Origin of the sequence: Frankia sp. CgMI4 (assembly GCF_001756285.1) — a bacterium.
GTDB lineage: Bacteria > Actinomycetota > Actinomycetes > Frankiales > Frankiaceae > Frankia > Frankia casuarinae.
The window spans coordinates 115,344-173,014 of the sequence record NZ_MAQZ01000002.1; the positions used below are offsets into that span (position 1 = coordinate 115,344).

Genomic DNA, 57,671 nt, shown 5'->3' on the forward strand with positions numbered 1-57,671 from the left:
ATTCTCACGACGGGCGTCCTCTCGGGTCCCAGTGAGTACGGCAAGCGAGACCTGAACTTCGTCCAGCAGCAGATCGACGAAGGYCAGGTGGCGAAGGCCAAGATCCAGGATTCGAAGCAGCTCATCCAGATCCAGACGAAGGACGGCCAGAAGTTCGAGTCGTCCTATGTCACCGAACAGGGTGTCGTCCTGGCGAACGAGCTCCGCAACAAGCGGGTCGCCTACGACGTCTCGGTCGACCGTGGAAACATCCTGGTCTCGCTCCTGCTGAACCTGCTGCCCGTACTGCTGGTCGTCCTTCTGCTGTTCTTTTTCATGAACCAGATGCAGGGCGGCGGTAACCGGGTCATGAACTTCGGCAAGTCCAAGGCGAAGCTGGTGAGCAAGGACACGCCGAAGACGACGTTCGCCGACGTGGCCGGTGCGGACGAGGCCATCGAGGAGCTCGAGGAGATCAAGGAGTTCCTCGAAAACCCGGGCAAGTTCCAGGCGATCGGAGCCAAGATTCCCAAGGGGGTCCTGCTCTACGGCCCGCCGGGAACCGGCAAGACGCTGCTGGCCCGGGCCGTCGCGGGTGAGGCCGGGGTGCCCTTCTACTCCATCTCGGGTTCCGACTTCGTCGAGATGTTCGTCGGTGTCGGCGCCAGCCGGGTTCGCGACCTGTTCGAACAGGCCAAGGCCAACGCGCCCGCCATCATCTTCGTTGACGAGATCGACGCCGTGGGCCGCCACCGCGGAGCGGGACTCGGCGGTGGCCACGACGAGCGGGAGCAGACGCTCAACCAGCTCCTGGTCGAGATGGACGGGTTCGACGTCAAGGGCGGGGTCATCCTCATCGCCGCGACGAACCGGCCCGACATCCTCGACCCGGCCCTGCTGCGGCCCGGCCGCTTCGACCGGCAGATCGTCGTGGATCGGCCGGACCTGCTCGGCCGCGAGGCCATCCTGCGGGTGCACGCCAAGGGCAAGCCGATCGGCCCGGACGCCGACATGATGGTCATCGCCCGGCGGACCCCCGGGTTCACCGGTGCCGATCTGGCCAACGTACTGAACGAGGCAGCCCTGCTGGCCGCCCGCTCCAACCTGAAATTCATCTCGTCGGCGCTGCTCGAGGAGTCCATCGACCGCGTGATGGCGGGACCGGAGCGCAAGACCCGCGCGATGAGCGACAAGGAGAAGAAGCGCATCGCTTACCACGAGGGCGGCCACGCCCTCGTGGCGCACGCGCTGCCCAACTCCGACCCGGTGCACAAGGTGACCATCCTGCCCCGGGGGCGCGCGCTCGGGTACACGATGCAGCTTCCCCTGGAGGACAAGTACCTCTCGACCCGCTCGGAGATGCTCGACCGCCTCGCCGTCCTGCTCGGCGGGCGCACCGCCGAGGAGCTGGTGTTCCACGACCCGACCACGGGGGCGAGCGACGACATCGAGAAGGCCACCCAGATCTCGCGAGCAATGATCACCCAGTACGGGATGAGCGACAAGCTCGGCGCGATCAAGTTCGGCACCGAGAACAGCGAGGTCTTCCTCGGCAAGGAGGTCGGCCACCAACGCGACTACTCCGAAGAGGTCGCCAGTGAGATCGACATCGAGGTGYGCYGRCTGATCGAGGCCRCACACGACGAGGCCTGGGAGATCCTGGTGACCTACCGGGACGTACTGGACAACCTCGTGTTGCGGCTGATGGACACCGAGACGCTGAGCAAGGACGAGGTCGCCGAGGTCTTCGCGACGGTCCAGAAACGCCCCGTGCGTGGCATCTACACCGGGGTGGGGCGTCGCGTCCCCTCCGACCGGCCACCGGTGCAGACCCCGGCCGAGCTCGGCCTGCTGACGGCGGATGTCGCCGACCTGGTGAACGACCCGGGCCACGGTAATGGTGCCGCCGGACGCGGACCGGGCGGCAACGGAACCGGGGGCAACAGGGCCGGCGGTCACGGTCAGCCCGCCGGCGTGCCGGGGGCACCAGCGGGCTCGGGCCCCGGGGTCGACCCGTCCGGTCCGGGCGGGGGCGTACCGCACGGCACGGATGTCGGTGGTCCGGGTGGGAATGGCAGCCCCGGGGGGCACGGTTATCCCCAGGGCCAGGGCACGCCGGCGCCCCCCGGAGGCGAGGGTCCGGCCCATGACGGGCCGAGGATCGCCAACCCGTGGGCCCCGCCAAGCTGGCCGAGCGACGACGAGAGGAGACGCCGTTGACGTCTTATTCCGACGAGGCGTCCACTGCCGCGGGCGAACGACGAAGTGAATCATCTCCCGCGGCGGAGGCCCCAGGAATGGACGGTTTCGGCATCCCGGACCCCGACGGCGACGGACCGGCTGCGTCAACCCTGGCGCCGGGCAATGGCAGGCCGCGGCAGGTCCGTCCCTTCGACCACGACCGAGTCGCACGCGCGGTTCGTGAGCTACTGATCGGGATCGGCGAGGACCCGGACCGCGAGGGTCTTCGCAAGACCCCGGACCGGGTCGCGCGGGCGTACCGGGAAGCCGTCGAGGGTCTTGGCCGGGATCCCTCCGAGGTCCTGACCACCGTCTTCGATGAGGGTCACGACGAGATGGTGCTGGTCCGCGACATCGATTTCTCATCGCTGTGCGAACATCATCTGGTCGTGTTCTCCGGCAAGGCGCACGTCGCCTACATCCCCAACAGCAAGGGCCAGATCACGGGCCTGTCGAAGCTTGCCCGGCTGGTCGACCTCTACTCCCGTCGTCCGCAGGTCCAGGAACGGCTGACCTCGCAGATCGCGGACGCCCTCGTCGAGGTGCTCGACCCGCGCGGAGTGATGGTCGTCATCGAGGCGGAGCACCTGTGCATGTCGATGCGCGGTGTGCGCAAGCCCGGGGCCACCACGGTGACATCCGCGGTGCGTGGCCAGTTCCTCAGCACCGCTACCCGCAACGAGGGCATGTCGCTCATCCTGCACAGGTAGCTCCGGGTGGCAGGGATTACAGGCGGCAGGCCTGAATCCCGGAGACGAGGATGCCCCGGGCACCCAGCTCCCAGAGGTCGTCCATCATGCGGTTGACCTCGGCGCGCAGCACCATCGCCCGCACCGCGACCCAGTCCTCGCGCTGCAACGGAGAGATCRTCGGGGACTCGTAGCCCGGCGTGATCTCGCATGYCTTGTCGAGCACGGCCGTCGGAACGTCGTAGTCCATCATCACGTACCGCCGGGCGACCAGAACCCCCTGGATCCGGCGCAGCAGACGCTCATGCGAAGGGGACAGGTCCGCGCCTCTCTTGGCGATCACGATGGCCTCCGAGCRCAGGACCGGCTCGCCGAGCAGCTCCAGACCCGCGGCCTTGAGCGTACGGCCGGTCTCGACCACGTCGGCGACCGCGTCCGCGACACCGAGCCGCACCGCCGTCTCGACCGCACCATCCAGAGTCACGATGTCACCCGGGGTGACCCCCCGGCCGGCAAGGTCGGCTCGGACCAGCGCGGGGAACGACGTCGCGATCCGCTTGCCGGCGAGCTCCGTGATGTCCGCGAGCGTCCCCTCCGGAGAGGCGTAACGAAACGTGGCGAACCCGTATCCAAGCGGAACGAGCTCCTCGGCGGCGGCACTGCTGTCGAGGAGGAGATCACGCCCGGTGATGCCAAGATCGAGACGACCCGACCCGACGTAGACAGCGATATCCCGAGGGCGCAGGAAGAAGAACTCGATGTCGTTCTCGACGTCGGCGATCACCAGCTCGCTCCCCTCGCGCCGCGCGAGGTAGCCGGCATCGGAGAGCAACTGACCGGAGGCGGCCGACAACGCCCCCTTGTTCGGAACCGCGATACGAAGCATCATCACTACTCAGCGTCTACGAGAAAGGGCAGGACATCGATCACAGATGGGAGTATACGTCGTCCAGCGAAAGGCCTAGAGAAATCATCAGCAGCTGACTCCAGTAGAGCAACTGGGAGATCTCCTCGGCGGCCCTTCCCCGGCCTTCGTGCTCGGCCGCCATCCACGCTTCAGCGGCCTCCTCGACCAGTTTCTTGCCCAGATGGTGGACGCCCTGATCGAGCGCGGCGACAGTTCCCGASCCGGGTGTCCGACGCCGCCATTTCTCGGCAAGCTCGACGAAGAGTTCGTCGAATGTTTTCAGGTTGGATACATTCGACGAATCGGATGCGCCGACGGATGGCACGGCGGACCGATCGGCAGGGAGCATGCTCGGCATGCTACCCGTCACCGGGCGGACAACCTCCGCGCCGCGGGCCCGCGGTGCGGAGCGGCACACGACGACCACAGACACGCGCTCCGCGGCCAGCCGGCAAGCCGAWGCGACGGAGTCCCTGCACCGGAGTCCCTGCACCGGCCGCCATGTTGCTGGTTGACTTGATGACTGTGCTTCCGCCCGCGATCGTCGCCACCGACCTGGACGGGACGCTGATCCGCAGCGACGGCACGGTGTCCGAACGCACCCGCGGGGCGTTGCGCCGGGTGGAACGCGCCGGGGCGACCGTGGTGTTCGTGACGGGACGACCCAGTCGGGTGATGGCCGGCGTCGTCGCCCAGACCRAGGTCTCCGGGCTCGCGATCTGCGCGAACGGCGCGCTGGTCTTCGATCTCGACTCCGGCGAGCCGGTCAGCCAGCGCTGTCTGGAATCGGCCACGGCCCTGCGGCTGGCGGCGGCGATCCGCGCCGCGGTTCCCGACGCGRTGTTCGCGGTCGAGAGCGGCGTGCGCTTCGGCCGGGAACCCGCCTTCGAGGCGATGTGGCCGGATCCCAAGGAGATTGTCGCGGAGTTCTCGGAGCTGCTGGGCGTCCTGCCGGCGACGAAACTGCTTGTCCGGCGGGGGGGCGCTCCGTTCACGGAAGTGTACGACGCCATCGTCGAACTCGCCGGGGTGGACGCCGTCGTCACAACCTCCAGCGCGGACCTTCTCGAGATCGCGGGGCCGGGGGTGTCGAAGGCGGTGGCACTGGCTGAACTCGCCGCCGGGCGGGGGGTGGTCGCCGCCGACGTCATCGCGTTCGGAGATATGCCGAACGATCTACCGATGTTCGCCTGGGCCGGATACGCGGTCGCCGTCGCGAATGCCCATCCCGAAGTACTGGCCGCCGCCGACGAGATCACCGTGTCGAATGATGAGGACGGGGTCGCGATCGTCCTGGAGCGGCTTTTCCCATAACCACGATGATCTTCCTGGGCATTCCGGTCCGTCCCGATCACGATCGGGCCGCATACCGGGCCGGATACTCTCCACGAATACCCTCCGGACGGTTCCCGGTCGACGACGGGGATTCCCGGTGGACCGCCGCGTTGATACCTGCCCGGCCGGATCCGGACACGCATCGCCTCCCGGTCTCGCGCTCCCAGCGCGTCCGCATGCACAGCGTCCGCATGCACAGCGTCCGCATGCACAGCGTCCGCATGCCGCCCCGACACCCGGGCATGCCGCCCCGACACCCGTCGCACAGACGGGCCAGGATAGGGACATGGCACCCCTCGTCCAGGACTCGGCCTCATCCGGGCTGCCGGCTCACGAGATCGACGGCGAGTTCCTCGCGCTGCCGCGCACCGCACTCGCCGACGCGGCTCTGCAGACCGCACGTGATCTCGGCGCGACGCACGCCGACATCCGCGTCGAACGGCTCAAGGACYCCTCGCTGTCGTTCCGCGACGCCTCGCTGGAAAGTCGCCATGAAGGCGCGACGCTGGGCTTGGCTGTCCGGGTGGTGCACGGCGGCACCTGGGGTTTCGCCGCCGGCGTCGACCTGACGACGGACGAGGCGGCGCGGCTGGCCCGCGAAGCCGTCGAGATGGCCCGAGTCGCCGCCCCGCTCAACTCCGAACCAGTCGAACTCGCCGCGGAACCGACCCACACCGACGCGGTCTGGGTCTCGGCCTACGCGACCGATCCGTTCGCGGTCGACGCCCGGGACCGGGTCGAACGGGTCGGCGGCCTGTGTCGGACGCTGTTCGCGGCGCACGATGTCGACCATGTCGACGGCCGGTTCAGCGCGGTGATGGAGAACAAGTACTACGCCGACCTGACCGGGACCACGACGACACAGCAACGGGTGCGGGTGATCTGCCAGATCGAGGCGACCCGGGTCGATCCCGCGGGCGGCTTCGAGTCGATGCGCACGATCGCCCCGCCCGTCGGTCGAGGCTGGGAGTGGCTGGTGGCGGGCCCCGCGGCCGGCTGCTGGGACTGGGAGAGCGAGATCGATCTGATCCCGGGTCTGCTCGCMGAGAAGTCCAGGGCCTCCTCAGTCGAACCAGGGCCGTACGACCTGGTCATCGACCCGTCGAACCTGTGGCTGACGATCCACGAGTCGATCGGGCACGCCACCGAGCTCGACCGGGCGCTCGGCTACGAGKCCGCCTACGCCGGTACCTCCTTCGTCACCCTCGACCAGCTGGGCACGCTGCGGTACGGCTCCCCGGCGATGACCGTCACCGGGGACCGCACCGCCCTGCACGGGCTCGCGACCATCGGCTACGACGACGAGGGCGTGCAGACCCGCCGGTTCGACATCGTCCGCGACGGCCAGTTCGTCGGCTATCAGCTCGACCGGGCGATGGCGGCCCGCAATGCCGCCGTGCTCGGGGGCGACCGCTCCAATGGCTGCGCGTTCGCCGACTCCCCCGCCCATGTGCCGATCCAGCGGATGGCGAACGTCTCCCTGCTCCCGGCGCCCGGCGGCCCGTCGACCGAGGAGCTGATCAGCCGGGTCGACCGCGGCATCTACGTCGTCGGGGACAAGAGCTGGTCGATCGACATGCAGCGGTACAACTTCCAGTTCACCGGCCAGCGGTTTTACGAGATCCGCGCTGGTCGCATCGTCGGCCAGCTCCGCGACGTCGCCTACCAGGCGACGACGACCGACTTCTGGGGATCCCTGGAGGCCGTGGGAGGCCCCGAGACCTACGTGCTGGGCGGTGCGTTCAACTGCGGCAAGGGCCAACCCGGCCAGGTCGCGGCCGTCAGCCACGGCTGCCCGTCGGCTCTGTTCCGCGCCACCAACATTCTCAATGCTCGCCGAGAGGCCGGTCGATGAGCCGGCCGGCCGGACCGCAACCAGCCTCAGCCGACGGAGGAAGCACGGTGCGCGAGACCGCCCATGAGATCGTCGAACGCGCCCTGGGCCTGTCGAAGGCGGACGGCTGCGTAGTGATCGCCACCGAGTCCAGCGCGGTGAACCTGCGCTGGGCCAACAACACGTTGACGACCAACGGCGCMAGCCGGGATCGGTCGATCACCGTCATCAGCGTCATCGGCCGCTCGTTCGGGGTGCGGACGGCCTCCACCATCGACTCCCCCGGTTCCGGCGGCCACCCCACCGCGCGTCCCACCAACCTGCCGCATCCCACCGATGCCGACGGCCTCGCGGAACTCGTCCGCGCCGCCGAGGACGCGGCCCGGGACGCCGAGGATGCCGAGGACTACACGGACCTGCTCGGGCTGGACACGACGGACGTCGGCGCGGGTGCGGGGTCGGCGGGTGCGGGGTCAGCGGGTGACGCGGCCGAGGCCTTCACCGATCCGGCCGCCCGGACCAGCACCACGGTGTTCGCCTCCTTCGCCCGGGACCTCGCGGAGGCGTTCGCCGCGGCGCGGGCGGGCGGGCGGCGGTTGTTCGGCTTCGCCGAGCACAATCTGACCACCACGTGGCTCGGGACGTCGACGGGGCTGCGGCTGCGGTACAGCCAGCCGACCGGCAGCGTGGAGTGGAACGCCAAGAGCGGCGTTCCCGGCGGCTCGGTCTGGCACGGCCAGTCGACCCGTGACTTCACCGACGTCGACGTCGCGGGTACCGACGCGGCGCTGCGCGACCGGCTGGCCTGGTGCGAACGGTCGCTGGAACTGCCGGCCGGCCGGTACGAGACGCTGCTGCCGCCCTCCGCGGTGGCGGATTTGATGATCTACATGTACTGGACGGCTGCCGGTCGGGACGCGGCCGAGGGCCGGACGGTCTTCAGCCGGGCCGGCGGCGGCACGCGTCTCGGCGAGGCGATCGGACCGGCGGGACTGCGGCTGGCCAGCGATCCGCACGACCCGGAACTCGCGACGACCCCCTTCGTGACCGCGCAGTCCTCCTCGTCGATGTCCAGCGTCTTCGACAACGGACTGGCGCTGAGGCCCACCGACTGGATCTCGGATGGCACCCTCGCCGCCCTCGTGGAGACCCGCGCGTCCGCCCGTGCCACCGGGGTCCCGACCACCCCGATGATCGACAATCTGATCCTGGACGGCGGAGGCTCCGCGTCGTTGCAGGAGATGATCGCCTCGACGAAACGCGGGCYCCTGCTCACCAGCCTGTGGTATATCCGCGAAGTCGATCCCGAGGTGCTCCTGCTCACCGGCCTCACCCGGGACGGGGTCTACCTGGTGGAGAACGGTGAGGTCACCGGGGCCGTCAACAACTTCCGCTTCAACGAGTCACCGGTCGACCTGCTCGGCCGCCTGGCCGAGATCGGCGCCACCACCCGCACCATGGCGCGGGAATGGGCGGACTGGTTCACGCTCACCCGCATGCCCGCGGTACGGATCCCCGACTTCAACATGTCCTCGGTCAGCCYGGCGAACTGACCGCCGGCCGGGCCGGGGGCATCGAACCATCGATGGTGAACCGCGAGCAGCCATGGCTCCCGGTTCACCATCGCGGGTCGATTCGGGGACGGGTCGATTCGGGGACGGGTCAATGAAAAACGGGTCAGTCAGAGGTAGGCCCCGCGGCCGAACGTCTCGCTGCCGGGCTGCTGCCCGCTCGGCAGGGCCCGTCGGCGCATCTCCTCGAGTTGAGCCTTGGCGGCCATCTGTTGGGCGAACAGCGCGGTCTGCAGGCCGTGGAACAGACCCTCGAGCCAGCCGACCAGTTGTGCCTGGGCGATTCGCAGCTCGGCGTCCGACGGCGTGCGCTCCTCGTCGAACGRCAGCGACAGCCGATCGAGTTCCGAGCGCAGGTCCGGGRCAAGCCCGTCGGAGAGCTCCTGGATGGAACTGCGGTGGATCTCGCGCAGCCGGACTCGGCTCGCGTCGTCCAGCGGGGCGGCCCGGACCTCCTCGAGCAGCTGTTTGATCATGGTACCGATGCGCATCACCTTGTCGGGCTGGGAGACCAGCGCGGCGATGGGGTTGCCGCCGTCCAGCTCCTCCGCGGCCTGCGGCGCCTGGCCACCGTCCGGGGCCAGCGGCCGCACCGGCCGGTCGGGTACCCCCGAGTCCGCGGTCTCGTGCAGCGCGCCGTCAGGCCCGACGACCACGACGCGGGGTTCCGGTTGATCCGTCATGCCCCCTATCCTGCCCCGTGATCCGCCTCCCACGGCACTGGCTTCGCCTCCACGGTCACGCCGGGTGTCACCCATCGAGGGTCATTCCGGGATCGTGAGTACCACCTTTCCGACATGTCCGAAATCAGCCACATGCTGGTGCGCCCGCGCGACCTCGGTGATCGACAGCACCCGATCGATGACCGGCCGGATCGCCCCCGCCTCGATCGCCGGCCAGAAGTCGCCGCGGACACCGGTCACGATGTCGGCCTTCTCCTCGACCGGCCGCCCGCGCAGCGACGCGGCGTGGACCGCCGCCCGCTTGGTGAGCAGGGCGCCGAGGTTGAGCTCCCCTTTCACCCCGCCCTGCAGGCCGATGACGACCAGACGGCCTCCCACGGCCAGCACGGCGACGTTGCGGGCGAGATACGCCGCACCCATGTTGTCGAGGATGACGTCCGCCCCATGGCCGTCGGTGGCCTCGCGGATCCTGGCGACGAAGTCGTCGTCACGGTAGGAGACCGCGATGTGGGCGCCGAGCTCCCGCACCCTGGCCAGTTTGGCCGCGGTGCCGGCGGTGGTCGCGACCAGCGCGTTCGGACGCAGCGCGCGGACCGCCTGGAGCGCGAAGGTCCCGATGCCGGACGCCCCGCCGTGCACGAGGAAGACCWCGCGGTCACGCAGACCGGCGATGCCGAACACCGTGGAGTACACCGTGCAGGCGACCTCGGGCAGAGCGGCCGCCGTGATGAGGTCGACCCCRGCCGGGACCGGCAGCACCTGGCCGACCGGCACGTTCACCCGACTCGCGTAGCCGCCCCCACTGAGCAGCGCGCACACCTCGGCCCCGACCTCAACCCGGTCCACGCCGGCGCCGAGAACCGCCACCCGCCCGGAGCACTCCATCCCGATGATCTCAGAGGCACCGGGCGGCGGCGGGTAGAAACCTTGCCGCTGGAGCAGGTCCGCGCGGTTCACCGCCGTCGCGACCACCTCCAGGGTAACCTCGCCCGGCCCCGGGGCAGGAGGGTCCGCCACCGTCGACCACGTCATGACCTCGGGCCYACCGGGCGCTTTCACCGTCACAGCATGCATCCGTCACACGCTACGGCTCCTCGGCACGCGATGCCGCGGCATCATCCGGCGTGCGGGCATGTTCATGCCGCGGCCGTACGGATGTTCCGGTGGGGTGGACGGACGCCGGCTCGGGCCTCAGACCGGCTCGGGCTCCGGTTGGGGTGCGCCGGGAACCGGCTCGGTGTACGGGGAGGGCTCGTGCGGAGCCGGCGGCAGGTCAGGAGCGTCGGGCAGGAGCGGGCCGGGATCATCCGGGATCGGGGTGTCCGGATCGAGCGGGGGCGGGGGACTCGGGCGATGGGGACGGACGGCCTCGGRCATCACGACAGACGGGGCAACCAGACCAGACCGGGTAAACAGACCAGACCGGGCGGACAGGGCAGCCGGACCAGACAGGGCAGACATAGATTTCGCCGTACCCGGCGGGCGTCGCGGCGGAAACATCGTCCTAGCATCCCATGTCGGCGGCTCGTCCCTCGCCGCGGCCTGGTCGCCGGTCACCCCGCTGGACCGRCGTCGCGCATCCGTGCRCCGCCCCGTCATCGCGGCTRTCCCGTCCGGATCTCGGTTCATCGGCTCGCATCTCCGATCCTATGCCGTCAAGTCCTATGCCCCTATGTCCTATAATGTGGCTGCCTCGGCCGGTCCGAGACGGGTTTGCCCCCGTGGCCGATGTCAACGCGCGCCAGGACCATCACCATGTGTGGCCAGCCCGACATCATCGGACCGAGGGTAAAGCCACTGCTTCGAGCGTATTAACAGTGACCGCCCCACTCGGCATCCAGGTACCACGACGCATACCCGATCGAGTCGCTACCGTCATATGCATATCGCCCTGAACTCATGGTTCTCTGCAACCAGTGACAGACGACCACAGCATCGGCTGTCCGGCCGGCGCCGCGGACGCGCCGGCCTCGACGGGCCCGGGGAGCGTGCCAGTGGAAGCGGTCGCGGCCGACGACGAGCCCGAACATCCCCATACCCAGGCGGAGTTTCATGCCTTCTTCGAGAGACATCACCGCGAGCTGAGCCGGTTTGCGTATCTCCTGACCGGCGATCACGACGTCGCGGACGACATCACCGCGGACGCCCTGACGGCCGCCTGGTCCGCCTGGGACCGGGTCCGCTCCGCGGACCTTCCACTGGCGTATGTCCGGCGGATCGTCGCCAACCTGGCGGCCGACCGGGTCCGGAAGGTCGTCCGCGAGCGACGCGGGCTGCTCTTCCTTGGTCAGCGAGCCGACCAGTCGGCGCGGATACCCGATCTCCCCGCGGTCATGGATCTGCGCTCCGCGCTGATGACACTGCCGCCAGGCAAACGTGCCTGTGTCGTGCTCCGCTACGCCTTCGACCTGTCGGAGATCGAGACGGCTCGCACGCTGGGTATCTCTGTCGGCACGGTGAAGAGCCAGACCGCCAAGGGAGTCGCCGAACTGGAGCGGATTCTCCAGAACACCGAGCTGCCGCCGGCCGGTGCCGCGGAGGTGGCGAGGCCACAGGTATCGTCCGGTCGGCCGGGCACATCACGCGGCGCCACATCCCGATCGGGCAGTTCCCGGATGAATGGCTCCCGGTCGGGCTCGGGTCGCCTGGGACGGCGGCGGGGCAGTGGTCAGTCCGGCAAACCGGCGGGTCCGAGCCCGTCGGCGTTCGCCCGCCTCGGCCGCGTCAAGCTATGGCCCTGGTGGCAGCAGCGAGTCGGCGAGGCATAGATGACRCAGAAGGCGCCCGGGGTTCCAGGAGCTCGATCATGATGCGCAGGGTGGCGCGGCAGCGCGGCGCGGCGAGCCTCCGGCCGATTGCCGTCCCTCCACTCCGGAGACGGGTGACCGCGTGATCAGCGACCACGGAACAGGCGACCACGGAACAGGCGACCGCGAAACCAGCAGCCCGAGCGCGGATGGTCGAGGGTCAGCCGATCGCGTCGGCGAGTTCCGCGGCGGCGAYGGTCATGGCGGCGGCTTGGGGSAGCTTCCGTTCCCCGACCGACTCCGCGGCATGCTGAGCGCCGAGATGGGCCGGCACCACCCCGACTCCGATCGCATCCGCGGACGTGTCGCGGCGGCGGTCGATGCTCCCCTGAGCAGCACGATCATCCGCCCCCTCGGCCCGATCGGACCTGTCGGCCCGAGCGGTCCACTCAGCGCTAACGGACCACTCAGACCGCTTGGTTCGATCGGCTCCGGCACCCGGACCGGGGATGGGCGGATCATCACCCGGCAGCACCGCCTGGGCCGTACCGTCGCGAAGACCCCATCGAGCCGACGGCGCCGATCCAGCCGGTCCACCAGCCCCGACCGGCTCCCCCGGTCCCACCACTGGCCCCGTTCCCGGCGGCGCTCGGTCGCCCGACGCGGCACGATCACGGGGGCACTACTCGCCATCATGAGCAYCACGGCCCTGACGGCCCTGGCCCTGCTGGGGCCGTCGGGATCGAACTCCCCGGCTCCGCCCACGACGACCGTCACGGCAAAGCCGCGGCCGTCCGCCACGCTGGTCACGACGTCTCCGGTCGTACGGACGCCGGTCACGTCGCCCCAGGCCACTGCGGCGGTTCCACCGGAACCGGCCAGGTCGAGCCCCGCCGGAACATCCGGGGTCAGCGCCGCCGTCCCGGACGCGACGAGCGATGCGAGCGCCGCACGGAGGTCCGCCGGCCCGGACCCGGCGGACCCGGGGTCCGCGAGCGGTGGCGGCGGCGCACCGTCACCGTCCGCGGGACCGTCCACAGGACCGTCCGCGAACCATGGTGACAGCAGATCCTCCCTGCCCGGCGGAACGTTCGCGGGCCTCGGCGGCGGGATCTACACCAGCACCGTCGCCCCCTTCCCCAGTGGATCACGGGTACGGCTTCCGGGCCCCGGCACTCTCGACTGGGTGCTGTTCGGGGGCTCGTGGGACGGTGTGCAGAACCGGGCCGCCATCGTGATGCCGCTGATCGACACCGGCACCCTGCTGGGCACGTCCGTGCCGTCATCCTCGGGATTCGACTGGACGGAGGGCACACCGGTCGCGACCGGTGTGGATGACACCGACCGGCTGTCCCTGCAGGGCTCGGCCCGGCTGACGGTCTTCGTCTCGCAGTCTCCGCTCACCCTGGACGTCCTCCTCGGATCCGGTTCCGGGCGGGTGCAGATCATCGTCACCTCCATCGGCGGCACGCAGACCTTCACCCAGACCCTGCCTTCACCGATCGCCGACGGCTCGGCCGATGGAGTGGTGAGCATCGGGCTGCCTGCCGGAATCGGCACGACGTCGGTCACCATCTCCAGCGGGGGCACATCGGGTTGGACGCTGGCGGCCGCAGTCCTGCGCTGACGGCGCGGGTCCGCGCCGGTTACGGGGGTCTGCACTTGACCATGCGGAACCACAGGCAACCATGCGGAAGAAAAATCTTCACAACGACGGCAACCAATCAACCTCCGTCGGACGACTGACAGATGAACGCCATACCGGCCCCCCGCGCCAGGAGGTCCGGCGGTGTTTCGGCCCGTTCGCTCCCCGGCTAACCCCCCCAGCCCGGCGGACGGGTCGCCAAGCGGCCGTCGACGGCGGCACGCGGGCTGGCCGGCCCGGCCAAGGTCGGCCAGCCCCTCGCGACCTCTCCCACGCCACCCGGCGCCCCGGTCCGAGTGTGAGTCCGGTCCGAGTGTGAGTCCGGTCGCGGGAAGGTGCCACGCGCCCTACGCCGACCGGCCGGGGAGAGGTAGCGTCAACCTCGTGCGTCGGCTGCTGTTGTCACCCTCGTGGATCGCGCGTCATCTCCTCGCGCTCCTCTTGATCGCATTCTTCATCCGCATGGGCATCTGGCAGCTGACGAAGGGCGAATCCCCGCAGGGATCGCTGCAAAACCTCTTCTACGRGGTCGAGTGGCCTGTCTTCGCCGCCTTCGTCGTGTACTGGTGGGTGAAGATGATGAAGGAGGATCTGGCACCCAAGGACACCACCGGGCCGCGGTGGGKTGCCCACGGCCGGATCGCCCCCGAGGCGCCCTGGCGACCGGATCTCGACAGGGGCCCCAAAATGCTGACGACCGGCGGCGCCGAGCAGTCCGCCGAGGACGACGAACTCGACGCCTACAACCGCTATCTCGCCTCACTGTACGAGCGTGACGCCCTTCGGGACGCCCTCAAGCACATCAACGGAGCCCGCTGATGACGGCATTRCCCGACCCCACCCGTACGGCCACCACAGGACGTGCCTCCGCGACAGCGATTCGCGCGTCCCTGCTGCGGTACCGGGCCATCGCCTACATCGTCGGCGTAGGGCTAATCGTGCTGGTGTGCATCGGTATGCCGGTGAAGTACATCGGCGGCAGCGACACGATCGTCGCGGCCGTCGGCCCGATCCACGGTGTGCTGTACATGGTGTACCTTGCCGCTTCCTTCGATCTGGCGAACCGTTGCCGGCTGTCCTCGACCCGGACAATCCTGATCATGCTTGCCGGCACCATCCCGTTCCTGTCGTTCTTCGCCGAGCGGCGGGTCACGTTCCTTGTGCGGGAGAGCCAGCTGTCCGCCGCCGCGGCTCCGGTCGGCCCGGCCACCGGGCCCACGAAGTCCGCGAAGCCCGCGTAGCACGCGTAGTCCACGCAGCACGCGCAGAGCGCCGGGAGACGTCGCCTCAGGACACGTCCGAGTCGACTCCGGCCAGGCGGAGCGCCGCCGGTGCGGGTCGGCGGAGACGGGCGGGCACGGCGATCGTCAGGACCTCACCGGCGGTGAGCCGCCGGAGCCGGGCCAACCGGGAGGGCGGAGCGAGTATCTCCGCGGACAGCACCTGGTCAGCCTCGGTACCGAAGGCAAACAGGCGCCCGTCCGACCAGGTGATCAGTTCGTCGGCCGTACTGGCGGGTCGCACGAGGACCAGCTGGGCGCGCCGCGGGTCCCAGACGATCGTCACCGTCCGCGTGGTGGACCGGAGCAACGCCCACTTGCCGCCGCTGCGGTAGGCGGCCGCCAGCATCCGGGCCGTCTCGTTTCCCTCGGGACGGCGAGGTGGACGATCCGCGATCACCACGAGCCCCGCGTCGTCGACCGCGATCGGCGGAGTCGGGTCCGCCCGCAGGTCCGCGGCGGTCACCGCCCCGAATGCTCTGTCGAGGTGGACACCGCGTGCGGCGGGCAGCCCAAACGACGATGAGGCCAGCATGGCGGTCAGGGACGCCCGCCGGACCTCCGCCCCGTCCAGCCGGACCAATCCGCAGACCGTCATCCGTTCCTCCGTCCTCAGCCCGCGATCCGCGATCCGCGATCCGCGATCCGCGATCCGATGACGCACGGCACGGACGGACTCCCGGCCGGATGATCGACACGGTGCGGCGGCGTTCACGGGTACTCCAGCGCTGGAACGTAGCAGTTTCTCGCCCGCCTCACCGGTCCGTTGCACGGAATCGCCGAGTGGTTCCGACCTTCGGTGCCGGGCCTCACCGTCATGATCCGGGCTCGGCCRGGACGGCGGCTCGAAAACACCTCGGCCGCCTACCGGCCGCCGATCGCCCGTGACCAAGACGTCCGGYGGAAACCGGCCGCATGCGGAGGAAGACCGCGGTCACGGGGGAGGACGGACTTAGGCCACGTTGGCGCCCGACGGCTCACGCTCCCGCTTGACCCGACGAGTCGCGATCACCGGATGAGCCGGGCAATCAACCAGATGCTCATCGAAGCCCTGCACCGTCGGCCAGGACTGGTGGCAGGACCCGCAATGGGTCGTGGCCGGATCGGTCCACCGCTCTTCGCAGCCGGCACAACTGGCCGTGACCGGGATATGCGCTGTCTTGTCGGGCTGCCGGCGACGAGAGACCTGGATCGGCAACGCCTGCTGGATGGCTTGTTCATCTGGGGAACGGAGTGTGACGGAAACCGCGCGTGGACGCCGAGGTGGGGTGATGGCGGCCGGGATCGCGCGAGGGGATGTCGACCGACGGGGAGGCACCCGGCCATCCTGTCGCAGACCTGCACAAGCGTCACGCAACCGGCTGTCGAGTGTTCAGGGTGATTGTCCTGCGGCAACGCTTCCGGAGCTCGCGAACCAGAGCGTTCCGCCCGGACGGGTCGTCATCGGCGAAGGCCGACCGCCGGCAGGAACCCGCGCCGGAAACAACCGTGCCGGGCCGAGCGACACCTGGAACATCGCCGGACAGGCAAAAAATAACTACTGACACACAGTAATATCACTAGACTGGCTATGGTCGAACGCAGGACGGACGCCATCGCCAGGGCCGGCGGTGAGGGGATCCCGGGCGTGAGTGCCGGCGCACTGCTGCGAGGGTGGCGGGAGCGACGCCGGATCAGTCAGCTCGGACTGGCGTTGCGAGCCGACAGTTCCGCCTGACGCATCAGTTTCATCGAGACCGGCCGCTCCATTCCGAGTCGCCCGATGGTGCTGCGCGGGCCACGTGCCCGTCGGTGCGGAACCGGATGAGCAGTTCCTGCCTGTCGCCGAGGCCGATGGTGCAGGATCCGTACATCGGATCGGAGTCGACCAGGCCCAGTCCCGCGAAGCAGGCCCAGTCCCGCTCAGAAGGGTTCGGCCTGCGGGCGACTGCGGCCCCCGCGCGACGAGCTTCTCCTGGAGAGAGATTCCCGCTCCTACACGCCCACCCACAAAGTGCGCTTCGTGAGGCGGCTGAAGCGTGGAGGGTCAGTCACGGTTCACGGTCTCCACACCGTCGCTCACCCTCCACATTTCCCGCCGGGCCCGCATCCGCCGGGCCCGCTCGACAGCCATTACAGGGACGCTATATGTCCACCTGCTGCGCTCAGCGAGGCAGAAGGCAGCGGGGACGGTGGCTGTGATCCCCGGTCACGTCCCAGCGTGCCCATTTCGTGCCCACAAGGATCTTCAGGTGTTCCAGGCTGATCGTCGCCAGCTGTCTCCGGCGRCAAAAAGCCTGGCAAAGCGGAGGGCGTGGGATTCGAACCCACGACGAGGATCACTCCCCGTAGCGGTTTTCAAGACCGCCGCCATCGGCCACTAGGCGAGCCCTCCCAGCCTGCGACTTTAACCTTATCGTAACATTTTTCCTCCGGCTCGATACAGGCACGGTACAGAAACGCCGAAGGACGCCCGGTAGGCGCCCTCACGCCTCCCATTCTAGCCGTCCGCCCGCCGTGCGGCAGCGAGCCGACTGCACCGCATCCTGCTCCCCTCCGTCGAGCAACCGCGCATACGTCCGCCAGATCACGGCAGGGCTGTTACCCGCCCGCTCCGCAGCCTGCTGCACGCTGACCCCGTCCATCAGCCAGCCCGAGATGCAGCTGTGACACAGGGAACTGTCTTACCTCATGCTGTCAGACAGGGTGGCCGGCTACTCAAGGTCACTGATAGCGGCGCGGTGCGATCTCGCCGAAGCCCTGGATATAACGTCAGACCTATCCGGAGAGACATCAGAACCGCGAACACTGAGCAAGGTAGCCGCGTGCCCAGTCAGAACATCGCCGTCGGGCCCTCGTCGGCGCGCGAGTCTCTCCGCGGGCCGCGCCCGTGACTGTTCTCCCCGTCCCCGTCGGTCACCGACACACGCCCACAATCAGACCAAGGTTCTGCGAATGAAGCGCAAGCGACCGTCACCTCGTGGCTCGGAAGGCGACTTCTCCGTCGTCTACAGTGCTCTGGTAGCGGCAGCCCTGACCGCACTCTGTACAGTGGCCGCCATCCTTCTCGTCGCCCCGCACGCCCGGCGCGCTGTTGCCGTGTGCGGCCTCGTCGCGGCGGTCACGGTCGGCCTGGCCTGCGCCGAGATCCGCCGCCGCGGGCACGAGATCGTCCATCTGCGCCGTYGGCAGGCCGCCACCGAGCAGGAACTCATGCACCGCCTGGAGATACAGGAGGCCGAGACCAGCCGCCTCGCCGTCGAGGTGCTGCCCGCCGCGATCAGTCGGCTGCACCGCGGCGACTCGGTCGAGGAGGCGCTGTCCGGCTCGAGCCAGTCGCCCGCCCTCGGCGCCGCGTTCATCAAGGCGCACGACGACGTGGTCCGCTCGGTCCTCGAAGCGGTCAAGGCGGAAGAGGACCTGCGCGACTCCTCGCAGCGCGCGTTCGTCAACGTCGCCCGTCGCGTCCAGGCCATCGTGCACCAGCAGTTCCAGGATCTGCGCGAGATGGAGGAGCGGCACGGCGGGAACCCCGATGTCTTCGACGACCTGCTCCGCCTCGACCACGGCACCGCGCTGATCGGCCGGCTCGCCGACTCGCTCGCCGTGCTCGGCGGATCCCGCCCCGGCCGGCAGTGGCAGCATCCGGTGCCGCTGTTCAACGTGCTGCGCGGCGCGATGTCCCGGATCATCGGCTACCAACGCGTCGAACTGCACTCGGTGGTCGAGGTCGCCATCTCAGGACCCACCGTCGAACCGCTCATCCACGCGCTCGCCGAGCTGCTGGACAACGCCACCCGGTACTCGCCGCCGCAGACCCGCGTGCACATGACCGCGGTCGAGGTGCAGTCCGGGATCGCGGTCGAGATCGAAGACGGCGGCGTCGGCCTCGGCGAGGAGGCCCGGCTGCGCGCCGAGCGGGTGCTCGCCGAGGTCAAGTCGGGCCTCGACCTCGCTGACCTCGGCGGGAACCCGCGCCTCGGCCTGTCCGTGGTCGGTCGGCTCGCGCAGACCCACCGCTTTCAGGTCTCGCTGCGGCCCTCGGCGTACGGCGGCGTGCGCGCCGTGCTGATCATCCCACGTGACCTGGCCACCGCCGTGCCGCTGTCCGCGGCCAGCCCGGGCGCCGCGGTCCGGCCGAACCCGAACACGCCGATGCCCGCCATCGCCCTGGAGTCGGAGGAGCCGCAGCGCATAAAGATCAACAACAACGGCCTGCCGCAGCGCAGGCGCGGCGTCACCGCCCCGCTCAACGGGAGCGGCAGCCAGCGGAGCCTGACCGCGCCGCGCGGGCCGCAGTCCGCCGCCCCGCCCCCGCCTGTGTCGAGTAACGCATCCGCTCCCGCCGCCCCGCCCCCGCCCGTGTCGAGTAACGCATCCGCTCCCGCCGCCCCGCCCCCGCCGCCCGGGCTGTGGCTTGCCGCGTTCCAGAACGCGGTCTCCGGCGAAAGCACGAGCACCCAGCACGCTTTGACTGACGATGCGTCGAGTAAGGAAAGCGAGTAGCCGATGGACCACCTGCGGCCCAGCATGGACTGGATGCTCAAGGACCTTGCGGAGAGCGTGCCAGGCACCCGGCATATCATCGTCCTGACCGCGGACGGCCTGCGCATGGCCCAGTACAACACGGATGTGGACACCGCCGACCGCCTCGCGGCCGCGTGCGCCGGACTRCAGAGCCTGTCCGCCGCCGTCGGCGCCGAGTTCCCGCAGGGGGACAAGCGGATGYGGCTCGTGGTGATCGAGGTGGGCGGGGGATTCTTCTACCTCATGGCGGCCGGCGCGCGCGCATACCTCGCGGTGCTGGCCGACGAAGGGGTGGAYGCGGGGTTGATGGGACAGCAGATGCGCAACCTGGTCGCACGTATCGGTGAGCATCTCACCAGTCCGCCGCGGATGGAGGAGAGGACGGCCGGGTGACCCCGTCCCCGATCAACGACGCGTCCTGCGCCTGGGAGCAGGGCGGTCCCGAGCGCCTGTACGTCCTCACCGGCGGGCGCGGCGCCTCGGGCCGCCGGGCCGACATCGACCTGGTCACCCTCGTGGTGGCGCGGGCCGCGGGCCGGCCCGAGATGCAGCCGGAACACGCGTCCATCCTGCGCATGTGTTACTGGCCCCTGTCCATGGCGGAGATCTCGGCCTACCTCAAGCTGCCGTTCAGCGTGGTCGCCATCCTGGTCTCCGACCTGCTCAGGGACTCGCTCGTCGAGGTGCGCGCCTCGGTGCGCATGGAAGGAATCGGCGATCCTGAACTGCTCAAGGCGGTGATGAATGGACTCCAGAGGCTCTGAGTTGGCCGTCGGACCGGCGCGCGAGGACGCGCTGCCCGCCTCGGCCGCCACCGCGGTCAAGATTGTCGTGGTCGGCGGGTTCGGCGTCGGCAAGACGACCCTGGTCGGCTCCGTCAGCGAGATCAGACCGCTGACGACCGAGGAGACGATGACCGAGGTCAGCATCGGGGTAGACGACGTCCGCGGGGTCGAGCAGAAGGATGCGACCACCGTGGCCATGGACTTCGGCCGGATCACCATCAACGAGCAACTGGTGCTCTACCTGTTCGGCACGCCCGGACAGCAGCGCTTCTGGTTTCTGTGGACAGGCCTGTTCGAGGGAGCCCTTGGCGCGGTCGTGCTGGTCGACACCCGGCGGCTCGAGGCCAGCTTCGACGTCATCGGGCGGCTCGAGGACGGCGRCGTGCCGTTCATCGTGGCCGTCAACGTCTTCCCGGACGCCCCGAACCACCCGCTGGACGAGGTCCGTGCCGCGTTGGATCTGCCGGCCGCCGTGCCGATCGTCGCGTGCGACGCGCGCAGCCGGGCCTCGAGCCGGGACACCCTGCTGGCCCTCATGCGCTACCTGTACTGGCTGTCCACCCAACCCGCGGCCCCGGTGGCCGCCTCGGCCGCCACGGAGTAAGTGTGTCAACACCCATTCCCGAAGCAGGCGCGGAATCAGGCGCTGCGATCCCGCCTCCGGGGTGTCCGGCGCACGCGGCCTTCGCGCAGGATGCCGTACGGACCGCGCTCTACGGCCCGGAAGCGCAGCACGATCCCGGCGCGGTCTACGAGAAGCTCCGCGCGGAACACGGCGGGATCGCCCCGGTGGAACTCGAGGGTGGCGTCCCGGCCTGGCTGGTGCTCGGCTACCGGGAGAACATGGAGGTCGCTCGCACCCCGAGCCGGTTCACCCGGGACGCCCGGCTCTGGCGGGACTGGAACGAGGGCAGGATCGCCGCGGACGACCCGCTGCTCCCGCTCATCGGATGGCGTCCCGACGTCGTGTCCTACGATGGCGAGGAACATGCGCGGCTGCGCGCCGCGGTCAACGAGTGCCTGACCAGGTTCGACCGGCACGGCACCCGGCGGCACGTCCAGCGCTACGCGAACCAGCTGATCGACGGCTTTGTCGAGGACGGCCGCGCGGACCTGGTGACCCAGTTCGCCGTTTACCTTCCGATGCTCGTGCTGAGCCGGCTGGTCGGCCTGAGCGAGGGGTACGGCCGGAAACTGGTCGAGGCCATCGTCGGCATGGTCAGCGGCGGCGAGGATGCATACGCGCACAACCAGTACATCATCGGCACCCTGCGGTCGCTGACCGAGGAGCGGCGCAGGGCCCCTGCGCACGACCTGGCGTCCTGGTTCGTTCAGCACCCCTCGGGGCTGAACGACGAGGAGGTACTCAACCACCTGCGCCTCGTGATCGTGCTGGGCTACGAGGCCACGGCGAACCTGGTCTCGAACACGCTGCGGATGGTGCTGACCGACCCCCGCTTCCGCGCGTCGCTCGCTGGCGGGCTCATGACGCTGCCGGACGCGGTCGAGCAGATGCTGTGGGACGATCCGCCGCTACTGGTCTGCCCGGCGCGGTTCGCCACGCACGACATGCATTTCGCCGACAAGGAGATCCGCGAGGGCGACATGCTGCTGCTCGGCATCGCGGCAGGCAACGCGGATCCGGAGATCCGTCCGGATCTCGGCGCGCCGATGCACGGCAACCGCTCGCACCTGGCGTTCAGCCGGGGCCCGCACGAGTGCTCGGGACAGGAGATCGCCCGCGCCATCACCGACACCGGCGTCGACGTGCTGCTCAACCGGCTACCCGACCTGCACCTCACGGTGCCGGAGGAGCAGCTGACCTGGACCGCCTCGACCTGGTCCCGGCACCTTGACGCGCTCCCGGTCAAGTTCGCCCCGCAGTGCCGCCCCGTCCCGCAGTCTGCGCCAGCCGCCCCGGCGTTCTCCGCCCCGGTGGTCGAGCCGAGCGCCGCGAAGGACGCGCTGGCGGCGGTGGCCGAGGCCGACGCACAGGCCAGAGCGGACACCCGCCGCGGCTTCTGGGCTTCGCTGGGCGGCATGTTCCGCGGTCGACGCTAAGGGTTCACGGTCGGCTGACGTACCGCCGAGTGGCGCCCGGGAATCGCTCCCGGGCGCCGCTCTTTTGTTTCCGACACGCCGTCAGACCGCCTGCGGCGAGGTCAGCATGCGAGAGATCTCCTCGCGCGGCGGATCCGTGTCCATCAACAGTTCGTTGACCGCCGCCCACGCCTGGTAACCCCAGTTCSAGTCGTCGACGATCCTCGYACCCATCCGGGCCTGGGCGCGTTCTGTGTCGGTGAAATGCAGCACGTCGAAGGCCGTGTCAAGGCGCTGCTTTGTGGTGTGTATCGACTGGTCGAGCGTCCGCATCTCCTGCTCGCAACGGGCTCTTGCCTCCTGCCAATCGCAGCCGTCCTGGTCTCGGATGATCGAGATCAGATTGCGCGKGTCGTCGCGCTTCGCGTCGCGGACCGAGGAGTAGACGTCGTTGCAGTACACGATGATGTCGCTGGCTAACCTGCGCAGCAGTCGCAGCTGGGTACAGTGGTGGATGTGCGGCGCCAGATAGGTGAAATTCATCTTCTCGCCGAACACCAGGCACAGCGGCACCGCGCCGTTTCCCAGGCGTAGTTCCAAGTACTCTTCGACCGTCGTGTCCATCCGCCGGTCCCGCATCGCCGCGTAAGTGGCCTGCGTGTTGAAGTACCATTCCCAGTGCTCGCTGACCCGAGCCACCCACTGGTCCGGCGAGCTGACGATCTGCCGCGCCCACAGGTCATGGAAGATCATCCCCATGAGGGACTTCGCGGGTCTCCCGTAGAGAATCCCGGTGAGCTCCGCGCTGATGACGTTGATGCGGCTGATGTCCGCCGCAAGGTCGTCGGTGAAGTCGTCGTAGATCCGGAAGAAGGCGTGGATGTCGTAAGCGAGTTCCAGCTCCGGCAGCGGGGCCAGAGGGTACACCCAGGCCGAAAGCGTGGCGTACCTCTCGGCCCGGGGCGTGCAGACCTGGAAGCGGGTGAGCCATTCGACGGTGTGCGCCAGGGCTTCGGCAGCGTTCTCGTTCGGCTGCCAGGAGCGCGCAGCTTCGTGCACTGTGAGGATCTGCTCGCCATTCATCGCGTCTCGGCCTGTCTCCTGGCAAAGATGGTGATCATGGATCGCGAGCATCTGGCAGTTTCGGACACTTCTGCGCCTCCAGGTCAGGGGAACCACGTCCTATCAGATCCAGGTACCACGATGATCCCAAAAGTGCGAAGTATCATGTCGCGGATTCGGGCCGTYATGGAGGGCACCTCGGTCGTGGTCCGTTGGAGGGTCCTCAGGTGGTGCCGTTGCGACCGATCACGCTGCCGAAGACATGAGTGTGCCCGATCCTACCGCCAGAGGTTCTGTGCCGCCCAGCTTCGGGACCTGCTTACAGCTGGGAGGTCCAAGGGTTGACGAGTGGGACGTCCATGGCGGCGAAGTCGGCCTCGTTGCGGGTGACGAGCGTGAGGCTGTGCACCTGGGCCGTGGCGGCGATGAGCGCATCGTGGGCTGGGCGCCGGTCGGGCACGTGAAGTCGCGCCGCCGAGCCGGCGACGATCTGATCGACGTCGAGCAGCCGGCCTGCGTATGCCGGGAGCACGTTCTGATCGAGCCATGAGTCCAGGACGGCCGCCTGGCGGGCATCGCGCCATCGCTTGTTCTCAATGCCAGCCCGCAGCTCTAGCAGGGTGATGACGGAGAGGAAGGTATCCGATGCTGACAGGCTCGCGGCCCAGCCGTTGAAGCGGTCATCGCGGCGTTTCGCGGGCTTACGGAGCTCGGAGATGACGTTGGTGTCGAGTAGRAAGCTCACAGGTCGACCTCGCGCAGCGAGTCCCGCGGCCGTAGGGGCTCGAAGTCGATCTCCTCCTCCAGAACGAACGYGTCTCCCAGGCTGCCCGCGGTTCCGGTGAGCCGCTGGTAGTCGGCGAACGACAGCAGGACGTGTGACGGCCGACCGTGATCCGTGATGATCACCGGACCGCTGGCGGCGGCCCGCTTGACCGCGCTCACGTCACGGTTGAACTCTCGCGATGAGACCATGGTCACCACGACCACCCCCCTGGTAGGTACGTACCTACAATATGCGCCGAACGTCGTTCGCGCGGCCAACCGCTGAAGCCAGCTCGCGCCCTTCGATGTGGCCAGGGTCGCGTGGCCGGGCGACCGGCTTGCTCACCAGACCTGGTGACCATCCAGGATGAACCCTCGTCGCCGGCAAGGTCGGCCTGAGCAGTCGTCCCTTGAATTTCTCACTCCAGATATCACAGACTTCAAGTGGTACCGTATTTGAAGGCTGGAGCCAGGCATGGCCCCTGGAGTCAGGCATGGTCCCGCGGATCGAGATCGACGACGAGGTCTTCAAGTGCCTGCAGGATCAGACTGCGCCCTTCGTCGACACCCCGAATGATGTCCTGCGTCGCGTCTTGGGGCTCTCCGCTCCAGCGGTGGCCAAAGAGCCGGGCGCGGYCCGTCCGCCTGGCAATCTCGCGAAGCTTGTGAACGCCGGGCTCGTGAAGCCCKGGGGGACGGACTGACGCATGTCCGCAAGTGAAGCGGCGCGACCTACCAGGGGCTCCGACGCGGTGCATCCGTCGCCGTCCACCTGGACGACATCGACTTCACCAACGCAACTCTCACCCTCCGCTGGCAGTTCGTCCAGATCGGCTACGCCAMCCAACTCGCCAAGCCGAAATCCGACGCCGGGGACCGTGTCATCTCCCTCGACCCCGACACCCTCGCCGTCCTGAAAGCCTGCCGCACCCGCCAACACGCCAACCGGCTCGCCGCCGGAACCACCCGGCCGAACAACGGCCTCGCGTTCACCCACCCCGACGGCACTCCCATCCACCCCGAACACCTCACCAACCGCTTCCACACCCTCATCCAGGAAGCCGACCTACCCCCATCACCATCCGCGGCCTCCGCCACGGCGCCGCCACCCTCGCCCTCGCCGCCACCCTCGCCCTCGCCGCCACCCTCGCCCTCGCCGCCGGCGCCGACCTCAAAGCAGTCCAAGAACTCCTCGGCCACTCCACGATCATGATCACCGCCGACACCTACACCCACATCCTCCCCGACCTCGCCGCCGAGATCGCCCGCAACACCGCCCGCCTCATCCCCCGCACCCGCAGCCCCCAGGAGTACCCCCGACACACCACCACGATCGACTAACCCGGCACCGCCCCTCCGCCCCATCGGGGCGGAGGGGCAGCCACGAGCCACCACAACCCGCCCACCCCACCAGCCGACGCTCCATCCACACCCCCACAAACCGCACCGACACCCCGACCACCACCCCGAGGACACACAGTTCGGTATCATGACTCTCGCAGGGCCGTTAGCTCAATTGGCAGAGCAGCCGGCTTTTAACCGGCGAGTTCAGGGTTCGAGTCCCTGACGGCCCACACTGGTGGATTTTTCGTACATTTCTGAAGAGCTTATCAGACTCACATTGTCGAGCTTTTGAAGCTCCGGTAATTCGTGGATCCTGTACCAGCTCGATCTCTGGATGTATCCATTCAGGGTACAGGTTCCAGCACCCCTGAATGGATACCTGCCCGTCAGAGTCACGGAGGCGGCCCGGTGGTTCTCGTGGTCGTTCCCGGCGTGCGCGCGCACGCCTGTCGTGGTCGTTCCCGGCGCGAGGCGGCAGGTCGGTGTGACCCGACACCGCCGGGGCATCCCGTCAGGGTGAGCAGACACACCCGCCGGGGTCGAACCGACAGCAGTCAAACCGACAGCAGTCGGGCTGACGGCAGTCGGGCTGACGGCAGTCGGGCTGACGGCAGTCGAACTGACCGGATGAGCGGGAATCGTCCGGCCGGGGGCCGCCGAGAGGACGACCGCACGCAGCCCGACCTCGACGACACGACCGCTGACGCGGTTGGCAAGCTCAGCGAGGCGCTGGAGTGGGTTGAACGGGCCCGCGGGGCGCTCTACGAATTCCATCAACTCTCCGGACGGGCCGATCTGATCCTCGCGGAGGCGATTAGCGGTCTGGAAGACGCCGGCCACCCCCAGCTGGCCGCCTATGTGCGCCGGGAGCTGCACGGACGCAACGTCCTCGACGGGCGGTGGACCTTCCAGATCATCGAGGAGTACGACGACATCTACTACCGCCCCTTCGTTGCCGTGGACGAACAGGTCCGGCTGCGGCTCACCGGTGGGAGGCGCCACGTCCACGAGGCTCGCATGAAGGCTCAGGAGCGGGCCCGCGCCGGTCGGGACCTGTGGGGCCCGGGCGCCTGACCTACGGTCCACCGAGCGTCCACATCAGGACGACCGGTGGACCGCGGCTCCGGGCCTGAAGGCAACCTGCCGGTGAGTTCAGGCATTCCGATGATCACAGATAGTCAGATGATCACGGCTTCAGAGCTCACGCCGACGGAGATCGCACCGCCGGCGGGCTCAGGCGTCCCGACGCTTGGCCAGGACGAGCCCGATGGCGAACAGGCCGAGGCAGATCGCGGCGAAGTACACCAGGGAGCCCCAGGGGCCGAAGGGCATCCCCTTCACCACGGGCGGCCCGTCGGAATGCTCCACCTGCCCGGCGACGATGAAGTTGTCGCCGTTGACAAACGGCAGCCAGTGCTGGATGTGGCGACCGACCCGGGGGATCGCCRGCAACAGGCTCTCCGCCAGGAACAGGTAGACGAGCATGATCACGATCGCGCCCGCCGACTGCCGGATGATCAGACCCAGAGCCAAGGCAAAGATCGCCGCGAACAGGTAGACCAGACCGACACCGAAGACGTTGCGGTACTCCTGCGCCGTGTCCAGGGCCAGGGGGGCATCCGGCCTGATCAGCTTGGCGACGCCCCAGGAAGCGAAGGCGGTGAGCTCGCCGACGGTCCCCGCGAGCAGGGCGACGACGACGGCCTTCGCGAGCAGTGCCGGCGTCCGGGTGGGCACCGCGAGGAACGTGGACCGGATCGTGCTGAAGCGGTACTCGGTGGTGACCGCCAGCGCGGCCATCACCATCATCACCACGAGGCCGAAGTTGTAGGCGAACTGGGTGACGTTCGGGGTGAGGTCGGCGAGGTCGTTATCGCTGGTCGCCGCCGCGAAGATCGAGGTCAGCCCCACGGTGAGCGCGGTCGCCAGGATCATGCACCACCACGGTGAGCGGGTCGAGAACAGCTTGATCCGCTCGACGGTGAGCAGTGTCATCGTCCAGTCCCTCCTCGTGCCGCCTCGGCCGAGGCCGACGAACCGCCCCCGACACCCACGCCACCGGCATCCACGCCACCGTCAACCGACTGGCGGGGTGTCCCGGCCAGTGGACCGGCGGCAGTTCCCGCCGGCACGGGCCCCGGCGGAGCACCTGTCGCCGACCGGCTGTCGCCAGGCCCCGGCGTCCCGGCGTGGTACTCCACCTCGCCGCCGGTCAGTTGGATGAACGCCTGCTCCAACGAGCCGCGCTGCGCCGCCAGCTCGTGCAGGACGAGCCCGATCCGACCGGCCAGCTCGCCGACCTGCTCGGTGCTGCTGTTCGACACGAGGAACGCCGCCGGACCACCGTCGCCGGCGGCGACGTCTCGAACCGCGAGGCCCTGACCGGTCAGCACGCCACGCAGCCGCTCCATCTCCGGCCCGCGGACCCGGACCGCCGACTCGGACGCCATGTCGATGAACGCATGGGTACTGGTCTGGGCGATCAGCCGCCCGCGACCGATGACGACGAGCTCCTGGGCGGTCAGCGCCATCTCGGACAGCAGATGACTAGAGACGAAGATCGTCCGCCCCTCGTCCGCAAGTCGATGCATGAACTGACGAATCCAGAGGATTCCTTCCGGGTCCAGCCCATTCACGGGCTCGTCGAAGAGAAGGACCTGCGGGTCACCCAGCAGGGCCGTCGCGATCCCGAGACGCTGTGCCATCCCGAGCGAGAAGCCACCCGCCCGCTTGCCGGCGACCGAGGTGAGCCCGACGATCTCCAGGACCTCGTCGACCCGCTTCCCGGGAATTCGGTTCGCCGCGGCCATCCACCGCAGGTGCGAGCGGGCGGAGCGGTTGGGATGCACCCATTTCGCTTCCAGCAGCGCTCCGACCTGGCGGAGTGGTTCCTTCAGCTCGRCATATCGCTTACCGTCGATACGGACCTGGCCTGCGCTCGGATTGTCGAGCCCCAGGATCATCCGCATTGTAGTGGACTTTCCCGCACCATTCGGCCCCAGGAAACCGGTCACCTTGCCTGGCTGCACCGTGAAGGACAGGTCGTTGACGGCGACCGTACGTCCGTACCGCTTGGTGAGCCCTTGCGCCTCGATCATTCCCCTCCTTTCCGTGGAACATCACTATGTCGGGATGACGGACCGGACCCGGGCTGCTGCCCGCTCGGTAGGACCCGCCGACGGCAGGACCCGCCGACGGCAGGTAGGTAGGTAGGTAGGTAGGTAGTTGCACCGACCGGCCGCGCCTCCCCCGGTTGGCATCATCGTCGCGGAGCACCCACCATCGAGCCAGCCGCTATCGGCCAGCGGAGTGTCATCCTGCCGACAGGAAACAGGCCGTGAACCCGCAGCAGATTTTCCAGCACCGCGCCGAAATGCACGGTGACGTCACGCTCACCGTCGGTCCAGGCCCGCGGCTTGCCCGAGGCGACGTTCAGTATGCTAACCGATCGCCCAGGGCGGACCGTCGGCGATGGACCGGCTACCAGCCGAGGTGGCACCCGCTCGGCTCGCCGGCGGATCAGCCGGATCAGCCGGATCAGCCGACGATGACCGGCGCCAGCCGGGCCCACTGCTCGCGCGGGAGCCKGGTGGGAGTGGAGGTCAGCACCTGGATGGCCACGTGATCGGCACCGGCCTCATGGTGCTCGGCGACCCTGGCTAGCACGGAGTCCACATCGCCCCAGGCCACCACGRCATCGACGAGGCGCTGCGAGCCGGCACCCGTCAGATCGTCCTCGGTGAAGCCGAGACGGCGCAGGTTGTTCACGTAGTTCGGCAGCTTCAGGTAGAACGCGAGGGTGTCGYGCGCGACCGCCCGGGCCTGAGCCGGATCGGTGTCGAGGATGACCATCTGCTCGGGCGCGAGTAGTGCGTCCGGGCCAAGCAGCTCCCGGGCGCGCCGGGTGTGCTCGGGGGTGGTGAGGTAGGGCAGGRCACCCGCGGTGCGCTGCGCGGCGATCCCCAGCACGCGGGGACCGAGAGCGGCCAGCGCCCGGCCGGCCCGCGGGACGCCCAGCTCGTCGAGGGTGTCGAGATAGTCGACGAGGACGTCAACGGGACGCTCGTAGCGACGGTCGATCCTCTTCTCCACCAGCTCCTTGTGGCCGGCACCGAGCCCGAGCAGGATCCGGTCGGGGTGCGCCTTCGCCAGCATGGCGTAATGATCGGCGACGACGTCCGCCGGTTCGGTCCAGATGTTGAGGATGCTGGTACCGACCACCAACCGATCCGTGTTGTCCAGGATCGCGGCCGCGAGCTCAAGATCGCCACTGGCCGCGCCGATCCATACCGTCGGGACGCCAAGGGCCTCCACCTCGGCCGCGATCTCCGCCCGGGCCGGGACATCCTTCGGCCACTGCCGCTCGGTTGCCCACAACCCGATCCTGCCGACCTCTGCTACCACGACGAGCCCCTTCCGCGCAGGGAACTGCCACTGTCCGTGCCATTACCCCATCACGTCTGCTACCCCGTACGCACGCCCGGCATGTCGGCCGGTTCGTTGAATCTGTGGATCGGTAGTTCAGTGGATGGGCGGATCAGGGGATACAGGGGATTCAGGAACCGGAATGATCACGCGGACAGAGGGAGGTCGGGCACCGCGGTGGTCTGCGACACGGCGGCCTGCGGCCGCAGCTCGTCGAGGGACAGCTGGTGAACCGGCGGCCCGTCCAACACGATCCGAGAGGTCACGGTGAGATCGGCGGCCACATGCAGCAGCTCCCCGCTCTCCATCAACCGCCACCGAGGGTCCTCGTCCATCCGCTCKCTCTCGACCACGACCGCGGGCTTGGTGAGCAGGTCGAGAGAGCGGACCCGGATCTCGCTGAACGGACTCGCGTGATCAAGGTGGCGTTCGTTGCGCCCACCCGGGCCACGCCGAAGGACGTACAGGCCATTGGTGTCCGGATACCGCAGAGCCCAGAGGTCCCGCTCCGTGATGAGAATCATGTTGATGGAGTACAGCGGCAGGTTCTCGGCGGCCCAACGAGCGGCGGATGCGATTCCCTCGCCGACGTCCCCGTCACAGGCGTCGATCTCGCGGGTGACGAGGGCGAAGAAGCGTTCCGAGTCGGTGTCACCGAGGACCGGGAGACCGCCCGTGCCGAGCTCGGCGTCCAGCTTGTCCAGCCCCTCGATCACGCCGTTGTGCGCGAAGATCCGCCCGTTTCGAACGAACGGATGGGTGTTGTCCTCGCAGGCCCGGCCGGTGGAGGCGTGCCGGACATGCGCGACGAACGTCGAGGAGGTGACGTGCTGCGGCTCCTGGGCGAATGCCGTGTCGGCCCGGTTCCGAATGGCCTGTTTGACCACCCACGCGGTGCCATCGGCGTCGAATCCGCCGAGACCAGCCCCCTCCGGGGTCCGCAACGTCGCCGCCCGGGGACTGTCCGGCGCATCCAACAGCCAGAAAGTCGCCTGCACCCTCGTCGGCCCGCTGCTCATCGCGAACAGATGACACATCTACGCCCTCCCTCGCCGATCTCAACGGCTCCGGTACTGTGCCGGCCAGGACGCTACTGGTTCCCGCGTCCCAGACGCGGGTCCACCGAGCGGTGGCCGGGTCGATTCCCCGAAGCGAAAGGGGCAACGTTACCCCCGCCCCGGCGCCCGCGACATGCCGACGAATCTGCACGCGAATCCGCTTTCGTCAACCCGTCAAGGGCCTGCTGGCGCATCGGTCCCGCCGTGAGGGCTGCCGTGAGGGCTGCCGTGAGGGCTGCCGAGCAGAGGTCGCACGGCACCCGGACCCCGTCCGGGCACTGGCCGGGTGCCCGCCGGGACGCTGCATGGTGCCGACGGGCAAGGCGGTGTTCCCCGCGCCCCGCCGGCCCCGCCGTGATCAACCTTCCGAGTCGTCACCCGACAACCGCCTGGGACCACTAACGGTGACACATCCGGATCGAAGCGACCATTGCATMCCGTTTTTTCCGTAAATTTGCATCACATCACGTGATCAGAAGGGCTGTCAGACCGCACGATGATCAACCCTTACCTGACCGTCGGATCCTGCTCGGGCGACAACCGCAACCGTGTCCGGCCACCCGTACGACCGCCGCCCCGGGCACCGACCGKGATGCCCGTACCAATTCGTTACCTTAAGTTTCCCTCGATCCCCCCGGAACCGCGGGACCATGAAGACGTCACTCCCCCTCCCTGGAGTAACGTATTTACGCTATTAGTCTTACTCTCCCGTTACGGCACGGCAGAATCGGGGACACGTGGCGGAGTCATTGKGATCTTTCCAGGCGCTGTGCATTCTCTTCTTCTGCGAGCAGTACCCGCCCGTCGTCTGGGACGGCGCGGGCACCTACACCGCGGCGCTGGCCACGKCACTCGCGAAGCTCGGCCACGACGTCCACGTCCTGTGCGCCCAAGGGCGTCATGTCGTCGACTCGGTGGAGGACGGGGTGCACGTCCACCGGCGCCCGTTACTACGGGTGCCGGTCAGCCGCGGGCTGGGAAAGCTCGGCGCCCAACTCCGGGGACCCCTGTACCCGCGTGACTCGCTGGCGCTGCGGGCCAGCCTCCCGCTGTCCTATAGCTTGTGGATGCGTCAACTCGGACTCAGACCAGACGTGATCGAGACCCAGGACGGGGAAACCCGCGGCCTGATCCAGGCCATACGTCGCTCCACGCCGCTCGCCATCCACCTCCACTGCCCGACCATGCTCACGGTCAGGCTTTCCGGCCAGCCGGTCGGGTTGAAGGGCCTGGTCGCCGACCGGCTGGACCGGACATCGGCGAGCCTGGCCGCCGTGGTCACCTCACCGTCGCAGCTGCTCGTCGACACGCTGCGGGAGCAAGGCTGGTTGGGTGACCGTGAGGTGGAGGTGATTCCCAATCCGTTCGACGCCGAGCCGTGGCTCGACATACCCGACGTCGCCGACACCACGCCGACAGTCGCCGTCGTGGGTCGACTCGAGGCCTACAAGGGCGTGGACGTGCTGCTCGACGCGTCGGCCCGCCTTCGTGGCGCGGGGGTGGCGCACCGGCTGGTGCTCGCGGGACGCTCGGCGGGTGAGATCAACGGGGTGCCCTCGGGCGAGTGGCTGGCCCGCCGGGCCCGCCAGCTTGAGCTGGACGTCGAGTTCACCGGGCACCTGTCCGGTTCTCAGATCCGCGACGTCTACCGGCGGGCCCGTGTCGTCGCCGTGCCGAGCCGCTTCGAGAGCTTCTCGATCGYGGCCGTCGAGGCGATGGCGGCCGGCCGGCCGGTGGTGACCACGACCCGGGCCGGAGTCGCGCCCTTCGTCGRGCGGTGGGAGGCCGGATCCTCGGTACCGGCCGGCGATCCGGTGGCGCTGGCGGATGCGCTGGCGCCGTTCCTGCTTGACCCCGCGCGGGYGAGCGCGTTCGGGGCACGGGGTCGCCTCGGCGTGGTCGAGATCKAGCCCTCGGCCATCGCTCGCCGCAAGGTCGAGGCGTACCAGCGCGGCATCGCGCACTTCGACACCCGCAACCGGCAGCAACACCCCCGGCCGAGCCACGCGGCCGCCGATTTATACCCCGACCTGTCCCGGGAACGGCGCCGCCACCGGCACTGGCCCGCAGCCCGGCCCTGAGGTGGCACCCGGCCCTGAGGTGGCGCTCGCAGGCTGACTACCGGCTGCCCCGTACCTGGTGACCGGCCCGCCACGGCCGCTCGAAGTCGAGGTGCCGCAGCGCCCCCGCGGCGACGTAGACCTCGTACGGACTCCCCAGGGTCGCGAGCAGGGAGCCGGTCACCGGGGTGGCGGCGTCGGACGCCGCGTCGTCCTCCCCCACCTGGGTGGCGTGCTCCGCGAGGGCCCTGCKCTGCCGCGCCCGGAAACCGCGGGCGTCCACGAGCAGCGGGCGGCGTTCCCGCAACCGGCGGACCGGCTGGACGAACAGACGCTCAGCCGACCAGCCCGCCGTCCCGTAACCCAAGGTCCAGGGCCAGTGCGTCCAGAACCAGACGGTGTATTCGAGCACCTGGCCGCGATAACCGGTGGTGGCGACCGCTCGGCGCACCGCCTCGTTGGTCGCGTCGTGGTCCGGGTGCCCCTCGCACGAGGTCGGCGCCAAGATCTGCTCGGGCGCGAGGGTCTCGATGAGCTCGGTGAGCCGCGCGGCGATGGCGTCGATCCGGTCGGAGAGCTCGGCGTCGGGGAAACCAAGAAAGCGCACGTCGGACTCGTCAACGTCCAGCAGGGTGCAGGCCCGGCGAGTCTCCGCCTTGCGCACCTCGATCAACTCCGCTGGCGGGAGCGTCACCGGCTCCGCGCGGGAGCCGTCGCTGACAATCACCACCGTGACCGGGGTGCCGGCGGCCCGCTTACGCATGATGGCCACCGCGCAGCCCAGCGTCTCGTCGTCGGGGTGTGGTGCGACGACGAGACACGACCTCGTCGTCATGGACGAGGTGATGTCGATGCCTCGCCGGGTCCAGGCCCGGCGCCACAGCGACCGCGCCGGCACCATCACCCGGTCGCGCACCGTCTCCGGATCACCCGGGATCACCCGCCGGACCACCTTCGCCACGTTCATCCCGTCGACCTCCCGTATGGCGGCGAACACCGGCCAGCGGACGCGATCCGAGATCGACGCCGTGGCCGCGCTCACTGTAGCGACCGCCACCGACATTCCGCCCTCGGGTGGTGTTCCCGCAGGTCCTCGCCATGTTCGTTCACGAGACGCCGATGGGCGCAGGGCAGTTCTTCGCCGGGTTCGGCCCCAGCAGACATGGCGAAAAGACCTGGTCAGACCCCGTCTGACACACGTCTCCCAGAGTGGAGCGGGCGACGGGAATCGAACCCGCGTTGCAAGCTTGGGAAGCTCGTGTTCTGCCTCTGAACTACGCCCGCGTAGCGCATTCGCATCGTACCGGACGGACCGGGTCGGGTGGGGCCCCGGGCTGTCCGGCGCGTCCGGCGCGTCCGGAGTCAGCCGTCGATGCTGTTGACGGAACCGCTAGGGCCGGTAGGACCGATACGGCCGCCGGTCCCGGGCAGGCGCAGGAAGCGCAGCGGCTCCCGGYCCGAGGGCTGCTTCGGCCGTTCCAGGACGGGCGTCGGCGGGACCTCCATGCTGACCGGCTGGCCGGGAACCACCCGGACGGTCTTGCCGTGGTGCAGCAACGTCATCGCCGGCCCCGCGGGGACGGTGTAGACGGCCGTCGAGTCGGAGACCTCCACCCGCAGGTGCCGCCCGCGGACACAGAGCCCGAAGGCCAGCCTGGTCAGTCCCTCGGGCAACCGCGGCGCGAACGAGATCACCTCACCGCCGTCACGCAGCCCACCGAAGCCCTCGACGAGGGCGATCCAGCTTCCCGCGAGGGAGGCCATGTGCAGCCCATCTCCGGTGTTGTGCTCGATGTCATGCAGATCCATCAGGGCGGCTTCGCGCAGGTAGTCATGGGCGAGCGACAGGTGCCCACACTCAGCGGCCAGCACCGCCTGGGAGCATGCYGACAGTGACGAGTCCCGAACCGTCAGRGCTTCGTAGTAGGCGAAGTTGCGGATCTTCTCGTCCATCGTGAAGGCGTCACCCCGGCGCTGCATCGCCAGGACCAGGTCCGCCTGCTTGATGACCTGCTTGCGGTAGAGGTCGAAGTACGGGAAGTGCAGCAGCAGAGGGTACTGCTCGGGCGCGGTGTTCGCGAAGTCCCAGACCTGGTGTTCGGTGAATCCCTCGGACTGCGGATGGACGCCGAGATGGGGGTCGTAGGGGATGAACATGTTCTCGGCCGCGTCCCGCCAGGACGCCGTGACCTCGGCGTCCACGCCCAGCTCGGCGGCCCGGTCGGGATGGCGGCGGGCGGCGTCCGCCGCGGCCACGAGGTTCCGCTGCGCCATCAGGTTCGTGTAGACGTTGTTGTCGGCGATGGCCGAGTACTCGTCCGGGCCCGTGACACCGTCGATCCGGAAGCGGCCGTCGAGGTCGTGATGTCCCAGCGACCGCCACAGCCGGGCGGTCTCGATCAGGATCTCCAGCCCCACCGTGCGCTCGAACCGCTCGTCCCCGGTGATGGTGACGTAGCGGGCGACCGCGTCGGCGATGTCGGCGTTGACGTGGAAGGCGGCCGTCCCGGCTGGCCAGTATCCGGAGCACTCCTCTCCGTGGATGGTGCGCCAGGGGAAGACGGCGCCCTTCAGATTGAGCAGATCGGCTCGTTCCCTGGCCAGCGGCAGAGTCGCGTACCGCCAGCGCAGCGCGTCGGCGGCCGCGTCGGGCGCGGTGTACGTCAGGACGGGGAGCACGTACGACTCGGAGTCCCAGAAGGCGTGCCCGTCGTAGCCGGGGCCGGTCAGGCCCTTGGCCGGGATCGCCCGCCGCTCGGCCCGCGATCCGGCCTGCAGGACGTGGAACAGCGCGAAGCGAACGGCCTGCTGCACCTCCGGATCGCCGTCGACCTCGACGTCGGCCCGCTTCCAGAAGGCATCCAGGTACTGCCGCTGCTCGGCGACGAGACCGGGCCACCCGGTCTGCCGCGCTGCGACCAGCGCCGCGGCCGCTTGGTCTCTGAGGGCCGGCAGGGACCGTTGCTCCGACCAGCCGTAGGCGATGAACTTGACCATCCGCAGCTTCTCGCCCGGGGCGAGTACCGCCGTGGCCGTCACCCGGCCGGCGTCCGGCTCGCTCTCCGAGGAGACACCCAGCGAGTCCGGCCCGGCAAACTCGTGGTCCATGGCCGCGGCGACACGGATCTCGCTGCGGTGGGTGATGTGGACGAGCTCAACCATCGTGCCGCTCGCCCGATGGCGCTCGGATCGCAGCGGCGACTCCAGCGCGGACGCGGCCCGCGGGTCACCGTGCCAGGCCGGCAGCTGCTCGTTGGCCACCAGCTCCGACTGGATGACGACCCGCGCCGGGTCGCCCACCGGCTCGATCTCGTAGTACACGGCCGCGATGGAACGCTGCGAGAACGACACCAGCCGCTCGGAGTGCAMCCGGATAGTCTGCCCCGCCGGCGAGACCCATTCCACGTCCCGCCGGAGCACGCCCTCCCGGAAGTCGATCGCCCGCTGATGCGACCGCAGATCGCCATAGCGGATGTCAAACGGCTCGTCGTCGACAAGTAGACGGATCACCTTGCCGTTGGTGACGTTGATGACCGTCTGGCCGGACTCTGGATATCCGTAGCCGGCCTCGGCATAGGGCAGGGGCCGCAGCTCGTGGACCGAGTTCAGGTAGGTGCCCGGCAGGCCGTGCGGATCGCCCTCGTCGAGGTTTCCCCGGAGCCCGATATGGCCGTTGGACAGGGCGAACAATGACTCGGAGCGGCCCAGATCGGAGATGTCGAGACCGGACTCCTGGATGGACCACGGCTCGATCAGATAGGACGCTTTGTCGATCATTCGGGGCCGGGCCCGGAGCCGTGGCCGAGCAGGTCCGCCAGGTCGTTCACCACGATATCGGCCCCGTGGGCGCGCAACGCGGCGGCGTGCCCCACCCGGTCGATCCCCACGACCCAGCCGAACCCGCCGGCCCGCCCCGCCTCGACGCCGGCCAGGGCGTCCTCGAACACCGCCGCCCGCCGCGGCGGCACCCCGAGCAGCCGGGCGCCGGCGAGGAAGGTGTCGGGCGCGGGCTTTCCGGCGAGGTGGTCACGGGCGGCAACGAGGCCGTCCACCGCTCCGTCAACGAGGGCGTCAAGCCCAGTCGCCTTCAACACCTCGGCGCAGTTGGCGCTGGAGGAGACGACCACGCGGGGGATCCCCCGCGTGGCCAGTTCCCGCAGATACGTCACCGAGCCGGGATAGATGTCCACGCTGTCCCTCCGAATCCGTTCCAGCAGGAGGAAGTTCTTCCGGTTGGACAGCCCATGCACGGTGAGCGCGGACGGCGGGTCGTCCGGTGTTCCGTCGGGAAGCCTGATGTGACGGGCGTCGAGAAAGGCTCGCACACCGTCGATCCTGGGCCGGCCGTCAACGTACTCGACATAGTCATGCTCGAGGTCGAAGGGGACGAACGGCTCTCCCGACCGCTTRGCCCAGTTCTCCAGGAAATCGTCGAACGTCTCTTTCCACGCGGCCGCGTGGATCGTCGCGGTGTTCGTCAGCACGCCATCCAGGTCGAACAGACATGCCTCGATGTGATCGGGTAGCCCGAGCATCCGTCCCGCCTGTCCCTTCCGCCCCAGCCTTCCCCGGGGGCACCCGTCCGACCGGGTATTCATCGACCGGCCACGTGCCTCCTACCCGGGTCACGCTCCGTCTCACTCTTCCACGCGGCCCCATCCTCCTCCGGGTGGACGGTGAAGATCGACCGCTCATGCTCTAACGTCCGGGACGTGCTGTTGTCCGACCGGGACATCCGGACCGAGATCGCCACGGGCCGGATCCGTCTCGACCCCCACGACCCTGGCCTCATCCAGCCGTCCAGCATCGATCTACGGCTGGACCGCTGGTTCCGGGTCTTCGCCAACCACCGGTACAGCCACATTGATCCCTCTCTTGAGCAGGAGGATCTCACCGAGCTCATCGCCCCGGAGGGCGACGAGCCGTTCGTCCTGCATCCGGGCGAGTTCGTCCTCGGCTCGACGCTGGAGATCGTCACCCTGCCCGACGATCTCGCCGGCCGGCTGGAAGGGAAGTCGAGTCTCGGCCGGCTCGGGCTGCTCACGCACTCGACGGCGGGCTTCATCGACCCCGGCTTCTCCGGGCACGTCACGCTGGAACTGTCGAACGTGGCGACGCTGCCGATCAAACTCTGGCCCGGCATGAAGATCGGCCAGCTCTGCCTGTTCCGGCTGTCCTCGCCGGCCGAGCACTCGTACGGCTCGACCATCTACGGTTCGCGCTACCAGGGTCAGCGCGGCCCGACCCCGTCGAGGGCCTACCGGGACTTCACCCGCGCACCGGTCCCGAACGGGGAGATCCCCCCAGGCTGACTTCCTTGTCTTTCAGCTTCCTCGCCTTTCCAGAGGGTTTTATGTCCGATTTATCCCTCTGGAAAGGCAGGGACGCAATTTAGCCGACAGGCTCGGCGGACGCCTCGGTCGGAGCCGCTGGCGCCGACGGCGCCAGCGAACGGGCCAGGAGCTGGGAGACGTCGAGTACCTCGACACCGTCCTTCGCCTCGCCGCTCAGCTTCTTCTCGGTGACGGCATCGGTGAGCATCACGATGCAGAACGGGCAGGCGGTGGACACGACGTCCGGGTCGAGGCCGAGGGCCTCCTCCATCCGGTCCACGTTGACCCGCTTACCGATCTTCTCCTCCATCCACATCCGCGCGCCGCCGGCACCGCARCAGAAGCCGCGGTCCTTGCAGCGGTGCATCTCCTGGCCCCGGATGCCCGGAATCGCCGCCAGGATCTCCCGCGGCGGGGTGTAGACCTTGTTGTGCCGCCCGAGGAAGCAGGGGTCGTGGTAGGTGACCGACGACTCCACCCGGGTCACCGGTACCAGCTTGCGCTCCTCGACCAGTTTGCCGAGCAGCTGGGTGTGGTGGACGACCTCGTACTGACCGCCGAGGGCCGAGTATTCCCGGGCGAGGCTGTTGAAGCAGTGCGGGCAGGTGGCAACGATCTTCTTGACGCCCGTGGCGTTCAGCAGCTCGATGTTCGCCTTGGCCATCTCCTGGTACAGGTACTCGTTGCCGAGCCGGCGCGCCGGGTCCCMGGTGCAGGACTCGTTCGTACCGAGGATCGCGAACTCGACCCCGGCAGTGTGCAGGAGCTCCGCGAAGGCCCGCGCGACCTTTTTGGCGCGGTCCTCGATCGCCCCGGCGCAGCCGACCCAGTACAGGTACTCGACGTCGTCGGGGATCTGCTCACCGTCGCCGAGGACACGCACCTCGAAGGGCAGGCCCTCGGTCCACTCGGTGCGGGTCCGCGGCGAGACGCCCCACGGGTTGCCGTTGTTCTCAAGGTTGCGCAGCATGACGCCGGCCTCGGACGGGAACGCCGACTCGATCATCACCTGGTAGCGACGCATGTCGACGATGTGGTCGACATGCTCGATGTCCACCGGACACTGTTCGACGCACGCGCCGCAGTTGGTGCACGACCACAGGACGTCGGGATCGATGACCCCGCCCTCCTCCTCGGTGCCGACCAGCGGCCGGTCGACCTGCGGCTGACCGGGCTGCGGCACCCGGCCGAAGCCGGACTCGGGCACGTGGTGCACGGTGTGGGAGGCGGAGGCGTCCTCGGCGATCCCGGTGACCGCCTTCGGCGCCTCCTCACCCTCCGCCGCGCCTTYGGTGGACAGCAGGTAGGGCGCCTTGGCGAAGAGGTGGTCACGCAGATCCATGATCAACAACTTCGGCGACAGCGGCTTGCCTGTGTTCCACGCCGGGCACTGGCTCTGGCACCGCCCGCACTCGGTGCAGGTGGCGAAGTCGAGCATGGCCTTCCAGGAGAAGTCCTCGACCTTGCCGACGCCGACGACCGGCTCGTCCTCCTCCATCAGCTTCTCGATGTCGGGAGTGGTGGCCAGCGGGCCGAGGGCCACCGGCTGGCGCTTGAGCACGACGTTGATCGGGGCCAGGCCGATGTGCAGGTGCTTCGAGTAGACCACCAGCACCGAGAAGCCCATGATCACCGCGATGTTGAGCAGCAGGAAGGCCGTCTCGATRCCCTCGTTCACATCGTGGGAGAGACCGGAGAAGATGCGGCTCACAGCGTAGGACGCGAAGGCCCACTTCGTCTGGYCCTGCGGGAGGTTGCCGGTGTTGTACTGGGCACCACGGTAGAGCAGCAGCGTCACGATAACGGCGGTGATCAGGCCGAGGATGACCCAGGCCGGCCCGGTGTGCGAGCCGTAGAATCGCGACTTGCGCTCCAGCCGCRCCGGGGCGTTCTTCAACCGGATGATCGTGAAGGCGACCAGGCCGGCGAGGACCGCCACGGCGAAGAAGTCCTCGAGGAAGCCGATGGCCGCCCAGTGCCCGAATCCCGGGATGTGGAAGTCGTCGTCGAACAGGCCGCCGTAGGCCTCGATGACGGTCAGCAGCAGGATCGTGAAGCCCCAGAAGGTGAAGAAGTGGGCCGCCCCGGGCACCGACCACTTCAGCAGCTTGCGCTGCCCCCCGACCTCGCTGATCTCCGTCCAGACGCGGGTCGGCAGGTCGTCGAGCCGGCCCTCGGCCGGCTGGCCGGACCCGATCAGCCGGAACAGCCAGAAAACCCGACGCCCRGCAACCGCGAGAGCAATCAGYGTGATCGCTCCACCGATCGCAATTCTCACAGCATCCTCCATCTGGCACCCACTATCGCGGGCGAGCCTGCTCGTACCGACCAGCAACGTATGGGACGAGTGGCTCACGCCACCCGGACAAGTGGCCCGCGCCACCGTATGGGCGGGTCCGGTCCCAACCTCCCGGCCAACCCGTCTGTCCGGGTCCCCACCCCGGACGTAGGGGCACTATGAGGCCGACAGCGAACCCGCTCACCGTCGACCCTGCCACGACGTGGTCCGAGCGGCCCGATATAGGGGGTCCGAAGGCCCGATCGTCCGCGCGAGGTGCACGGGACTGCTACGTTCAGCGGCAGATGCCCAACCGACACGCAACGCCTCGCACCGTCACGACTACCACGGCGCCCCGGATCCCGCCATCCCGGAACGTCGCTCCCCCGCCGGGAGCCTCCCGGGCCGACGAGGTCAACCCTTGTGCCGGCAGGTGCTTCGACGCACCATAAGGACAGCCTTCGCCCACGGTGACCGGGCGATCGTGTGTCCCGCGGTGCTCGCCACCTTCACGTTGTGCCTGGGCCCGGTGCCAGCGCTGCCGCGACGACGCCCGGCGTGCTCCGGCGGACGGGCCCTACCGACGTTGACGACCCCGCGAACGACAACTCCGCGAACGACAACTCCGCGAACGACGACCCTGCGAACATGGTGGGYACGATGGCGACGATCACCCGGCCGACGATGACCCGAGTCGGCCGCCCTGGACACTCCCTGCAGACGGAGTACCTCCGGGCCAGGGAAAACCAGGCACTCGTGCGGCGGGACAAGCTGAGCCGCGAGGTACCCCGCACCGCGGTGCGCTCGGCCCTGGTAGGACTCGCTCTCGCCCTCGTCATCGGCTTCGGCCTAGGGCTGCCCACGGTCGCGGTCGTCGTGTTCCTGCTGGTCTTCATCGCCTGGCCGGYCGGGATCGTGATCGCCTCGTTCGGGACCGCCCCCGACGTCGAGTCGCTGCGCGAGGGGGCCGAGGCGGAGCGCAGGACCGCGCGCGCCATCGCCCGGCTGCGCCGCCAAGGGTACGTCATCCTGCACGACCGGGCCGTCCCCTACTCCGAGGCGACCATCGGTCACCTCCTGGTCGGGCCCGGCGGGGTGATGGTGCTCAGCAGCGACAACAACAAGGGCACCGTGYGGTACAAGAAGGGTGGGGCGACCTGTGACGGAGAGTCACTCAAACCCCCGATCGACCGCACCGCCTGGTTGGGTGGCGAGGTCCGCAACCAGATCCGCGCGGCACTGCCGATGCTTAAGATCCCGATAAGTCCGATCCTGGTGATGGTCGAGGCCAACGTCCTGTGGAGCGACGGCGCCCTCGACGGAGTGACGATCATCAGCATCAAGGAYGTCGTCAACTACATCCGGCGCAAGCCCGGCCGACTCAACCCCGGTGAGGTCCAGCAGATCGTCGCCGCCACGGAACGGCTGTTTCCGGCCTACTCGGCCAACCGCCTCGCCGAACAGATCACCGTCGGTCGGGACCAGTGGCTGACCCTGATGGATGCGCTGCGCACGATCCGTGAGCGCGACGGGGACGCTTCCGAGATGCTCGACCGGCTCGCCCAGATCGAGTCCGACCTGGGCCGGCAGGCCGACCTCATCAACCGGACCGGAATGCCACTCGCGGTTCCCGGCCGGGCGGGCGCCGGCGAGGCCACGAGCGGCGGGCCGGACGGTCCGTCGGCTGCCGGCATGGGGCCGGTTCCCCGGCTCGGATCACGCGCGGGCGGACGGCCACGCCCGGGGGCCCGCCGCGGGCGCATCCTGGCCGCCGTCCGACCGCCCCGGGAGACGACGGACCCCGACGCCGGCCAGGCGCCCGGCGACGGTGCCGCGGGTGGCGACGATGCCGCGGGTGGCTCGGCCCCGCAGCCACCCGCCGGAAGCTGACGCTCTCCCGTTCCACCTCCCATTCCACGCCCTGCCGGCTCCTCCCGCCGGCTCCCCTTCCGGTCCCGCCCGGCGACGCTGGCGGGAATTTCCCGGCCACACATAAAGTTGAGCGTGTCAGGCTCACCTCTGTCGGGCTATGATGGGAGCCGTCATCATGAGTCAGAGCGACTCAATACACCGACCTGACTTAACGTTGGCGGAACCGAGGCTTCCCGGAGTGATCCTCAAGCCTCGGTTCACCGACAGGTTCCATCCCCACGAGGTCGGTGCGCCCGTCTGATCGGCGCCACCGACATGATCGAAAGGCACACAGACATGGCACGAGCGGTCGGTATCGACCTCGGCACCACGAACTCCGTCGTGAGCGTGCTCGAGGGCGGCGAACCCACGGTGATCGCCAACGCCGAGGGCTCCCGGACGACCCCGTCGGTCGTGGCTTTCGCGAAGAACGGCGAGGTCCTGGTCGGCGAGGTCGCCAAGCGTCAGGCGGTGACGAACGTCGAGCRCACCATCCGGTCGGTCAAACGCCACATGGGCACCGACTGGAAGATGAAGGTCGACGCGAAGGATCTCACGCCCCAGGAGATCAGCGCGTTCATCCTGCAGAAGCTGAAGCGGGACGCCGAGTCCTACCTCGGTGAGACGGTTACGGACGCGGTCATCACCGTCCCGGCGTACTTCGACGACGCCCAGCGTCAGGCCACCACCGAGGCGGGCACGATCGCCGGGCTCAACGTCCTGCGGATTGTCAACGAGCCGACCGCCGCGGCCCTCGCCTACGGGTTGGACAAGGGCGAGAAGGAGCAGACCATCCTGGTCTTCGACCTCGGTGGCGGCACCTTCGACGTCTCCCTGCTGGAGATCGGCGACGGTGTCGTCGAGGTGAAGTCCACCTCCGGTGACACCCACCTCGGTGGTGACGACTGGGATCAGCGCATCACCGACCACCTGATCAAGACCTTCAACGGCCAGCACGGGGTCGACCTCGGCAAGGACAAGATGGCCCTGCAGCGGCTGCGGGAGGCCGCCGAGAAGGCGAAGATCGAGCTTTCGCAGTCCACCCAGACCGCGATCAACCTGCCCTACATCACCGCGTCGGCCGAGGGTCCCCTGCACCTCGACGTCTCGCTGTCGCGCGCCGAGTTCCAGCGGATGACCTCCGACCTCATCGACCGCTGCAGGCACCCCTTCCAGCAGGCGGTGAAGGACGCGGGGATCAAGGTCAGCGACATTGACCACGTCGTCCTCGTCGGTGGTTCCACCCGGATGCCCGCCGTCGTCGAGCTGGTCCGCGAGCTGACCGGGGGCAAGGAGCCGAACAAGGGCGTCAACCCGGACGAGGTCGTCGCCGTCGGCGCCTCGCTGCAGGCCGGCGTGCTCAAGGGCGAAGTCAAGGACGTCCTGCTCCTCGACGTCACCCCGCTCTCGCTCGGCATCGAGACGAAGGGGGGGATCATGACCAAGCTCATCGAGCGCAACACCACGATCCCCACCAAGCGCTCGGAGATCTTCACCACCGCCGAGGACAGCCAGCCCTCCGTGCAGATCCAGGTCTTCCAGGGCGAGCGCGAGATGGCCGCCTACAACAAGAAGCTCGGCATGTTCGAGCTGACCGGCCTGCCGCCCGCCCCGCGGGGCATGCCCCAGATCGAGGTCACCTTCGACATCGACGCGAACGGCATCGTGCACGTGTCCGCGAAGGACCTGGGCACCGGCAAGGAGCAGTCGATGACCATCACCGGCGGCTCGGCGCTGCCGAAGGACGACATCGACCGCATGGTCCGCGACGCCGAGCAGTACGCCGAGGAGGACCGCAGGCGCCGGGAGGAGGCGGAGACCCGCAACAAGGCCGAGACGCTCGTCTACTCGACCGAGCGGTTCCTCGCCGAGAACGGCGAAAAGATCGACGCCGCGGTGAAGAGCGACGTGGAGGAGAAGCTCGGCACGCTGYGGGGCGCCGTCGCCGGCACCGACACGGCGGCGATCCGCGAGGCGGCCGACGCGCTGGCCGCGGCGAGCCAGGCGATGGGCCAGGCCATGTACGCGCAGGCCGCCCAGGAGGGCGCGGGTGCCTCCGGCGGCGCCGGAGCAGCCGACGACGACGTGGTCGACGCGGAGATCGTGGATGAGGAGGACAAGAAGTGACCTCAGGCCAGGCCGCGGACTGGTGGGGTTCGTCTCGGCCCGACGGCCGGGACGAGGCCGAAGAGCCCCCGGTGGTGGTGCGGGACCGGCGCCGGATCGATCCGGAGAGCGGCGAGGTCCGGCCGGAGGCGGCCGCGCCTCCCGGCCCGACGGCCACGGAGGTTCCACCCGCCGGAGTCCCGGCGGGTGAGGGTGACGGTGAGCTCGTGGCGTCGCTGCGCCAGCAGGTCACCGAGCGGACCGCGGACCTGCAGCGCCTGAAGGCCGAGTTCGACAACTACCGTCGGCGGGTCGAGCGAGACCGTCAGCAGATCGGCGAGCAGGCGACGGCGAAACTGCTGGCGAGTCTGCTGTCGACCCTCGACGACATCGGCCGGGCTCGTGACCACGGCGATCTGGAAGGCCCGTTCAAGGCGATCGCGGAGGCCCTGGAGGCGGCCCTGGAGGCGACCGGGCTGGAGCGCTACGGGGCGAAGGGCGACGAGTTCGACCCGTCGGTCCACGAGGCCCTGATGCACTCCTACCGGTCGGACGTGAGCGGGCCGACCTGCGTGGACGTCTTCCGGGCGGGTTACCTGCACGCGGGCAAGGTGTTGCGGCCCGCGCAGGTGTCGGTCGCGGAACCGTCGGGCGAGGTGGACGAGATCGTCGATCAGCCGGTCGAGGCGGAGGTCGTCGCCGGGGCCGGCGAGGTGCCGGGGAGCGGCCCGGRCCAGGCAGGCGGACCGCCGGATCGGCCGACATCGGTCCCCGATGACACGGGCAGTGTGCCCGGCCCGGACAACGGCGGGCCCACTGTCAGCGCCGGCTGAAAAGGGGAGCCAGGTCCGTCCGGCCGTCCGCGAGCCGGGGTCTGACGGACACGGCGGGCCACCGCCTCGCGCGGACGACATCATGAGGGAAGGAGGGGCGCCGTGAGTGTTCGCGACATGGTCGAGAAGGACTATTACGCCGCTCTCGGCGTTCCAAAGGACGCCTCGGCGACCGACATCAAGAAGGCGTACCGCGGGCTGGCCCGTGAGCTGCACCCCGACAAGAACCCGGGGGACGCCAAGGCCGAGGCGCGCTTCAAGGAGGTCTCCGAGGCCTACGACGTTCTCTCGGACGAGGGCCGTCGACGGGAGTACGACGAGGCCCGCGCGCTGTTCGCGGCCGGCGGTCGTCCCGGCGGCGGCTTCGGCGGGCCTGGCCGAGCCGGGGGTTACGGCGGGTTCGGCGCGCCCGGCACGGGCTACGGCAGCGGGCCGAACCTCAACCTCGACGACCTTCTCGGGGGGGCGAACGGCGGCCTCGGCGGCATCTTCGACAACCTGTTCCAGCGGTCGTCACCCGGACGCGGTCCGCGTCGGGGTGCCGACATCGAGGCCGAGGTCACGATCCCCTTCGAGAAGTCGCTGACCGGCCTGGAGGCGTCGGTCCGGCTTCCCGGGGCCGCGACCTGTACCACCTGCACCGGCAGCGGGGCGCGTCCCGGCACGACGCCGCGCACCTGCCCGACCTGCCGTGGGCTAGGTGTGGTCTCCCGCTCCCAGGGTGGCTTCGCGCTCTCCGAGCCCTGCCGCGACTGCCTGGGCAAGGGCACCCTGATCGACCATCCCTGCCCGGACTGCCGGGGCACCGGCCGGCGTGAGCGTGAGCAGCGCATCCGCATCCCAGCCGGGGTGAGCGACGGACAGCGGCTGCGGGTCCGGGGGCGTGGTATACCCKGCGAACGGGGCGGACCGGCCGGCGACCTCGAGGTGACGGTGCACGTGCTGCGCCATCCGGTGTTCGAGCRGGAGGGGAGCAACCTGGCGATTACTCTCCCCGTGACGATCACCGAGGCCGCGCTCGGCGCATCGATACGGGTGCCGACCCTGGACGGTGCTCCGCTCACGATGAAGGTGCCGGCGGGGACCTCCAGCGGTCGACGCCTGCGGGCCCGCGGGCGGGGTGTCCCCACAGCCGGAGGCGGGAACGGGGACCTCATCGTCACCCTCGAGGTGACGGTACCGAAGCCGAGTGATCTCTCGCCACGGGCACGTACGGCGTTGCTGGAGTTCGCCCAGGCCCATCCCGAGGACCCACGGGCGCCGTTGATGGAACGGATGGAGGCAGGCGGATGACCGGGCGGCCGAACCGCACATCCGACCCGCCGCCCGCCCGGCGTGGGCGAGCGACGGGAACAGGGCGAACAATGGGGGCAGGGCGAACAGGGGAACGGCAGCTCCAGYGGGGGCCGGCGGCGTCCCCCACCGAGGTTCGGCCGGACACCGAGGTTCGACCGGAGGGCTACTACCCCGCCGGCCCGCTGCCGGGTCCGGCCCACGACGAGGACGCACCGGTCTACGTCATCTCGATCGCCGCGCASCTCGCCGGGATGCATCCCCAGACCCTGCGGTCCTACGACCGGCTCGGGCTGGTCACGCCTGGGCGCACGGCCGGGCGGGGGCGTCGTTACTCCGCCCGGGATGTGGCGTTGCTGCGCGAGGTGCAGCGACTGTCCCAGGAGGAAGGCGTCAACCTGGAGGGGGTCAAGCAGATCCTCCGGTTGAGCGCCCAGGTGATGGCGCTGCAGGCGCAGGTGCGTCAGCTCACCGAGGAGCTCGCCCGGTCCCGCGCCGACGCGGACCGCGCGGTGGCCGAGGCGCATGCCAGTCACCGGCGTGACCTCGTCCCGGTGGATCGCGGCGCGCTCGTGGTCTGGCGGCCGCTGCCCCGCCGCTGACCGGCCGGGGCGGAGCCGGCGAACGGATGCGGGAGGTTCATCGCGGCGCGCCCGCAGGGTTGAGTGGGAACGACTCAGGTATGCTGAGCGTTGAAAAAGCGACGGTGCACGCCATCCGACCATCTGGGATCCGCCATGAACGCTGAACGCCTCACCGCCCGGTCGCAGGAGGCACTCTCCGCAGCGATCAGTCGAGCCACCGCCGACGGGTCACCCCTCGTCGACCCCCTCCACCTGCTCAACGCCCTGCTCGAAGCGTCCGACGGGGTCGGCGCGGCACTGCTGGCGTCCGCGGGCACCTCGGTCGACACGGTGCGCTCCCGAGCCGAGGCCGCGGTGACGCGGCTGCCCCGCGCGACGGGCCTGAGCGTGTCCCCGCCGCAGCTGTCCCGCCAGCTCATCGCGGTGCTGAACAACGCCGAGCGGCAGGCCGGTCAGCTGGGTGACGAATACACTTCGGTCGAGCATCTGGTCGTGGCACTCGCCGAGGAGGGGGGCGAGGCCGGGCGGATCCTCACCTCCGCCGGCGCCACGCCCGACGCGCTGCGCGGCGCCTTCGAGAAGGTGCGCGGCGGCGCCCGGCGGGTGACCAGCCGGGACCCGGAGGGCTCCTACCGCGCGTTGGAGAAGTACTCCATCGACCTCACCGAGCGTGCGCAGCAGGGCAAGCTGGACCCGGTGATCRGCCGCGACGCCGAGATCCGCCGCGTCATCCAGGTGCTGTCGCGGCGGACGAAGAACAACCCGGTCCTCATCGGCGAGCCCGGGGTCGGCAAGACGGCCATCGTCGAAGGGCTCGCGCTGCGGGTCGTCGCGGGTGACGTGCCCGAGTCGCTGCGCGGCCGGCGCATCGTCTCGCTCGACCTCGGTTCGATGGTTGCCGGCTCCAAGCTGCGCGGCGAGTTCGAGGAGCGGCTGACCTCTGTCCTCAACGAGATCCGCGAGGCCGAGGGTCAGATCATCACCTTCATCGACGAGCTGCACACCGTCGTCGGCGCCGGTGCGGCGGAAGGAGCGATGGACGCCGGCAACATGCTCAAGCCGATGCTCGCCCGCGGCGAGCTGCGCATGATCGGCGCCACCACCCTGGAGGAGTACCGMACCCGGATCGAGAAGGACCCGGCGCTGGAGCGTCGCTTCCAGCCGGTCCTCGTCGGCGAGCCGACGGTCGAGGACACCATCGGCATCCTGCGCGGGCTCAAGGAACGCTACGAGGTGCACCACGGCGTGCGCATCACCGACACCGCGCTGGTCGCCGCGGCCACCCTGTCCGACCGCTACGTCACCGCGCGCTTCCTGCCGGACAAGGCGATCGACCTGGTCGACGAGGCCGCGTCCCGGCTCCGCATGGAGATCGACAGCCGRCCGGTGGCGATCGACGAACTCGAACGCGCCGTGCGCCGCCTGGAGATCGAGGACATGGCGCTGTCCAAGGAGAACGACGAGGCCTCCCGCGAGCGGCGGGGGCGCCTGCAGCGCGAGCTCGCCGACCGGCGTGAGGAGCTGTCGAGCCTGACGGCCCGCTGGCACCGGGAGAAGGATTCGATCTCCGAGGTTCAGAAGATCAAGGAKGAGCTGGAGAACGCGCGGCGCGCCGTGGAGCTCGCCGAGCGCGACCTCGACCTCGCCAAGGCCGGGGAGCTGCGGTACGGCACCATCCCGACGTTGGAGAAGCGGCTGTCGGCGGCAACCGACGCGCTGGCCGGCGCGGACTCCCCCGGTGGGGCGATGCTCAACGAGGAGGTCGGCCCGGACGACGTCGCCGAGGTCGTCGCCGCCTGGACCGGGATCCCGGCCGGTCGCCTCCTCGAAGGCGAGACGGCGAAGCTGCTGCGTATGGAGTCCGCGCTGCACGCGCGGGTCATCGGCCAGGACGACGCGGTGCGGGCCGTCTCCGACGCGGTCCGCCGGGCCAGGGCCGGGATCGCCGACCCGGACCGGCCGACCGGCTCCTTCCTCTTCCTCGGGCCCACCGGGGTCGGGAAGACCGAGCTCGCGAAGGCGCTCGCCGATTTCCTCTTCGACGACGAGCGGGCGATCGTGCGCATCGACATGAGCGAGTATGCCGAGAAGCACTCGGTGGCCCGTCTGATCGGCGCCCCACCCGGGTACGTCGGGTTCGAGTCCGGCGGTCAGCTCACCGAGGCGATCCGCCGCCGGCCATACAGTGTCATCCTGTTGGACGAGGTCGAGAAGGCCCATCCGGACGTCTTTGACGTCCTGCTGCAGGTTCTCGACGACGGGCGGCTCACCGACGGCCAGGGCCGCACGGTGGACTTCCRCAACACGATCCTCATCCTGACCTCGAACCTCGGGTCGCAGTTCATCGCGGACCCCACGCTCAGCCCGCAGGTGCGCCGCGAGTCGGTGATGGTCGCCGTGCGCGACGCCTTCAAGCCGGAGTTCCTCAACCGCCTCGACGACGTCCTCGTCTTCGACCAGCTGGGCCGGGACGAGCTGACCCGCATCGTCGATCTCCAGCTCGATCGGCTGCGGGCCCGGCTGCTCGACCGGAGGATCACCCTCAACGTCACCGACGCCGCCAAGGGATGGCTCTCCGACGTCGGCTACGACCCGGTGTTCGGGGCCCGTCCGCTGCGGCGGCTGGTCCAGACGGCGATCGGCGACCAGCTCGCCAAGGAACTGCTCGGCGGGCAGATCCGGGACGGCGACGAGGTGCTCGTCAACACCGCGCCGGACCGCTCGGGTCTGACGGTCAAGGCCGCCACCGTCAAGTCCCTCTGACGGGCCTCCCGGCGAATCGCCGCAGACCGGGCGAGGACCATCGTGGGGACGGCACGCCGTCGGTTCCTCGACCGATTCGGGCCGGACGTAGCGGATGTGCGACTYATCGTTGCGGAATGCACGACGCTCTTCTGCCGGATCCCGCGCAGTGGCGGGTCCTGCCACCGGGCCTACGGCGGCTTCGACGGGCGCTCCTGATCGTGGGAGCCGTCCCGGTGGTGGCGCTCACCCTGCTGATCACGGCGGCGTTCGGCGGCTGGCCCTGGATACTGATCACGGTGGCGCCGATCCTCGTGACGGGCTGGCTCTGGCGCTCGATCGGCCTCCGCTGGCAGGCCTGGCGCTATGCCGAGCGGGAGGACGATCTCCTGATCAGCCGCGGGGTGCTGACGCGTCGCCTGATCGTGGTGCCGTATGGCCGGATGCAGCTCGTCGACGTCACCGCCGGACCACTGGCGCGCCGCTTCGGCATCGCCAAGGTGCAGCTGCACACCGCGGCCGCGGACAGCGATGCCATCATCCCCGGCCTGGCCCCRGACGAGGCCGCGCGGCTGCGTGACGCGCTCACCGAACGCGGTGAAGCCCGGTCGGCCGGGCTGTGACGATCGAGCGGGGGTCCACCACCGGCGAAGCGCCGGCTCGGGCGACACGCCCCGGCCAGGACGGGTTTCACCGGCTGCATCCGCTCACCCCGTTCCTGCGCGGCTGGGTAATCGTCRTGGCGTTCATGGCGACGGTCGGCAGAAACCTCGCCGACGACGTCACCCCCCGCATCATCGGGCTCACCCTGATCTTCCTGATTCCCGCCGCCGGCACCTACGGATACTGCGCCTGGCGATTCACCCGCTACCGGGTCGAACGCGACAATCTTCGGCTCGATACCGGGCTCTTGGTCCGACGGACCCGCCATGTCCGGCTGGATCGGTTACAGTCGGTGGACATCGCTCAACCACTTCTCGCCCGGGTCACGGGGCTCGCCATCCTCCGGATCGATCTCGCCGGTAGGGAACGCTCCGAACTGGACACCGACTCCGGGTCCGACCTGCGGTACCTGTCGGTGGGTCACGCCCAGCGGCTGCGGGCCGAGCTGCTGGCCACCGCCGCGGGACTCGCGCCGGACGTGGGCGAGGCACCGCAGCGCCCACTCGCCGAGGTGCCGCCACGGCGGTTGGTGGCCGCGATCGCGCTGTCCCCCGCGCCGTGGGTGGCGTTGTTCGGCGTGGCCGCRATCGCCACGCCCGCCCTGCTGACCGGTACCCTCACCGGCGCCCTCGGCGCCGTTCCGATGCTCGGCAGCCTCTGGCACACGACGTTTCGCCGGTTCGCGGCCGGCTACCCCTACACCGTCTCCGAGTCACCCGACGGGCTGCGCATCAACAGCGGTCTGCTCAACCGCACCCACGCCACGGTCCCGCCGGGACGGGTCCAGGCGATCAGCATCGGCGAACCGGCGCTGTGGCGCTGGTCGGGCTGGGTGACGCTCCGGATGAACGTGGCCGGCGGCGGGCCCTCCGTGCTGCTACCGGTGGCTCGCCGGGCGGATGCGCTGGCCCTGATCGGCCGGCTACTGCCCGGAGTGGATGTCGCGGCGGTGGCGATGACCCGGCCGCCACGCCGGGCCRCCTGGCTCGCCCCGCTCCACTGGCGGCGGCTGTCCTGCGGAGCGGACGACACGGTCTTCGTCGTACGCCGGGGAATCGTCCGGCGGCACACCGATCTCATCCCCCACGGTAAGGTGCAGAGCATCCGGATCGTGCAGAATCCGCTGGCCAGACTGCTACGGTTGGCCGACATGCACCTCGATACCACCGGCGGCCCGGTGACGGTGCGGGCCGGCCTGCGCGACGCCGACGAGGCGGTCTCGCTCGCCGCCGCACAGGCCGAACGATCCCGGATCGGTCGGCGCCACGCCGTACGGACCGCTGGATGAGCCGGGGCGCCGGGTAAACGGAGCCCCCGCCCTCAGCCGAACGTGGGGAACTCCGGCCCGAAGAGGGAACCCCACAGATTCACGGCCTCCTCGTGATCGCCGGCCTGTTCCGCGTCCACCGCCTTCGCCGAGTAGATCCGGGCGAGCCGGACACTCTCGGCCAACGCCTCGATGTCCTCGGCGCGTAGATACGACGACAGGTCCCCGCCGACGTCGGCCGGGTCGGCCACGGTGAGGCCGACATCGTCCAGATGCCGGAAGACCTCGGCGAGCCCCTGCCGGGTGTTGAGCCCGCGGCCGGCGAGGACCTGCCCGGCGAGCGCCTCGATGTGGAAGGAGCGCAGGTGGCTGCCGCGTACCCGGTTCCACGCCTTGAGCAGGCGGACCGCCGAGATCACCCGGGGGCCGAGGTCCGCCGTCCAGCTCGTGTGCCGCTCCGGCCGGGTCGGCAGCCAGCCACCGACCCGATCGGGTATGACGTACCCGGCACGCGGATGATCGAAGGCCGGCACCAGATGGACGTCCGGAGGGGCGTCGTAGACGATGCGCAGCGCCTGGCCGCGGCTACCGATCGTCTGGATTCGATCTCCGCCGATGGCGTTGCGCACGCAGAGCAGCAGGTCGCGGGAGTCCCAGCGGAAACGCTTCCAGGCGCTGTTGGCCRCCGAGAAGACCGCGAAGATGTCCACCTCGTCGAGCGGACGGATCATGGTGTCCCGACCCGCCGAGCCGATCGTGGCGACCCCGACCAGCGGCAGCGCGCAACGAGGCGGGAAGATCGCGCGCAGCGCCCGCTCCGCCTCGTCGCGGCGAGCCGCGACGACGGCACGGTCCTCGGCACCGAGACGGATCAGGTCGTCGAGTTTCGCGAAGGCACGCGCCGTGGTGCCGACCAGCAGCGGGCCCGTCAACGGACCCGTCAACGGACCGGTTGTCGGGTTGATCGGCGACGTCGAGCCGGCCGCGGCAGGCTCGGCGCGGGGGCCTCCCTCGGAGGGGAACAGAGCGTTGAGCGTCCCCGGCGCCGACTCCTTCGGCCGACGCCAGTCCGGCGGAATGATCAGATGATCGTACGTGACCTCGCTCGGCCSGACTCCGGCCGGTGTTCCCCGAGGGGTATCCACACTCATGGTGCTGACCTCCCAGGCGCAGGTGGCGCCGGACCGTTCGGGCTCCCCTCCCCGGGCACGCGACGGCCCTCCCACGGACCCCCACGGACGCCCCGCCCAGCTTCGGCCCGTCGGCCATTGGTCGCGACATCGCCTTACATGGTGCCCCAGGGCATCACAGTCTGAACAGGGGGCTGTCTGYGCGGCGTGTTCACCACTCTCCTCGTGACGGCGAAAAAATGAGCCGGGAGCTGTCACCCAGCCGACAACACAGCATGGTAACGGTACCGTCACAATGACCTTCCGCCACACCGCGAAAGGCGGCTGGACATGGGTTTTGCCCGTTCGGGCCGGATGACGGCCGAATCCGGACGGTACCGGAACGGTCGGCGGTGACTCGCGACGTCAGGCCCAGGCGAAGCCCGACGCCCGATAACGTTGCGTGACAAACCTCAATGGTCAACTTGGCGGCGGACGCAGCCAGATCCGCCACCAATCGGCGACCAACACACTCGTTGGCACGAACGAGGTCGCCTGCGCGAGACGCTTCCCCACGCTGTCCCCGCGCCGGATCCGCGTCTCCACCAGAGCGCCGCGGTATTCGAACCATCCCGCGACCRCGCGGATCGCCTCGGTGGCGTAGCCGCTGCGCCGGCAGCCGAGCGCGATCGACACCCCGACCACCACCCGCCGGCCGTGGGTCTCCGCCGCGAGCAGGCCCACCGCCGCCGATCCTGGCTGGCGACCCGGCTGGCGACCCGGCTGGCGACGCAGCACCCAGGTCAGGACCATGTGGCCGGCGCTCGCCCGACGGCGTAGTTCGCGCCGCAGCGCCCCCGCCGGATCGTCGGGATCGGGCGCCCCCGCGGCAGGATCGGTCCCGACGATTCCGCCGAAGGGGCCGGATCCGTCACCGGAGGCGCCACGCGTGCCTGATCGCGGGGGGATGACCGTGAACGCCAGCGAGGGCGCGAGCTCCTCGGCGACGTATCCCGCGTTCCAAATGGTGAGCGGGAGTGCGAGTAGTCGGGAGGTGGTGAGTGTAGGGCCCTCACCCACGACGGGACGGCTCCCGGACCCCGAGCAGACCCCGTTCCCGGAGCCAGGACTCGGTGCGGTTCATGCCCTCGGGCAGCCGCACGACCGGCGACCATCCCGTCCGGGCCCGGAYCTTCTCGATGGAGAGGCCCGCGTCGCGGGTCAGGGCGCGCACGGTGAGCGGACCGAGGTCCACCCGGGCGCGGGGATCGACTCCGGCCACCAGACGGGCACCTACACCGCGGATCAGGCCCGGTCCCCGCCGCGACGTCGCCGAGTTCACCGGAACGGCCGGGGCCGCCGGGGCCGCCGAGCCCGCTGGCCGCACCGAGGTCGTCGAGACCGCCGGGACCGGGTGGGTGGGGAGGGGTGGCGTCTCGGCCGCGGAATCGTCCACACCTCGCCTTCGGTAACCCTCCGCGAACGAACAGACACGATCAATCGCGTCGACCGCTCCGAAGACCCTGGCCGGTACGGAGCGGGGCGCCGCGATCGCGAGCATCTGACAGTAAAAGGTGAAGAAGTCGGCGGCAGACACCGACTCCCCCCCGGTCACGTGCAGCACCTCACCGGCGACCGCCGACCGGTCCGCACCGGCGACGGTGGTCACCGCCGTGACCACGTCGTCGACATGCACGGGGCTGAGCACACCCCAGCCGCCGTCGACGAGGACGAACCGCCCGGCCCGCATCAGCAGCACCGGCCAGAGGGTCCAGCGACCGGCCCGGGGACCGTAGGCATCCCCGATCCGTAGGACGGTCGCGCCGAGTCCGTGCGCAGCGGCCGACCCGACCGCCTGTTCCGCGGCGGCCATGGCGTCGGCGCGGACGTCGCCGGTCAGTCCGATCGGCGTGGTCTCGTCCAATGATCGGCCGACGGCTCGCGCGGGCCTGCGGTCCCCGGTCCCGCCGGGGACCGGGCCACTCGTCCGGGCAAGCACGTCCACGCAGGAGAGATGGACGAAGCGGTCGACCCCGGCCCGACCCGCGGCGTCGAGCAACGCCGCCGTGGCGCCGAGGGTCACCCGCCGGATCTCGGCGTCGGACACCCGTACCGGCGCTCCGGCTCGGCCGGGACGCACCGGGGTCAGTTCCGCGACGCCACCGGTCCCGATGGCGGCGGCATGGATCACCAGCTCCGTGCCGTAAAAGGCCTTCTCCCACTCACCGGGACGGCTGACGTCGGCCTGCATGACACCCGGCGCGCGCCGGATGTCGATGGYGACAACGTCGTCACCGCGCCGCCGCAGCGCGTGGGCCAGCGCTCCGCCGAGGAAGCCGGCCGCGCCGGTGACCACCGCCCGAACCAAGGTCGCTCCTCCTGCCAGGATCACCCTCGCCGACGGCGCTGCCGCGCGGCCCGCCGGCCCGTCCACCGGCTGGGTCCGCGGGTTTTACCACGCTCGCTGCCGTGCTCGCTGCCGTGCTCGCTGCCGTGCTCGCTGCCGTCGGCGACGACCCGACCCTACGGGATCGACTACTGATCAGGACCGGGACATCCCCGCGAGTCGGGAGGATCGAGGTCGGGTGCACCTCCCGGGATGCCACGGGCCGGTCGCGCCCGGCAGGTGGGCCGGCCCTCACGGCGTCCCGAAGTCCTGGGTCCAGTAGGTGCCGTACCTGCCGCCCGTCGCGTAGCCCACGCCGATCCGGGTCAGCGAGCAGGTGAGGATGTTCGATCGGTGCTCCGGGCTGTTCATCCATCCGCGCATCACCTCGGCCACGGTGCGCTGACCGGCGGCGATGTTCTCGGCGGCGATGGAGAAGGAGAAGCCGGCGGCGGCGATCCGGTCGAAGGGCGAGCGACCGTCCGGGCTGCCGTGGCCGAAATAGCCGACCGTGGCCATGTCGACGCTGTGTGCCTGGGCCGCGGCGGCCAACCGCAAGTCGACGATCAACGGAGGACAACCGGCCGCCCGGCGCTCGAAGTTGGTCGAGGTCGCGACCTGACCGACCAGGCTCATCCAGGAGGCCGGCAGGTACGGCGGGTGGGGGGATGCGACGGCCGGGGCCGACGCGGACGGAGCAGTCACCGGCGCGGCCAGGGCCAGAGCCGCCGCCCGCGCGGCGGCCAGCTGATCCGGACCGGCCAGGCGAGCGGTGGGCGGAGGCTCGGCCCCGGGTCCGGTCGGCGCACCCCGATCCGCGATCCGACCCGCGATCGACGTGGGGGGGACCCCGGCCGCCACCCCGACCACGCCCCGATCCGGCTGCGTGCCGGCGCGGCCGGCCAGGCGGTCACCGTCACGCGGTGCCGAATGACCACCCGCGAGCAGCACGACCGTCAGAACCGCGGTCAAGGCCCCTGCCGCGCTGCAGAGGACGGGGCCGGCGCGACGCCGTCCCGCATGGTGCCGCCCGTGCTGTCGAAGCATCGAATCCTTCGGTGGTCGGACCCCCGACCGCGTACCTGGATCGATCAAGGTTAGCCGGCCATAGCCAGAAATTGCCATAGGAAAGGGAATTGATCGTCCAATGTGATCTGGTCGTAACGTCGTGGAGACTACCGGTCCACGGATCTCCCGGCATGATCCGGCGCCGCGGGGCACTGACGGACAACATCCCTGCGCTCCTCGCCCGCCCCCTCGGCGCTCCTCGCCCGACGCGGACTACCGCGGCCCCTGGTCGGGGAGCCGGCCCGATCGCCGGCGCAGCAGCTCGCCGGCGATCCCGGCGATGASGGAGATGACGATCACTACGAGCGCGATCCACACCGCSGCGTCCCGCAGCCCAGGAATGGCGGCCGCCGTATAGCCCAGAAGGATCAATCCGGTCCCCCAGACGAGCGCCCCGAGCACGACCGCGATCAGAAAGCGGGACCATGACATCGCCACGGTCCCGGCGAGTACCGGCGCGAACGTCCTCGCCCACGGCACGAAGCGGGCCGCGACCAGGGTGATCGGCCCGAACCGCCGGTAGAATTCCTCCGTACGGGCCAGCACCGTGGCGTGCCTGCGTTCCAGGTACGGCCGGCCGAGACGATGCCCGGTGTAGTAGCCCGCCGCCGCCCCGACGGTGGCTGCCGCCGCGACCCCGATCGAGAGGACCGCGACGGACACGTTCGACGCCGCGTCCGCCGCCATCAGCCCGGCCGCGAAGAGAATGGTGTCACCCGGAAGCCAGAACCCGATCAGGATCCCGCTCTCGACGAAGATGACCGCGAAGAGGACGACGTACAGCGTCATCCCGGACAGGCTGCCGACGTCCACTCGACCAGTGTGCCGGCCCCTGGTCGGCACCCGCCGACCAAGTCGGCGGGGACCACATCGCGCGGATCCGCACCGCGCCGGCGACGTCAGCCGCATCCGACCCCGGGACGGGGCAAGGCGTCATACCCTTCGCCCATCAGGAGTCCACGGCGGGCTTCGGCCCGATCCGGCTGCCCTGCACCGCGGGTGCATGGCTGATCGGCGCCCCTACAGGTTCGTAAGGAGCCCCACCGATGCCCATCGCCACGCCAGACGTATATGCCGAGATGCTCGACCGGGCGAAGGCCCAGTCCTTCGCCTACCCCGCGATCAACGTGACCTCGTCGCAG

General features: G+C 69.6%; 48 protein-coding genes and 3 tRNA genes (2 of these 51 cut by a window edge). 28 read left to right on the forward strand and 23 right to left on the reverse strand.

Going from position 1 to position 57,671, the window contains the following annotated elements; all coding sequences use genetic code 11:
• Together ftsH and folE are read left to right on the forward strand one after the other, a co-directional pair.
• Positions 1–2,199 carry the 3' portion of an ATP-dependent zinc metalloprotease FtsH gene (ftsH, locus tag Manayef4_RS00505; RefSeq protein ID WP_070130251.1) on the forward strand. Its footprint begins 63 nt before the window's first position, so 2,199 of the gene's 2,262 nt are visible here — the last part of the coding sequence; its start codon lies off the left edge, out of view; the stop codon is at positions 2,197–2,199.
• Positions 2,196–2,930, forward strand: a complete 735-nt coding sequence (gene folE / locus Manayef4_RS00510; RefSeq protein ID WP_035729386.1) for a GTP cyclohydrolase I FolE — start codon at positions 2,196–2,198, stop codon at positions 2,928–2,930. The genes ftsH and folE overlap by 4 nt, the downstream gene beginning before the upstream one ends.
• A gap of 16 nt (positions 2,931–2,946) precedes the next feature.
• Here the strand turns inward: folE and hisG are convergent, their stop codons facing one another.
• Together hisG and Manayef4_RS00520 are read right to left on the reverse strand one after the other, a co-directional pair.
• Complete coding sequence (gene hisG / locus Manayef4_RS00515) at positions 2,947–3,795, reverse strand: ATP phosphoribosyltransferase (protein WP_070130330.1); 849 nt, start codon at positions 3,793–3,795, stop codon at positions 2,947–2,949.
• 40 nt (positions 3,796–3,835) lie between these two features.
• On the reverse strand, positions 3,836–4,165 hold the full coding sequence (locus Manayef4_RS00520) for a phosphoribosyl-ATP diphosphatase (protein ID WP_241882770.1): 330 nt from the start codon (positions 4,163–4,165) through the stop codon (positions 3,836–3,838).
• Positions 4,166–4,335: 170 nt separating this feature from the next.
• Here Manayef4_RS00520 and Manayef4_RS00525 point away from each other — a divergent pair, with 170 nt between their 5' ends.
• The 3 genes from Manayef4_RS00525 to Manayef4_RS00535 all read left to right on the forward strand — a co-directional run bounded on the left by Manayef4_RS00525 (position 4,336) and on the right by Manayef4_RS00535 (position 8,538).
• The gene (locus Manayef4_RS00525; RefSeq protein ID WP_070130331.1) at positions 4,336–5,130 is read left to right on the forward strand and encodes a Cof-type HAD-IIB family hydrolase; all 795 of its coding nucleotides are present in this window, start codon (positions 4,336–4,338) and stop codon (positions 5,128–5,130) included.
• Between the two features lie 343 nt (positions 5,131–5,473).
• Positions 5,474–7,006: a TldD/PmbA family protein gene (locus Manayef4_RS00530; RefSeq protein ID WP_070130332.1), complete on the forward strand. Its 1,533-nt coding sequence runs from the start codon at positions 5,474–5,476 to the stop codon at positions 7,004–7,006.
• Entirely contained in the window at positions 7,003–8,538 is a 1,536-nt protein-coding gene (locus Manayef4_RS00535; RefSeq protein WP_083282208.1) for a metallopeptidase TldD-related protein, read from the forward strand. Before Manayef4_RS00530 ends, Manayef4_RS00535 begins: the two co-directional genes overlap by 4 nt.
• 128 nt (positions 8,539–8,666) lie before the next feature.
• On the opposite strand, the gene Manayef4_RS00540 is transcribed toward Manayef4_RS00535, so the two are convergent.
• A complete protein-coding gene (locus Manayef4_RS00540) occupies positions 8,667–9,239 on the reverse strand; it encodes a bacterial proteasome activator family protein (RefSeq protein WP_070130253.1) in 573 nt (190 codons plus the stop codon).
• Between the two features lie 81 nt (positions 9,240–9,320).
• Positions 9,321–10,313, reverse strand: coding sequence for an NAD(P)H-quinone oxidoreductase (locus Manayef4_RS00545; protein ID WP_083282209.1), 993 nt, complete (start codon positions 10,311–10,313; stop codon positions 9,321–9,323).
• Between the two features lie 914 nt (positions 10,314–11,227).
• Here Manayef4_RS00545 and Manayef4_RS00555 point away from each other — a divergent pair.
• The 4 genes from Manayef4_RS00555 to Manayef4_RS00570 all read left to right on the forward strand — a co-directional run bounded on the left by Manayef4_RS00555 (position 11,228) and on the right by Manayef4_RS00570 (position 14,872).
• Positions 11,228–12,007, forward strand: coding sequence for a SigE family RNA polymerase sigma factor (locus Manayef4_RS00555; protein ID WP_235463006.1), 780 nt, complete (start codon positions 11,228–11,230; stop codon positions 12,005–12,007).
• Positions 12,008–12,680: 673 nt separating this feature from the next.
• On the forward strand, positions 12,681–13,613 hold the full coding sequence (locus tag Manayef4_RS00560) for a hypothetical protein (protein WP_083282211.1): 933 nt from the start codon (positions 12,681–12,683) through the stop codon (positions 13,611–13,613).
• A 402-nt stretch (positions 13,614–14,015) separates the two neighbouring features.
• The gene (locus tag Manayef4_RS00565; protein ID WP_070130256.1) at positions 14,016–14,450 is read left to right on the forward strand and encodes a hypothetical protein; all 435 of its coding nucleotides are present in this window, start codon (positions 14,016–14,018) and stop codon (positions 14,448–14,450) included.
• A 59-nt stretch (positions 14,451–14,509) separates the two neighbouring features.
• The gene (locus tag Manayef4_RS00570) at positions 14,510–14,872 is read left to right on the forward strand and encodes a DUF3817 domain-containing protein (RefSeq protein ID WP_049761145.1); all 363 of its coding nucleotides are present in this window, start codon (positions 14,510–14,512) and stop codon (positions 14,870–14,872) included.
• A 46-nt stretch (positions 14,873–14,918) separates the two neighbouring features.
• Here the strand turns inward: Manayef4_RS00570 and Manayef4_RS00575 are convergent, their stop codons facing one another.
• Together Manayef4_RS00575 and Manayef4_RS00580 are read right to left on the reverse strand one after the other, a co-directional pair.
• The gene (locus tag Manayef4_RS00575) at positions 14,919–15,509 is read right to left on the reverse strand and encodes a hypothetical protein (protein ID WP_023840742.1); all 591 of its coding nucleotides are present in this window, start codon (positions 15,507–15,509) and stop codon (positions 14,919–14,921) included.
• Positions 15,510–17,196: 1,687 nt separating this feature from the next.
• Positions 17,197–17,285: transfer RNA gene (locus tag Manayef4_RS00580), tRNA-Ser, on the reverse strand.
• Positions 17,286–17,845: 560 nt separating this feature from the next.
• Here Manayef4_RS00580 and Manayef4_RS00585 point away from each other — a divergent pair.
• The 5 genes from Manayef4_RS00585 to Manayef4_RS00605 are packed head-to-tail and all read left to right on the forward strand — an operon-like array spanning position 17,846 to position 22,263.
• The gene (locus tag Manayef4_RS00585) at positions 17,846–19,396 is read left to right on the forward strand and encodes an ATP-binding protein (protein WP_083282212.1); all 1,551 of its coding nucleotides are present in this window, start codon (positions 17,846–17,848) and stop codon (positions 19,394–19,396) included.
• A gap of 3 nt (positions 19,397–19,399) precedes the next feature.
• On the forward strand, positions 19,400–19,810 hold the full coding sequence (locus Manayef4_RS00590) for a roadblock/LC7 domain-containing protein (protein ID WP_070130258.1): 411 nt from the start codon (positions 19,400–19,402) through the stop codon (positions 19,808–19,810).
• On the forward strand, positions 19,807–20,181 hold the full coding sequence (locus Manayef4_RS00595; protein ID WP_011438686.1) for a DUF742 domain-containing protein: 375 nt from the start codon (positions 19,807–19,809) through the stop codon (positions 20,179–20,181). Before Manayef4_RS00590 ends, Manayef4_RS00595 begins: the two co-directional genes overlap by 4 nt.
• Entirely contained in the window at positions 20,162–20,806 is a 645-nt protein-coding gene (locus Manayef4_RS00600; RefSeq protein ID WP_070130259.1) for an ATP/GTP-binding protein, read from the forward strand. Before Manayef4_RS00595 ends, Manayef4_RS00600 begins: the two co-directional genes overlap by 20 nt.
• 2 nt (positions 20,807–20,808) lie before the next feature.
• Positions 20,809–22,263 carry a cytochrome P450 gene (locus Manayef4_RS00605; RefSeq protein WP_011438688.1) on the forward strand — a complete coding sequence of 485 codons (1,455 nt, stop codon included), beginning with the start codon at positions 20,809–20,811 and terminating at the stop codon, positions 22,261–22,263.
• An 81-nt stretch (positions 22,264–22,344) separates the two neighbouring features.
• Here Manayef4_RS00605 and Manayef4_RS00610 read toward each other — a convergent pair whose 3' ends face one another.
• The 3 genes from Manayef4_RS00610 to Manayef4_RS00620 form a co-directional block, all read right to left on the reverse strand.
• Positions 22,345–23,301: a terpene synthase family protein gene (locus Manayef4_RS00610; RefSeq protein ID WP_254665389.1), complete on the reverse strand. Its 957-nt coding sequence runs from the start codon at positions 23,299–23,301 to the stop codon at positions 22,345–22,347.
• Between the two features lie 322 nt (positions 23,302–23,623).
• Positions 23,624–24,049 carry a type II toxin-antitoxin system VapC family toxin gene (locus Manayef4_RS00615; protein ID WP_023840685.1) on the reverse strand — a complete coding sequence of 142 codons (426 nt, stop codon included), beginning with the start codon at positions 24,047–24,049 and terminating at the stop codon, positions 23,624–23,626.
• On the reverse strand, positions 24,046–24,279 hold the full coding sequence (locus tag Manayef4_RS00620; RefSeq protein WP_083282221.1) for a type II toxin-antitoxin system Phd/YefM family antitoxin: 234 nt from the start codon (positions 24,277–24,279) through the stop codon (positions 24,046–24,048). The genes Manayef4_RS00615 and Manayef4_RS00620 overlap by 4 nt, the downstream gene beginning before the upstream one ends.
• A gap of 999 nt (positions 24,280–25,278) precedes the next feature.
• Between Manayef4_RS00620 and Manayef4_RS26335 the strand changes: the two genes are divergently transcribed.
• From Manayef4_RS26335 to Manayef4_RS00640, 3 genes are all read left to right on the forward strand, one after another.
• On the forward strand, positions 25,279–25,410 hold the full coding sequence (locus Manayef4_RS26335) for a hypothetical protein (protein ID WP_023840682.1): 132 nt from the start codon (positions 25,279–25,281) through the stop codon (positions 25,408–25,410).
• A gap of 160 nt (positions 25,411–25,570) precedes the next feature.
• Positions 25,571–25,643, forward strand: a tRNA-Lys gene (locus tag Manayef4_RS00635).
• Positions 25,644–26,040: 397 nt separating this feature from the next.
• On the forward strand, positions 26,041–26,487 hold the full coding sequence (locus tag Manayef4_RS00640) for a hypothetical protein (RefSeq protein WP_023840681.1): 447 nt from the start codon (positions 26,041–26,043) through the stop codon (positions 26,485–26,487).
• A gap of 159 nt (positions 26,488–26,646) precedes the next feature.
• On the opposite strand, the gene Manayef4_RS00645 is transcribed toward Manayef4_RS00640, so the two are convergent.
• The 4 genes from Manayef4_RS00645 to Manayef4_RS00665 form a co-directional block, all read right to left on the reverse strand.
• Entirely contained in the window at positions 26,647–27,408 is a 762-nt protein-coding gene (locus tag Manayef4_RS00645) for an ABC transporter permease (protein ID WP_070130264.1), read from the reverse strand.
• A complete protein-coding gene (locus Manayef4_RS00650; RefSeq protein WP_070130265.1) occupies positions 27,405–28,511 on the reverse strand; it encodes an ABC transporter ATP-binding protein in 1,107 nt (368 codons plus the stop codon). Before Manayef4_RS00650 ends, Manayef4_RS00645 begins: the two co-directional genes overlap by 4 nt.
• 439 nt (positions 28,512–28,950) lie before the next feature.
• The gene (locus Manayef4_RS00660; protein WP_070130266.1) at positions 28,951–29,817 is read right to left on the reverse strand and encodes an LLM class F420-dependent oxidoreductase; all 867 of its coding nucleotides are present in this window, start codon (positions 29,815–29,817) and stop codon (positions 28,951–28,953) included.
• 167 nt (positions 29,818–29,984) lie between these two features.
• Positions 29,985–30,875: a class II glutamine amidotransferase gene (locus Manayef4_RS00665; RefSeq protein ID WP_070130267.1), complete on the reverse strand. Its 891-nt coding sequence runs from the start codon at positions 30,873–30,875 to the stop codon at positions 29,985–29,987.
• A 758-nt stretch (positions 30,876–31,633) separates the two neighbouring features.
• On the opposite strand from Manayef4_RS00665, the gene Manayef4_RS00670 reads away from it, so the two are divergent.
• Positions 31,634–32,977 carry a glycosyltransferase family 4 protein gene (locus Manayef4_RS00670; RefSeq protein WP_070130268.1) on the forward strand — a complete coding sequence of 448 codons (1,344 nt, stop codon included), beginning with the start codon at positions 31,634–31,636 and terminating at the stop codon, positions 32,975–32,977.
• Positions 32,978–33,014: 37 nt separating this feature from the next.
• On the opposite strand, the gene Manayef4_RS00675 is transcribed toward Manayef4_RS00670, so the two are convergent.
• From Manayef4_RS00675 to Manayef4_RS00690, 4 genes are all read right to left on the reverse strand, one after another.
• Positions 33,015–33,998: a PIG-L family deacetylase gene (locus tag Manayef4_RS00675; RefSeq protein ID WP_254665390.1), complete on the reverse strand. Its 984-nt coding sequence runs from the start codon at positions 33,996–33,998 to the stop codon at positions 33,015–33,017.
• A gap of 168 nt (positions 33,999–34,166) precedes the next feature.
• Positions 34,167–34,240 (reverse strand) — tRNA-Gly (locus Manayef4_RS00680).
• A gap of 78 nt (positions 34,241–34,318) precedes the next feature.
• Complete coding sequence (locus Manayef4_RS00685) at positions 34,319–36,733, reverse strand: glycosyl hydrolase family 65 protein (protein WP_070130269.1); 2,415 nt, start codon at positions 36,731–36,733, stop codon at positions 34,319–34,321.
• A complete protein-coding gene (locus Manayef4_RS00690; RefSeq protein ID WP_011438702.1) occupies positions 36,730–37,491 on the reverse strand; it encodes a beta-phosphoglucomutase family hydrolase in 762 nt (253 codons plus the stop codon). The genes Manayef4_RS00685 and Manayef4_RS00690 overlap by 4 nt, the downstream gene beginning before the upstream one ends.
• Before the next feature lie 177 nt (positions 37,492–37,668).
• Between Manayef4_RS00690 and dcd the strand changes: the two genes are divergently transcribed.
• Positions 37,669–38,268: a dCTP deaminase gene (gene dcd, locus Manayef4_RS00695; RefSeq protein ID WP_011438703.1), complete on the forward strand. Its 600-nt coding sequence runs from the start codon at positions 37,669–37,671 to the stop codon at positions 38,266–38,268.
• A gap of 79 nt (positions 38,269–38,347) precedes the next feature.
• On the opposite strand, the gene Manayef4_RS00700 is transcribed toward dcd, so the two are convergent.
• Positions 38,348–40,567: a (Fe-S)-binding protein gene (locus tag Manayef4_RS00700; protein WP_070130270.1), complete on the reverse strand. Its 2,220-nt coding sequence runs from the start codon at positions 40,565–40,567 to the stop codon at positions 38,348–38,350.
• 660 nt (positions 40,568–41,227) lie between these two features.
• On the opposite strand from Manayef4_RS00700, the gene Manayef4_RS00705 reads away from it, so the two are divergent.
• The 8 genes from Manayef4_RS00705 (at position 41,228) to Manayef4_RS00740 (ending at position 51,987) form a co-directional block, all read left to right on the forward strand.
• Positions 41,228–42,457, forward strand: a complete 1,230-nt coding sequence (locus Manayef4_RS00705) for a nuclease-related domain-containing protein (RefSeq protein ID WP_070130335.1) — start codon at positions 41,228–41,230, stop codon at positions 42,455–42,457.
• 318 nt (positions 42,458–42,775) lie between these two features.
• Entirely contained in the window at positions 42,776–44,605 is a 1,830-nt protein-coding gene (dnaK, locus tag Manayef4_RS00710; RefSeq protein ID WP_070130271.1) for a molecular chaperone DnaK, read from the forward strand.
• Positions 44,602–45,417, forward strand: a complete 816-nt coding sequence (gene grpE, locus Manayef4_RS00715; protein ID WP_070130272.1) for a nucleotide exchange factor GrpE — start codon at positions 44,602–44,604, stop codon at positions 45,415–45,417. Before dnaK ends, grpE begins: the two co-directional genes overlap by 4 nt.
• Before the next feature lie 102 nt (positions 45,418–45,519).
• Entirely contained in the window at positions 45,520–46,710 is a 1,191-nt protein-coding gene (locus Manayef4_RS00720) for a DnaJ C-terminal domain-containing protein (protein ID WP_070130273.1), read from the forward strand.
• A complete protein-coding gene (locus Manayef4_RS00725; protein WP_070130274.1) occupies positions 46,707–47,312 on the forward strand; it encodes a helix-turn-helix transcriptional regulator in 606 nt (201 codons plus the stop codon). Before Manayef4_RS00720 ends, Manayef4_RS00725 begins: the two co-directional genes overlap by 4 nt.
• A 135-nt stretch (positions 47,313–47,447) precedes the next feature.
• Entirely contained in the window at positions 47,448–50,057 is a 2,610-nt protein-coding gene (gene clpB, locus Manayef4_RS00730; RefSeq protein WP_070130275.1) for an ATP-dependent chaperone ClpB, read from the forward strand.
• A 116-nt stretch (positions 50,058–50,173) separates the two neighbouring features.
• Positions 50,174–50,659 carry a PH domain-containing protein gene (locus Manayef4_RS00735; RefSeq protein WP_011438711.1) on the forward strand — a complete coding sequence of 162 codons (486 nt, stop codon included), beginning with the start codon at positions 50,174–50,176 and terminating at the stop codon, positions 50,657–50,659.
• Positions 50,656–51,987: a PH domain-containing protein gene (locus Manayef4_RS00740; RefSeq protein WP_139139942.1), complete on the forward strand. Its 1,332-nt coding sequence runs from the start codon at positions 50,656–50,658 to the stop codon at positions 51,985–51,987. The genes Manayef4_RS00735 and Manayef4_RS00740 overlap by 4 nt, the downstream gene beginning before the upstream one ends.
• A gap of 32 nt (positions 51,988–52,019) precedes the next feature.
• On the opposite strand, the gene Manayef4_RS00745 is transcribed toward Manayef4_RS00740, so the two are convergent.
• The 5 genes from Manayef4_RS00745 to Manayef4_RS00765 form a co-directional block, all read right to left on the reverse strand.
• A complete protein-coding gene (locus Manayef4_RS00745; RefSeq protein WP_070130276.1) occupies positions 52,020–53,117 on the reverse strand; it encodes a nucleotidyltransferase in 1,098 nt (365 codons plus the stop codon).
• Positions 53,118–53,555: 438 nt separating this feature from the next.
• Entirely contained in the window at positions 53,556–54,155 is a 600-nt protein-coding gene (locus Manayef4_RS00750; RefSeq protein ID WP_070130277.1) for a GNAT family N-acetyltransferase, read from the reverse strand.
• Complete coding sequence (locus Manayef4_RS00755; protein ID WP_070130278.1) at positions 54,148–55,443, reverse strand: NAD-dependent epimerase/dehydratase family protein; 1,296 nt, start codon at positions 55,441–55,443, stop codon at positions 54,148–54,150. The genes Manayef4_RS00750 and Manayef4_RS00755 overlap by 8 nt, the downstream gene beginning before the upstream one ends.
• A 270-nt stretch (positions 55,444–55,713) precedes the next feature.
• Positions 55,714–56,433, reverse strand: coding sequence for a CAP domain-containing protein (locus tag Manayef4_RS00760; RefSeq protein WP_049761024.1), 720 nt, complete (start codon positions 56,431–56,433; stop codon positions 55,714–55,716).
• 309 nt (positions 56,434–56,742) lie between these two features.
• Positions 56,743–57,342 carry a DedA family protein gene (locus tag Manayef4_RS00765; RefSeq protein ID WP_139139943.1) on the reverse strand — a complete coding sequence of 200 codons (600 nt, stop codon included), beginning with the start codon at positions 57,340–57,342 and terminating at the stop codon, positions 56,743–56,745.
• 233 nt (positions 57,343–57,575) lie between these two features.
• Between Manayef4_RS00765 and fbaA the strand changes: the two genes are divergently transcribed.
• Positions 57,576–57,671 carry the 5' end (the start) of a class II fructose-bisphosphate aldolase gene (gene fbaA / locus Manayef4_RS00770; protein WP_011438718.1) on the forward strand. It continues 942 nt past the right edge of the window, so the window shows 96 of its 1,038 coding nt (coding positions 1–96); it begins with the start codon at positions 57,576–57,578; the stop codon falls past the right edge of the window.

Coding starts and splice junctions, on each gene's coding strand:
- Manayef4_RS00640 (WP_023840681.1), top strand. CDS start 26,041: ATGAGCGGGAATCGTCCGGCCGGGGGCCGCCGAGAGGACGACCGCACG.
- Manayef4_RS26335 (WP_023840682.1), top strand. CDS start 25,279: ATGATCACCGCCGACACCTACACCCACATCCTCCCCGACCTCGCCGCC.
- Manayef4_RS00575 (WP_023840742.1), bottom strand. CDS start 15,509: ATGACGGTCTGCGGATTGGTCCGGCTGGACGGGGCGGAGGTCCGGCGG.